The 57,671-nt window shown below is 51.9% G+C and carries 51 protein-coding genes, 5 tRNA genes and 3 rRNA genes (2 of these 59 running past the window's edge); 31 read left to right on the top strand and 28 right to left on the bottom strand.

Going from position 1 to position 57,671, the window contains the following annotated elements; all coding sequences use genetic code 11:
• The 4 genes from AAGR22_RS01375 to AAGR22_RS01360 form a co-directional block, all read right to left on the bottom strand.
• Positions 1 to 20, bottom strand: a tRNA-Thr gene (locus AAGR22_RS01375); it reaches 56 nt to the left of the window's first position.
• A 6-nt stretch (positions 21 to 26) separates the two neighbouring features.
• Positions 27 to 101, bottom strand: a tRNA-Gly gene (locus AAGR22_RS01370).
• 120 nt (positions 102 to 221) lie between these two features.
• Positions 222 to 306, bottom strand: a tRNA-Tyr gene (locus tag AAGR22_RS01365).
• A gap of 12 nt (positions 307 to 318) precedes the next feature.
• Positions 319 to 394: transfer RNA gene (locus AAGR22_RS01360), tRNA-Thr, on the bottom strand.
• Between the two features lie 709 nt (positions 395 to 1,103).
• Between AAGR22_RS01360 and coaA the strand changes: the two genes are divergently transcribed.
• A complete protein-coding gene (coaA, locus tag AAGR22_RS01355) occupies positions 1,104 to 2,054 on the top strand; it encodes a type I pantothenate kinase (protein ID WP_345829853.1) in 951 nt (316 codons plus the stop codon).
• Positions 2,055 to 2,080: 26 nt separating this feature from the next.
• On the opposite strand, the gene birA is transcribed toward coaA, so the two are convergent.
• Both birA and murB read right to left on the bottom strand, forming a co-directional pair.
• The gene (birA, locus tag AAGR22_RS01350) at positions 2,081 to 3,043 is read right to left on the bottom strand and encodes a bifunctional biotin--[acetyl-CoA-carboxylase] ligase/biotin operon repressor BirA (RefSeq protein WP_345829851.1); all 963 of its coding nucleotides are present in this window, start codon (positions 3,041 to 3,043) and stop codon (positions 2,081 to 2,083) included.
• Positions 3,040 to 4,068, bottom strand: a complete 1,029-nt coding sequence (gene murB, locus AAGR22_RS01345) for a UDP-N-acetylmuramate dehydrogenase (RefSeq protein ID WP_345831527.1) — start codon at positions 4,066 to 4,068, stop codon at positions 3,040 to 3,042. Before murB ends, birA begins: the two co-directional genes overlap by 4 nt.
• 698 nt (positions 4,069 to 4,766) lie before the next feature.
• On the opposite strand from murB, the gene AAGR22_RS01340 reads away from it, so the two are divergent.
• The 21 genes from AAGR22_RS01340 (at position 4,767) to AAGR22_RS01240 (ending at position 22,453) form a co-directional block, all read left to right on the top strand.
• Positions 4,767 to 5,309: a transcriptional regulator gene (locus AAGR22_RS01340; protein WP_345829850.1), complete on the top strand. Its 543-nt coding sequence runs from the start codon at positions 4,767 to 4,769 to the stop codon at positions 5,307 to 5,309.
• Between the two features lie 142 nt (positions 5,310 to 5,451).
• On the top strand, positions 5,452 to 5,691 hold the full coding sequence (locus AAGR22_RS01335; protein ID WP_067710292.1) for a Flp family type IVb pilin: 240 nt from the start codon (positions 5,452 to 5,454) through the stop codon (positions 5,689 to 5,691).
• Positions 5,692 to 5,775: 84 nt separating this feature from the next.
• Complete coding sequence (locus AAGR22_RS01330) at positions 5,776 to 6,213, top strand: prepilin peptidase (protein WP_345829847.1); 438 nt, start codon at positions 5,776 to 5,778, stop codon at positions 6,211 to 6,213.
• A gap of 12 nt (positions 6,214 to 6,225) precedes the next feature.
• Complete coding sequence (locus AAGR22_RS01325) at positions 6,226 to 7,098, top strand: hypothetical protein (RefSeq protein ID WP_345829846.1); 873 nt, start codon at positions 6,226 to 6,228, stop codon at positions 7,096 to 7,098.
• 116 nt (positions 7,099 to 7,214) lie between these two features.
• Positions 7,215 to 8,465, top strand: a complete 1,251-nt coding sequence (locus AAGR22_RS01320) for a pilus assembly protein N-terminal domain-containing protein (protein ID WP_345831526.1) — start codon at positions 7,215 to 7,217, stop codon at positions 8,463 to 8,465.
• Positions 8,462 to 8,938 (top strand): hypothetical protein, encoded by a 477-nt coding sequence (locus tag AAGR22_RS01315; protein WP_345829845.1) that lies wholly within the window; start codon positions 8,462 to 8,464, stop codon positions 8,936 to 8,938. The genes AAGR22_RS01320 and AAGR22_RS01315 overlap by 4 nt, the downstream gene beginning before the upstream one ends.
• A 12-nt stretch (positions 8,939 to 8,950) precedes the next feature.
• Positions 8,951 to 10,051 carry a tight adherance operon protein gene (locus tag AAGR22_RS01310; protein WP_345829844.1) on the top strand — a complete coding sequence of 367 codons (1,101 nt, stop codon included), beginning with the start codon at positions 8,951 to 8,953 and terminating at the stop codon, positions 10,049 to 10,051.
• Positions 10,048 to 11,328, top strand: a complete 1,281-nt coding sequence (locus AAGR22_RS01305; protein WP_345829843.1) for a CpaF family protein — start codon at positions 10,048 to 10,050, stop codon at positions 11,326 to 11,328. Before AAGR22_RS01310 ends, AAGR22_RS01305 begins: the two co-directional genes overlap by 4 nt.
• A 3-nt stretch (positions 11,329 to 11,331) precedes the next feature.
• Positions 11,332 to 12,204: a type II secretion system F family protein gene (locus AAGR22_RS01300; RefSeq protein WP_345829842.1), complete on the top strand. Its 873-nt coding sequence runs from the start codon at positions 11,332 to 11,334 to the stop codon at positions 12,202 to 12,204.
• Positions 12,201 to 13,043, top strand: a complete 843-nt coding sequence (locus AAGR22_RS01295) for a type II secretion system F family protein (protein WP_345829841.1) — start codon at positions 12,201 to 12,203, stop codon at positions 13,041 to 13,043. Before AAGR22_RS01300 ends, AAGR22_RS01295 begins: the two co-directional genes overlap by 4 nt.
• On the top strand, positions 13,030 to 13,764 hold the full coding sequence (locus AAGR22_RS01290; protein WP_345829840.1) for a tight adherance operon protein: 735 nt from the start codon (positions 13,030 to 13,032) through the stop codon (positions 13,762 to 13,764). The genes AAGR22_RS01295 and AAGR22_RS01290 overlap by 14 nt, the downstream gene beginning before the upstream one ends.
• A complete protein-coding gene (locus AAGR22_RS01285) occupies positions 13,764 to 14,252 on the top strand; it encodes a TadE family protein (protein WP_345829838.1) in 489 nt (162 codons plus the stop codon). The genes AAGR22_RS01290 and AAGR22_RS01285 overlap by 1 nt, the downstream gene beginning before the upstream one ends.
• Entirely contained in the window at positions 14,230 to 14,817 is a 588-nt protein-coding gene (tadF, locus tag AAGR22_RS01280) for a tight adherence pilus pseudopilin TadF (protein ID WP_345829837.1), read from the top strand. The genes AAGR22_RS01285 and tadF overlap by 23 nt, the downstream gene beginning before the upstream one ends.
• Entirely contained in the window at positions 14,817 to 15,179 is a 363-nt protein-coding gene (locus AAGR22_RS01275) for a hypothetical protein (RefSeq protein WP_345829836.1), read from the top strand. The genes tadF and AAGR22_RS01275 overlap by 1 nt, the downstream gene beginning before the upstream one ends.
• Positions 15,155 to 16,396 carry a pilus assembly protein gene (locus tag AAGR22_RS01270; protein WP_345829835.1) on the top strand — a complete coding sequence of 414 codons (1,242 nt, stop codon included), beginning with the start codon at positions 15,155 to 15,157 and terminating at the stop codon, positions 16,394 to 16,396. The genes AAGR22_RS01275 and AAGR22_RS01270 overlap by 25 nt, the downstream gene beginning before the upstream one ends.
• 257 nt (positions 16,397 to 16,653) lie before the next feature.
• Complete coding sequence (locus AAGR22_RS01265; RefSeq protein WP_345829833.1) at positions 16,654 to 17,190, top strand: hypothetical protein; 537 nt, start codon at positions 16,654 to 16,656, stop codon at positions 17,188 to 17,190.
• A gap of 49 nt (positions 17,191 to 17,239) precedes the next feature.
• Positions 17,240 to 17,752, top strand: a complete 513-nt coding sequence (locus AAGR22_RS01260; protein WP_345829831.1) for a hypothetical protein — start codon at positions 17,240 to 17,242, stop codon at positions 17,750 to 17,752.
• Positions 17,753 to 17,768: 16 nt separating this feature from the next.
• Complete coding sequence (locus AAGR22_RS01255) at positions 17,769 to 20,333, top strand: TcfC E-set like domain-containing protein (protein WP_345829829.1); 2,565 nt, start codon at positions 17,769 to 17,771, stop codon at positions 20,331 to 20,333.
• Complete coding sequence (locus AAGR22_RS01250; protein ID WP_345829827.1) at positions 20,320 to 21,036, top strand: hypothetical protein; 717 nt, start codon at positions 20,320 to 20,322, stop codon at positions 21,034 to 21,036. Before AAGR22_RS01255 ends, AAGR22_RS01250 begins: the two co-directional genes overlap by 14 nt.
• A 3-nt stretch (positions 21,037 to 21,039) precedes the next feature.
• Positions 21,040 to 21,930 (top strand): hypothetical protein, encoded by an 891-nt coding sequence (locus AAGR22_RS01245; protein WP_345829826.1) that lies wholly within the window; start codon positions 21,040 to 21,042, stop codon positions 21,928 to 21,930.
• Positions 21,931 to 21,943: 13 nt separating this feature from the next.
• Positions 21,944 to 22,453, top strand: coding sequence for a hypothetical protein (locus AAGR22_RS01240; RefSeq protein ID WP_345829824.1), 510 nt, complete (start codon positions 21,944 to 21,946; stop codon positions 22,451 to 22,453).
• A 308-nt stretch (positions 22,454 to 22,761) separates the two neighbouring features.
• Here AAGR22_RS01240 and rrf read toward each other — a convergent pair.
• The 8 genes from rrf to pepQ all read right to left on the bottom strand — a co-directional run bounded on the left by rrf (position 22,762) and on the right by pepQ (position 32,515).
• A 5S ribosomal RNA gene (rrf, locus tag AAGR22_RS01235) occupies positions 22,762 to 22,877 on the bottom strand.
• A gap of 300 nt (positions 22,878 to 23,177) precedes the next feature.
• Positions 23,178 to 26,082: ribosomal RNA gene (locus AAGR22_RS01230) — 23S ribosomal RNA — on the bottom strand.
• A gap of 358 nt (positions 26,083 to 26,440) precedes the next feature.
• Positions 26,441 to 26,516 (bottom strand) — tRNA-Glu (locus tag AAGR22_RS01225).
• A 69-nt stretch (positions 26,517 to 26,585) separates the two neighbouring features.
• Positions 26,586 to 28,127, bottom strand: a 16S ribosomal RNA gene (locus tag AAGR22_RS01220).
• The 16S, 23S and 5S rRNA genes sit together here with 1 tRNA gene alongside, the layout of an rRNA operon.
• A gap of 412 nt (positions 28,128 to 28,539) precedes the next feature.
• Positions 28,540 to 29,073, bottom strand: coding sequence for a menaquinone-dependent protoporphyrinogen IX dehydrogenase (gene hemG, locus AAGR22_RS01215; protein WP_067709825.1), 534 nt, complete (start codon positions 29,071 to 29,073; stop codon positions 28,540 to 28,542).
• Between the two features lie 17 nt (positions 29,074 to 29,090).
• Positions 29,091 to 30,542, bottom strand: coding sequence for a Trk system potassium transporter TrkH (trkH, locus tag AAGR22_RS01210; protein ID WP_067709823.1), 1,452 nt, complete (start codon positions 30,540 to 30,542; stop codon positions 29,091 to 29,093).
• A gap of 30 nt (positions 30,543 to 30,572) precedes the next feature.
• Positions 30,573 to 31,184 carry an IMPACT family protein gene (locus tag AAGR22_RS01205; protein ID WP_345829821.1) on the bottom strand — a complete coding sequence of 204 codons (612 nt, stop codon included), beginning with the start codon at positions 31,182 to 31,184 and terminating at the stop codon, positions 30,573 to 30,575.
• Positions 31,184 to 32,515 (bottom strand): Xaa-Pro dipeptidase, encoded by a 1,332-nt coding sequence (gene pepQ, locus AAGR22_RS01200; protein ID WP_345829819.1) that lies wholly within the window; start codon positions 32,513 to 32,515, stop codon positions 31,184 to 31,186. The genes AAGR22_RS01205 and pepQ overlap by 1 nt, the downstream gene beginning before the upstream one ends.
• A gap of 186 nt (positions 32,516 to 32,701) precedes the next feature.
• Here pepQ and fadB point away from each other — a divergent pair, with 186 nt between their 5' ends.
• Together fadB and fadA are read left to right on the top strand one after the other, a co-directional pair.
• The gene (gene fadB / locus AAGR22_RS01195; protein ID WP_345829818.1) at positions 32,702 to 34,888 is read left to right on the top strand and encodes a fatty acid oxidation complex subunit alpha FadB; all 2,187 of its coding nucleotides are present in this window, start codon (positions 32,702 to 32,704) and stop codon (positions 34,886 to 34,888) included.
• Between the two features lie 10 nt (positions 34,889 to 34,898).
• Positions 34,899 to 36,062 (top strand): acetyl-CoA C-acyltransferase FadA, encoded by a 1,164-nt coding sequence (fadA, locus tag AAGR22_RS01190; RefSeq protein WP_345829816.1) that lies wholly within the window; start codon positions 34,899 to 34,901, stop codon positions 36,060 to 36,062.
• Positions 36,063 to 36,171: 109 nt separating this feature from the next.
• On the opposite strand, the gene fre is transcribed toward fadA, so the two are convergent.
• Together fre and ubiD are read right to left on the bottom strand one after the other, a co-directional pair.
• A complete protein-coding gene (gene fre, locus AAGR22_RS01185; RefSeq protein WP_345829815.1) occupies positions 36,172 to 36,873 on the bottom strand; it encodes an NAD(P)H-flavin reductase in 702 nt (233 codons plus the stop codon).
• A gap of 23 nt (positions 36,874 to 36,896) precedes the next feature.
• Positions 36,897 to 38,399 (bottom strand): 4-hydroxy-3-polyprenylbenzoate decarboxylase, encoded by a 1,503-nt coding sequence (ubiD, locus tag AAGR22_RS01180; RefSeq protein WP_345829813.1) that lies wholly within the window; start codon positions 38,397 to 38,399, stop codon positions 36,897 to 36,899.
• A 326-nt stretch (positions 38,400 to 38,725) separates the two neighbouring features.
• On the opposite strand from ubiD, the gene rfaH reads away from it, so the two are divergent.
• The gene (rfaH, locus tag AAGR22_RS01175) at positions 38,726 to 39,214 is read left to right on the top strand and encodes a transcription/translation regulatory transformer protein RfaH (protein ID WP_067709806.1); all 489 of its coding nucleotides are present in this window, start codon (positions 38,726 to 38,728) and stop codon (positions 39,212 to 39,214) included.
• Between the two features lie 91 nt (positions 39,215 to 39,305).
• Here rfaH and tatD read toward each other — a convergent pair whose 3' ends face one another.
• The 9 genes from tatD to udp form a co-directional block, all read right to left on the bottom strand.
• Positions 39,306 to 40,091 (bottom strand): 3'-5' ssDNA/RNA exonuclease TatD, encoded by a 786-nt coding sequence (gene tatD / locus AAGR22_RS01170; RefSeq protein WP_067709804.1) that lies wholly within the window; start codon positions 40,089 to 40,091, stop codon positions 39,306 to 39,308.
• A gap of 82 nt (positions 40,092 to 40,173) precedes the next feature.
• Positions 40,174 to 40,932, bottom strand: a complete 759-nt coding sequence (gene tatC / locus AAGR22_RS01165; protein ID WP_067709801.1) for a Sec-independent protein translocase subunit TatC — start codon at positions 40,930 to 40,932, stop codon at positions 40,174 to 40,176.
• 2 nt (positions 40,933 to 40,934) lie between these two features.
• Positions 40,935 to 41,633 (bottom strand): Sec-independent protein translocase protein TatB, encoded by a 699-nt coding sequence (gene tatB, locus AAGR22_RS01160; RefSeq protein ID WP_345829810.1) that lies wholly within the window; start codon positions 41,631 to 41,633, stop codon positions 40,935 to 40,937.
• A gap of 3 nt (positions 41,634 to 41,636) precedes the next feature.
• A complete protein-coding gene (tatA, locus tag AAGR22_RS01155; protein WP_067709797.1) occupies positions 41,637 to 41,888 on the bottom strand; it encodes a Sec-independent protein translocase subunit TatA in 252 nt (83 codons plus the stop codon).
• 110 nt (positions 41,889 to 41,998) lie between these two features.
• The gene (gene ubiB, locus AAGR22_RS01150; RefSeq protein WP_067709794.1) at positions 41,999 to 43,636 is read right to left on the bottom strand and encodes a ubiquinone biosynthesis regulatory protein kinase UbiB; all 1,638 of its coding nucleotides are present in this window, start codon (positions 43,634 to 43,636) and stop codon (positions 41,999 to 42,001) included.
• The gene (locus AAGR22_RS01145; protein ID WP_067709792.1) at positions 43,633 to 44,238 is read right to left on the bottom strand and encodes an SCP2 domain-containing protein; all 606 of its coding nucleotides are present in this window, start codon (positions 44,236 to 44,238) and stop codon (positions 43,633 to 43,635) included. Before AAGR22_RS01145 ends, ubiB begins: the two co-directional genes overlap by 4 nt.
• A 12-nt stretch (positions 44,239 to 44,250) precedes the next feature.
• Entirely contained in the window at positions 44,251 to 45,006 is a 756-nt protein-coding gene (gene ubiE / locus AAGR22_RS01140; protein WP_067709789.1) for a bifunctional demethylmenaquinone methyltransferase/2-methoxy-6-polyprenyl-1,4-benzoquinol methylase UbiE, read from the bottom strand.
• Positions 45,007 to 45,082: 76 nt separating this feature from the next.
• Entirely contained in the window at positions 45,083 to 46,618 is a 1,536-nt protein-coding gene (gene rmuC / locus AAGR22_RS01135) for a DNA recombination protein RmuC (protein ID WP_345829806.1), read from the bottom strand.
• Between the two features lie 71 nt (positions 46,619 to 46,689).
• On the bottom strand, positions 46,690 to 47,451 hold the full coding sequence (gene udp / locus AAGR22_RS01130) for a uridine phosphorylase (RefSeq protein ID WP_067709785.1): 762 nt from the start codon (positions 47,449 to 47,451) through the stop codon (positions 46,690 to 46,692).
• Between the two features lie 286 nt (positions 47,452 to 47,737).
• Between udp and AAGR22_RS01125 the strand changes: the two genes are divergently transcribed.
• Positions 47,738 to 48,565 (top strand): dienelactone hydrolase family protein, encoded by an 828-nt coding sequence (locus AAGR22_RS01125; RefSeq protein WP_067709782.1) that lies wholly within the window; start codon positions 47,738 to 47,740, stop codon positions 48,563 to 48,565.
• A 115-nt stretch (positions 48,566 to 48,680) separates the two neighbouring features.
• On the opposite strand, the gene metE is transcribed toward AAGR22_RS01125, so the two are convergent.
• Entirely contained in the window at positions 48,681 to 50,951 is a 2,271-nt protein-coding gene (gene metE, locus AAGR22_RS01120) for a 5-methyltetrahydropteroyltriglutamate--homocysteine S-methyltransferase (RefSeq protein ID WP_345829804.1), read from the bottom strand.
• A gap of 135 nt (positions 50,952 to 51,086) precedes the next feature.
• On the opposite strand from metE, the gene metR reads away from it, so the two are divergent.
• From metR to AAGR22_RS01105, 3 genes are all read left to right on the top strand, one after another.
• Entirely contained in the window at positions 51,087 to 52,028 is a 942-nt protein-coding gene (gene metR, locus AAGR22_RS01115; protein WP_067709777.1) for an HTH-type transcriptional regulator MetR, read from the top strand.
• A gap of 153 nt (positions 52,029 to 52,181) precedes the next feature.
• Positions 52,182 to 52,652: a DUF1456 family protein gene (locus AAGR22_RS01110; protein WP_345829802.1), complete on the top strand. Its 471-nt coding sequence runs from the start codon at positions 52,182 to 52,184 to the stop codon at positions 52,650 to 52,652.
• 236 nt (positions 52,653 to 52,888) lie between these two features.
• Entirely contained in the window at positions 52,889 to 53,134 is a 246-nt protein-coding gene (locus tag AAGR22_RS01105; RefSeq protein WP_345829800.1) for a hypothetical protein, read from the top strand.
• Positions 53,135 to 53,199: 65 nt separating this feature from the next.
• On the opposite strand, the gene AAGR22_RS01100 is transcribed toward AAGR22_RS01105, so the two are convergent.
• Positions 53,200 to 54,054 (bottom strand): carboxylate/amino acid/amine transporter, encoded by an 855-nt coding sequence (locus tag AAGR22_RS01100; protein WP_345829798.1) that lies wholly within the window; start codon positions 54,052 to 54,054, stop codon positions 53,200 to 53,202.
• 402 nt (positions 54,055 to 54,456) lie between these two features.
• Here AAGR22_RS01100 and glpT point away from each other — a divergent pair, with 402 nt between their 5' ends.
• Positions 54,457 to 55,806, top strand: a complete 1,350-nt coding sequence (gene glpT, locus AAGR22_RS01095) for a glycerol-3-phosphate transporter (protein WP_067709767.1) — start codon at positions 54,457 to 54,459, stop codon at positions 55,804 to 55,806.
• 18 nt (positions 55,807 to 55,824) lie between these two features.
• Positions 55,825 to 56,874: a glycerophosphodiester phosphodiesterase gene (gene glpQ, locus AAGR22_RS01090; RefSeq protein ID WP_345829796.1), complete on the top strand. Its 1,050-nt coding sequence runs from the start codon at positions 55,825 to 55,827 to the stop codon at positions 56,872 to 56,874.
• Between the two features lie 57 nt (positions 56,875 to 56,931).
• Here the strand turns inward: glpQ and yigL are convergent, their stop codons facing one another.
• Positions 56,932 to 57,671 carry the 3' portion of a sugar/pyridoxal phosphate phosphatase YigL gene (gene yigL, locus AAGR22_RS01085; RefSeq protein WP_067709762.1) on the bottom strand. The gene runs 61 nt beyond the window's last position, so the window shows 740 of its 801 coding nt (coding positions 62–801); the start codon falls outside the window, past its right edge; it ends in the stop codon at positions 56,932 to 56,934.

The raw sequence follows: 57,671 nt of genomic DNA, 5'->3' as shown, positions 1-57,671 counted from the left end.
ACCAACTGAGCCATATCAGCACGGCTTGGAGCGGGCAGCGGGAATCGAACCCGCATCATCAGCTTGGAAGGCTGAGGTAATAGCCATTATACGATGCCCGCATCCTGGAACTCGGCTACCTGTTCTGTCTGTAGCTTGTGAATAATAAGAAAAGCTTCTTATTACCCTAGTCAACCCGCTTACGCTTGATGACTCCGACTGTGCTTGTGCTCAGTCTGAAATGGTGGTGGGAGAAGGATTCGAACCTTCGAAGTCGATGACGGCAGATTTACAGTCTGCTCCCTTTGGCCGCTCGGGAATCCCACCTGGGGTACTTGATGGTGCCGGCTACCGGAATCGAACTGGTGACCTACTGATTACAAGTCAGTTGCTCTACCAACTGAGCTAAGCCGGCATCAAGTGACGCGCATTCTAGGAAGACCGGCCGATCTATGCAACAAAAAAATTGCGATATTTGTTCTAATGCCTGTTATTTGTGCAATTCTTCGCAAATCAGGTGCTGTCACGGCGTTTTTCGCGCAAAGAATCACCGCCGAGCTGTTTTTTTAGGCGCCGGGATTACACGCATTATCCTGTCGCAGGGTGAGTTCTTCCGCTGCGTACAGAAAACTTTCGTTCTTTTCGGTTGAGAAGAGGTGAATGGGACTGGTCACGTCTCAGGCGAGGCTAATGATGCGGTTTATCGTCATACGGCAGTAGTGAATGAACATGGTAGTGAACAGATGTAGTGAACAGATAAAGGAGACGCCCTGTCAGCGGAGAAGAGTATAGGTAGCAGGAAAACAAAGTGTGCGGCCTGTCAGCGCGTGGATGAGTATAGGTAGTCAACAGGCTATCGCTTATCGTCTCTCTCTATGTGTGCTCTGCGGTAAGTCAGGTTCGCTCACCAAACGCCAGCGGTTTCTTTGAAAATTGCGGGTGCCGTTACGTTTGCGGCGGGTGGGCATATTTTTACCTTCTGGTTAGTGCCCCTGGGGTGTTAACCTCCTGCCCATTGTTTTCTGAAATTTTCCCTGGTTTGTGAGCATGAAGACGCGGCAAGCGTAATTCATCGGATATTTTATCTTCACGACAGGTAAATTCTTGCTGGCAGAAGCATGCATATGAGTAAAAAAGAATCGTTGCTAACCACACCTTACCTGCAATTTAACCGCGCCCAGTGGGCGGCACTGCGTGATTCAGTGCCGATGACCCTGAGCGAAGCGGAGATTGCCCGGCTAAAAGGGATAAACGAAGACCTGTCTCTTGAGGAAGTGGCGGAAATCTATCTTCCCCTTTCCCGCCTTCTGAACTTCTATATCAGCTCTAACCTGCGTCGCCAGGCCGTTCTTGAGCAGTTTTTAGGGACAAACGGACAGAAGATCCCTTACATAATCAGTATTGCCGGCAGCGTTGCCGTGGGTAAAAGCACCACCGCTCGCGTGCTACAGGCCCTGCTGAGCCGCTGGCCTGAACACCGACGCGTTGAGCTGATCACCACCGATGGCTTTTTACATCCTAATGAGGTGTTGAAAGAACGGGGACTGATGAAGAAAAAGGGGTTTCCGCAGTCTTACGATATGCATCGCCTGGTTAATTTTGTTTCTGATTTGAAGTCAGGCGCCTTCCAGGTGACCGCACCTGTTTATTCCCATTTGATTTATGACGTGATCCCGGAAGGGGATAAAGTTGTACAGCAGCCGGATATTCTTATTCTCGAAGGTCTGAATGTATTACAAAGCGGGATGGATTATCCGCACGATCCCCATCACGTCTTTGTTTCGGACTTTGTGGATTTTTCCATTTATGTCGATGCACCGGAAGATCTGCTGCGAAACTGGTATATCAACCGTTTCCTTAAGTTTCGTCAGGGCGCTTTTACCGATCCCGACTCCTATTTCCATAACTATGCCAAACTTTCAGAAGAAGAAGCCGTGGGCATCGCCACTCAGCTGTGGGAGGAGATCAACCTGATGAATCTCAAGGAAAATATCCTGCCTACCCGTGAGCGGGCCAGCCTGATTATGACCAAAAGCATGAATCATGCGGTCGATCTGGTCAGTTTAAGGAAATGAAGAGTGGGGCGACGCCCCACACCTTACTAATTCTGTGGCCGTAAGGAGATCTCCCCGCCTACCCAGGATTTTCTGACGCCATCCTGCTCGAGAATCAGTCCGCCCTGCTGATCAATGCCACGGGCGATACCCAGAATTTCCCGATCGCCAATCAATAATTTAACCGGCCGATCGATAAAGTTATCCAGCGCACTCCAGCGATCGATAAAAGGTGCCAGTCCCTCTCGTTCAAAGAGCTGAAGTGACTCTCTGGTTTTATTTACCAGGGTGGCTGCCAGTTTATTACGATCGATGGCTACGCCAGCTTCTTCCAGGTTAATCCATCCCTGATTAACAACGTCAGTATCAGGCATTCGCATGGCAAGATTGATGCCAGTACCTATCACGATATGGGCGGAATCTCCGGTTTTACCTGTCAGCTCGACCAGAATGCCCGCAAGTTTACGATCGTTAAGGTAGAGGTCATTCGGCCACTTCACCCTTACGTCACTTGCCCCCAGCGCGCGTAAGACTTCGGCGGTGACAATACCGATGACCAGGCTCAGGCCCATTGCCGCTACGGGCCCCTGCTCCAGACACCAGTACATAGAGAGATAGAGGTTTGACCCGAAGGGAGAAAACCACTGCCTTCCACGGCGCCCTCTTCCGGCCTGCTGATATTCGGCAACGCAGGCATCTCCCGGTTGCAGAGTGGGCATCCTGTCCAGTAGATACTGGTTGGTGGAATCAATAACGGGGATAACGGCCAGCCTGCCCTGATCGAGCTGAGACATGATGATCTTTTCATCCAGAAGCTGGACGGGAGCCGCCAGGCTATAGCCTTTACCGGTGACGGTAAAAACGTCTATCCCCCAGTCTCTCAGCGTCTGTATATGCTTATTGATAGCTGCACGGCTCATCCCGAGGCGCTCACCAAGTTGCTCGCCTGAGTGGAATTCTCCGTCGGCCAGGATGCTTACCAGCGTAAGGGGTACGGTATTATCCTTCATGAAATCACTCCGACAGCATCTTTTTCACCGTCAGCAGCGATAAAGCGTACCTCTGGCTCAAGCCATACATTAAATTTCTGACCCACGCGCTGACGAACCTCGCGCGCTAACGCGACGACGTCATTCGCTGAGGCATTATTCTCATTAATTAATACCAAAGCCTGCTGACTGTGCACAGCAGCGCCACCGACCCGATATCCTTTAAGATCACAACGATCAATCAGCCAGCCTGCAGCCAGTTTAAAATTACCGTCTTCCAGGGAATAAGCCGGGGCCTGGGGATAGTGGCTTTTAATCGCCAGGGCAATCTCAGCCGTGACGACTGGATTCTTAAAGAAGCTTCCAGCATTCCCGGTTTTTTTAGGGTCTGGCAGTTTACTGCTGCGCATTCTGCAAACCTCGTCAAAAATCTGCTGGGGCTGGACCGTTGTACTCTCCAGGTTAACAAGATCGCCATAGGTCAGCACGGGAACCCAGTTTTTAGGTAACAGCAGACCAACGGCAACTATCGCGTAACCCGTCTGGTAATGATGCTTAAAGATGCTGTCCCGATAGCCAAACAGGCAGTCTGCTGCGGAAATACGCTCAGTTTTACCGGATGAAAAATTCAGTACATCCACGTATTCACAAACCTGGCTCAGCTCGACGCCGTAAGCACCGATGTTTTGAATCGGGGCTGAGCCGACACACCCAGGGATCATCGCCAAATTTTCAAGGCCAGGAATGCCTGAACGCAGCAGGTGTACGACGAGCTGATGCCAGTTTTCACCTGCACCAATATGCAGATGCCAGGCCAGCGCATCCTCAGCAATGTGAATCCCTTTGATACGATTAACGAGCACCCTACCAGCAAAATCCTCAAGGAAAAGTACATTGCTCCCTTCTCCAAGCAGGAGCAGAGGTTGACTCAGACGCCTGCTTTCTTGCCAGTAATGCAGCAACTCATGCGGACTGCTTATCACATTAACCTCAGCGGCCCGCGCTTCAAGTTGAAATGTGTTCCAGGGTTTTAAGGTGCTATCCAGCGTTGACATTCTGTGTTTCCAGGTATTTATCTGCCAGGAGTGTAACCGATTCCTGTCAAGTCTGGCAGGAATTTCCGTTGACCAGGTTAATACAGACTAAAGTGCAACACAAACCTAGTTATCCCCTCTGCCATTAGCCACATGCTATCTTGTGGAAGTTAGCTGACGAATGCCAAAAATAAAGATGTATAGAAATATGTTAATACAGATTACTTTAGGTTACTCGGTCTGATAAGCCGGGAATAAAAAAGCCCTCCCAGAACTTCAGCAGACCCCAACCCATAGCAAGGACATATTCTATCTTTCGTTAATCACCACCAGGATTGAAATAATTACTTATCTTTCAATTAATCCTCTTATAGAAAACAGGGTGAGCACTCTTTTCCGCTGCAGGCCCTGCCGACAAAGGTCTTCTGGTAAGAATGTTTAAACCAGTATGAAAAAGCCTCATTTAATACCCCATAAATTAAAGCACCTAAGTAATCCTTGCAATATCTTAGTAATCCTTTTAAGGCAGGCCACTACCGCTTACTGGACAAAGCGTTAAGCCCACTAATGCTTTTCAAGCATTAATAAGATGCGTCTATTTACCCTGCACTATATAATAACCACCTTTAGCGTGCCGTGATTTCATCAGCGTTACATCTCCACACAGTGAGTGTGTAAGAGAAATAAAAAATCTTAACCAGGGAAAGGATATGATTTATCTGTTGGATGAAAATATTCAGTTTATCCCAGACAAGGGGCTTTTGGTCAGCGATAGTGGAAAAACCGTCAATTTGTCTGAAAATAGCTATCGTTTCTTAAAACTTTTGCTTGAGGGTGAGAGTAATAAGCAGACAATCATTAACCAGATCTGGCATGAACAGCGAGGTGTGGTGAGTGATAGCAGTTATTACGGACAAATCCACTCACTTAGAAAATCTTTTGAGCTCGTCGGATTGCCAGGCTCTCTGATTAAAACCATCCCACGCAGAGGCGTGAAATACATTGGGAAAGTAAGTACTTCAAATTGCAATTCAGAAGATAACGTAATAAATATCAATGATACTGAAGTTCACGCTACGAAGTCCTTAACTCCATCATCTCAAGCTTTATCTTTTATAGATAAAGATAAGAAAGTCATTCAGTCCCGTAGGAATCTTGATAGAATTTTCACTGCCTTAGCGGTAATCGCAGTGTGCTGGCTGGCAACGTTAACCGTTGTTGTCTTTCGTTATCTTATTGCTAAGGGGGATTGAACAAAAATGAATTTAATTATGATTTTGATAAGGACATGATTAACTAACTCTTGTGTAATGCATCGGCTCTCAACGAGTGAGTTTCGGATAATACACATTACACCCTGTTGCCATGGTTAGGCATTTAATTAAGGAAAATTTCATGAAAAATATTTTTATCCAAGCCTACGTTTTTTCTTCACTGCGCTTAGAGCAGCTGGCAAAAGATAAACGTGGCGTTACTGCAATTGAATACGCACTTATTGGGGTGGCCATGGCGACACTTCTGGCCCTCGTTCTCGGTAATCAAGACTCAGGGTTCCTGGGCGCCCTGAAAAATACCTTCGCTAAGATCGCTGATGCTATCAATAGCGTTACTGTCACCAAATCATCCGGCGGTTAATCTACGCAAGAACGGATCGTATTCAACTGCTGCAGAACGCTATTCTGCAGCAGTATTAACAACAACATCAATAAGAGCACCTTTGTGGAATATTTGATTAAAGTAATTTACATTTTGGTCGCATTGCTTTTGCTTTATATCTCCGTGAAGGATATCACAACACGTATCATCAGCCATACCAGTCTTATTTTTTTGATTTTTTTGATTGCTTCTATGACTCTTATGCAGGGGAAAATACCCAATATTGTCGCTGCATTTAGCGTCTTCATCATTTTGTTTATCCTCTTTATTTCTAACGTTATAGGTGGAGGAGATGTGAAGCTGTTAACCGTGCTTTCTTTATCCTTTTCCAATGCTACCGTAGTAACATTTATACTCACCACCCTCTTTTTGGGGGGGCTGGTAGCAATAACTGGCCTGATAGGGTTCCGTAAAAATGTTATCAGCAATGGTGTTCCTTATGCAGTCGCCATTTCACTGGCATTTGTCCTCATTTACCCGACTACGCACGCCATTTATTAAAAGAGCTTATCAATGAACCATAGAATGCTTTTTTTTATTTCCTTAATTGTTATCATCGTTGGGGTGGCAGGTATACTTCTTCAATATAAACCCCCTGCAGAGCCAGCCACGGAAGATTCTGTATCCTTACCTGTGTCCGTACCTGAAAAAAAGATAACGTTTCTCGCTCAGGCATCACGAGAACTTAAACCTTATGACTTATTGTCACTTTCAGATTATAAAATAAAAGAAATTGAGGTTCATGAAGATGCGGAAAATAATCGCGGATTTTCTTCAGAAGTTATAGCCGATCTTAGGGGGTATCTCATCCTGGAAAACATTGCCGAAGGAGGCATTATCTCACCTGAAATGGCAATATCTCCCCGCAGCCCTGAGTTCATTCAACGAAGTCTGAGGGATGACGAAACGCCGTATGCGATCAAGGTCAATGTTAATGATGAGTTTATACTGACGACATTAAAAGTGGGGCAAAAAATCACCCTTATTCTCCGTGCTGAAGAGAGTAATAATAGCAGAGCAGTAGCAAACCAGACTGCTGCTGATGATGGGGTGAGCACAGCCCTGGGTAATGATGGGGTAAGCACAGCAATAAGTTCTGCCGTAACTCAATTTTTCACCCAGCCATTAATGTCCTCTATCGACGTCATTGATATAAAAAAATATGAGAATCCTTCTAATACAACCTTTCGCAATAATAATATCGCTGGCGAAGTCATCGTTCGCGTCGATGCTGAACAAATAGCAACGCTCAGAACCGTAGAGAAATCTGGGGAGATCTTAATTTCTCTAACCAAAGGTTCAGCACACCTGTCCGATAAAAGGACACAATTATCCGACATACTGCCAAGTTTTAGAACCGTGCGGGAACTAAGGGGGAAAAATTGAGATTTCATCATATTCTCTTTCCGGTAGCCCAATTTTTCTCGCGTGCTCTTTTTAAGATACTCGCGTTCGCAACCGTCGTCATTATCTCACATAGCGTTAATGCGGGTGAAATCTACATGGAGCCGGGTGATTCTCAACTAGTCAGTGTCGGTGAAAGCATAGGCACCCTTTTTTTGTCTTCCCCGAAAGTCGCTGATTATGAAATCGTTAGCGACACCAGCCTGATCGTCTATGCAAAGGAAAATGGGCGGTCCGATCTGAATGTGCTGGGTAAGTCAGGTGATCCCTTACTTAAGATCACGCTTATCGTCGATCCCATGTTGGGGGCGGTACAAAAACGTATTCTCGACGTCTTCCCGGACAGCAGGGTCACTCTGCAAAAGTTAGGGCAAATTTATGTGCTTAGCGGCACGGTAACCACAGAAGAAGATAAAGATCGGGTTTACCAAATTGTTGGTGAAGGCTTAAGTGCTAAGCGTGAAGTGAATAAAAAGCAGTCTGACGAGGGTAAACAGCCTCCTGACTGGCTCAAAGAAGTGGTCTACCCAACTATTATCAATAATCTGCGTTTACCTGTGACAAATCAGGTCAACGTTAAATTGTCGGTTGTGGAGGTCACCAAGACCTTTACTGATAACGTAGGTATAGATTGGGGCAGCATCAGCGTGAGCAACCCTGATATCACGCCAGGCACCTTTCGATTTATAAAGTTCAGTGCCGATACGCTCAGCAGCCTGGTCCATGCTATCCGTAATGACTCCGTTGCCCGAATTCTGGCAGAACCCAACCTTTCTGTCATGTCCGGCGAAACGGCGGATTTCCTGGTCGGCGGCGAAGTCCCCATTGTGACCAGTTCCAGCAACGGTACCTCCGTAAGCTATAAAGAGTTCGGTATAAAACTGAACGTGGGTGCCAGGGTTAGCAGTAGCAAACGCATACGCATTACCCTGGGTGAGGAAGTGAGCAGCGTGGATTCCACCTACACCTCCAGTGCGGGTATGTCTTTTCCTACTTTCCAGACCCGTCGGGCCAGAACCACCGTTGAACTTGCCGATGGTGAAAGCTTCCTTCTGGGCGGGCTAATCAGCAGTAACGAACGAGAAGAACTTGCCCGCCTGCCGTTTATCGGTGATGTCCCACTTTTGGGCGCACTTTTTCGCAATGCCAAAACAGAGCGCACACAGGGCGAATTGGTGGTGGTTGCTACGGTAAATCTGGTGAAACCCGTCACCACCCGTGAGGTCACCTTACCCGACTTCCAGCGCACTTCAACACTGTCTCGCTTTCTTAATTTTGATGGCATCCAGGATCACCGCAATCGAAAAATGGCTGAGGAATTTTTAGAAAAGGGAGGGTTTATTAAATGAAACGCGTTTACCTGCTGCTATTGCTGCAATTCGGATTAACGGCTTCGTCCATGGCTGCGGGCAATAACTTGCCGCAAATAACTGAACACTATCTCAGCCTGAGCAGTCACAGCCAGATAGCCAGTGAAATAGCTGTCGGTCAGGTGATGGAATTCGTCGGCGCTGACTTTAATGGCCTTATTAGATTGACCTGGTCAGATGCCGCCTTTACGCCAACGGCACAAATATTACGTAACCAGCTCATGTCAAAAGGGATTCCTCTGGAAAGGGTCGTGCTGAAGATGGACCGTGGCGGTTTTCGCCCACGAACCGCTAATGGTATTGAAATTCAGATAGAGAGCATTCGTCTGCGTTTGCCGGAATGCAATTATGCCAGCCAGGACTGGCATTTCTCCTCAGCTATAGACGCCGGCTGCGCCCTGAATAATACCCTCAGCTCATCGCTGATTAATCCTGAAAAGTACTTCTTCTGAGGAGCACGACATATGCTGTTATTTCCACAAAAGGAAGGTAAGTCCGCGGGCGAGGAAAAACCGTTTTATGTCCTGTCCCCTCAGTCTGAAAGGTGTACTCAACTGGCCCAGCTGCTACGCCTGACGGGCTTTCAGCAGGTAGAAAGTGTGGACAAGATGCTCGGTGATATTCGCCATGTCTCGATACCCGAAAATGCCTGTGGCGTAATCGTTGATATTGCTGCTGAAAGCGATTATGAGAGGCTGATCCGCTTACTTCTGGCCATTATCCCTCGTAGCGTATGGTGCTGTGTCGTGGGCGATAGTGACTCGATTTCGCTGGCGCAGTCCTTTGCTGACCAGGGCATTCACTATTTTCACTTCACTTTACAACGTGAAGCGCTGACTCAGGCGATCATAAGTAAGTCAACACCCCATATTGTTCGCAACGCCAGCACTATAAGTATCCTGGGCTGCAAAGGGGGGGTTGGTAATACGACCCTGGCATGGCAGCTGGCCAACCGCGTGGTTCAATTTCGCCAGATGTCCACACTGCTGATTCAGGGTACTGCTGCATCTCAGGATCTGGATTTAATCGCGGATAAAAAGCTGTTAAAGGACGTGGTCACGCACAGCAGGAATCTCGACATCATGGCCGCTACAGAATCGGCCTTGCCCGATCTGACTCAGGAAATCTTCCGCAAATATAACTTCGTACTCTTTGAGCAGGCTATCAACACGGCGAGTAAAGAGACGCTGCGTCAGATTATTGAACAGTCCGCCTGCATAGTGTTGATTCTCGATCGATCTATGATCTCAATTCGCGTTGTTAATCAGCTAACTGAAATTATTGAGGCGATGAACCGTGCAAGGAAGCTTTCACGCCGACTTATTCTGTGTCTTAACGACAGCCGCCCCGTGACGGAAGACATGCTCAATAAGGAAGACATTGCGTCACTGCTGGGCAGAGGTATCGACATCGTTATCCCCTACAAAAAACAGCTTTTTTCCCTATTCACCGGGCGTCATTCCCAGCCGGTCGACCGCCTCGCACTTCAGATTCTGGGAGAAGAACCGCAAAAGGGGCGTTCATTTTTCAGTCGTCTACATCAGAAAGGACAATACGATAAATGAATATCAGCCAGGAACTACAGGAAACCCTCCGGGAAGGGGTTCTGGAAAATATTGATGTTAATAAGGTTGAGAGTCTGGTGCAGGACCGTACGTTGCTACTCGGTGAAATGAACCGCATCCTGGAACGGGTCATTAGCAGTAAAAATATCTATCTCGACCACCAGGCTCAGCTGTATATGGCAGAACTGATGGCAGATGAGATCGTGGGTTTGGGTCCTCTGCGGGCGCTTTTAGAAGATGACGATATCAGCGATATTTTAGTCAACGGCCCAAACCAGATCTACATCGAACGTAAAGGCAAACTTGAGCTGGCTCCGACTCGCTTTATCAATAATCAGCAGTTAACTGATATCGCCAAACGACTGGTACAGAAAGTGGGAAGGCGGCTTGACGAGGGGCGCCCTTTAGTGGATGCAAGACTGATGGATGGAAGCCGTCTTAATGTCGCTATTCAACCTATTGCCCTGGACGGGACTTCCATCTCAATTCGTAAATTTAGCAAAGGCAACATTGAACTGGCGGATTTGATTCGCTTTGACGCGATGAGCAGCCAGATGGCTAATTTTATGATTATTGCCACCCGGTGTCGGGCAAATATCATTATCTCCGGGGGAACAGGTTCAGGAAAGACCACGCTCCTGAATGCATTATCAAAGTATATCGATCCCAGCGAACGCATTATTACTATGGAAGATGCCGCTGAATTGAGGTTAATGCAGCCACACGTCCTGCGTATGGAGACGCGCCTTGCGGGTCTGGAAAATACCGGGCAGGTCAATATGCGAGCTTTACTGGTGAACTCATTAAGGATGCGTCCCGATCGCATCATCGTAGGTGAGTGTCGCGGTGAGGAAACATTTGAAATGTTGCAGGCGATGAACACAGGTCACGATGGTTCGATGTCTACGCTGCACGCCAACACCCCACGAGACGCAATTTCACGTCTTGAAAACATGGTAATGATGGCAGGCATGAACATTCCTATGGAGTCGATCCGACGCAATATTGTTTCAGCCATTAACCTGGTGATACAGGTTTCACGCCTTAACGACGGCTCACGAAAAATCATGAACATCAGTGAAGTGATGGGTATTGAAGGTGACCGCGTGATTTTACAGGACATCTTCAGCTATACGCCCCATCACGAGCGGCGAGCAGACGGCAAAATCAGCGGCGATTTTGTCAATCATGGCCTGCTGATGCGATCGGCGGTGATGCGAAATGCGACGATGTTTGATCTCAGTGCCGAGCTTAAACAGATTTTCGGGCTGGAATAAGTGATGGCTTATCTGATTATCATCATCGGTATCGCAATTCTGTTTATAAACCACCTCAACTGGAACAGGTTGCGTAATACCGCGCTAAAAAAACGCCAGGACGCTATCCATTTGCCGCTGCTGCATTATCTGCTGGCGTGTTGGGGGGAGTGGCGGCATTTTGCCCTGGGAGATCGCACCCTGAAAGGGGCGAAGGGGTTACTGGTTGCTCTCGGTCTGCTTGCGGGGTTAATTGTCGTTAATGGTAACTGGTTTGGATTTAGCCTGCCCGGGTTACTGATAGTGAGCCTGCCCGTAATGGTTATTGCACAAATTAGCATTGGCAGGACATTACAGCGACGCTACTTTGAGACTAACTTCCCAGAAGTCCTGTCGGCGATTAATGCCTCTGTCTCCGCCGGGAACAGTATTCACCAGGCGCTGCATCGCTGTGGAAGCAGTATCGGAGGCCCACTGGGCAAAACCTTTCAGCACATTGATCGACGCCTTAATCTGGGCGAAGAGCCCGAAAGAGTGCTGGCCGATGCCTGCCGGGAGTACCACTATCGCGAATTCTACTTTTTTGCCGCCGTCATCATTATCAGCCTGCAGCACGGCGCGCAATTACGCATGTTGATCGGCCGGCTGAACCGAATCGTCACCAGCAGCAGAACCATGTCACGACGTAAAATGGCAATGACGTCAGAAGCCCGTGCCTCCGCCAAAATTGTTGCCGCCATACCTATACTTTTCTTCTGTGGCATGAAGTATTTCAGCCCGGAAAACTTCGACTTTATCATTAACGATCCGACTGGCCGAATCATCCTCTATTACGTACTTGCCAGCGAAGCCATCGGCATGACGATTATCTGGCTATTGCTAAGGAAAGCATTGTGAACACCCCTGTTTATCTGCTGATATTGATACTGGGTATGACCACCCTGGTGATATCCAGCCGACGAATAGCCCGGCTAAAAAAAACCACACGGGCGATTGATAATAAACCCCTTATTATTAAAAAGTCTCATAGCGGGTCCCTTGACCTGCAAAGCATTCTTATCGCGAACAGCCCCTGGCTCAGCATGCTACAAAGGCTGGATCAAAGCCCGGCCAGTAAGCTAAAGATTCTGGCGAGCATTGGCGCAGTAGTTTTGCTGATAAATATGCTGGGGATCACCAGCTTTACAATGAAAGATATCGCCATGCAGATGGTGCTCTTACTGGTTGTGATTATTGTTACGCCTGCGCTACTGCAAAAGCCAGCTCTTTCAACACGCCGAAAATTAATGACCGATGCCCTGCCCTATTTAATCGATCTGCTGGCAGTTTGCGTCCAGGCCGGAATGACGGTAGAGCACGCCATTAAATTTATTGCCCGTCACAGTGACAATATTGACCCCAATCTTACCAGCCTGATGGAGCAGCTCACCAAACATGCGGAGGTCAGTGGACTGGAGGAAGCGCTGATGGATCTTTACCGTTCGGTGGATCTCACCGAAATGCGGATGTTCTGTTCCTCCTTACAGCAGAGCGTACATTACGGAACTTCACTTTACGACAACCTGATTGAGCTTTCTCGCGATATGCGTGAGATGCAGCTACTTAGATCTGAAGAGCAGATCGGCAAACTCTCCGCACGCATGAGTGTTCCCCTCATATTGTTCATCATGTTCCCAATCATTGTTCTGATTGCCGCTCCGGGTATTTTAAGGATTTTCAAAAATGCTGTTTTTTAAGAAAATTACATTATTCATCTCTGTCATCCTGCTTATTGGCTGTGTATCTCCAAAACCTGTCAGTACAACCGAAGCGAACTATCAGGAAGATATTTTGTTGCGGGTAAAAAATTATAGTGGGTTAATTAACCTTTACCGGAGCTGGCTGAAGAAAAAGGACGATCCTGAAACACGTATTAAACTGGCTCGCTACTACTATCTTGCCGGTGACTATAAGACCTCGCTCTATACCCTACAACCACTGATCAATAAGCCCAGTCAGCCCCTGTATCAGTTGCAGGCTCAGAACATGATTGCCCTGGGGGATTTCGCTCAGGCTATTCGCGTTACCGACAAGATGATACTGCGTGACAAGAACAACGCCGAAGCGTGGAATTTGCGTGGCGTGGCGCAGGCGCTAAGCGGGAAACTTAGCGAAGGTAAACAGTCAGTCGAGCAGGCACGTACGCTCTTTATTGCTGATGACGTAGCATTAAACAATCTGGCGATGGTGGCAATTCTGGACCGCCGCTATCAGGATGCTGTCGGTCTGCTCCTGCCGCAATATCTGCGGGGTCGTAAGGACGAACGAATCCTGCGTAATCTGGTGCTGTCACTGGTGAAAGTGGGTGACTTCCGCTACGCGCGCGATGTTATCCGCAACGAGAATCTGTCACAACACCCCGATGAACTGATTTCGGCTCTGAAGCAGATTACCACTACCGGTCGGAGTATGGGGTAATGCGCAAATTTTTAAGCCTGTTAAACAACCGGTCAGGCTCTGCAACCATCGAATTCGCGCTGACCGTGTGCGCCTTTTTTTTCCTGGTGTTCTTTATTGCTGAAACTGCACGACTTTCTTATATCTCATCAGTACTTGATTTGGCCGTGTCTGAAGCGGCTAAAGAGGCCAAAAACGCCCCTGTTAATAAGCTGGTGGGGAACTACCGCTCTCGCTTTGAAAAACGCCTTCTGACACAGGGGGGCGTGCTGTGGGGATTTCTGACGCGTGAAAATGCCGTTGAAATCAGCATAGGTTATGCAGCCAGCATTACCGATATGGTCAACACCGGCGGCGGTGACAGTTATCGAAAACGCCCCATTGCACGTTATCAGCTCAAATATCGCTATAAACCTATGTTTTTTCCTTTTCCCAGCTATTGGGTAAGTCATGTATTAAATCGGGAGGTGATCTTTGTTCAGGAATATGAACGCTCTGAATTTACGTAATTTATGTACTGACCACCGTGGCTCTGTCGCTGTCGAATTCGTGCTGATCTCAATGGTGCTCCTCATCTTTCTGATGTTTCTGACCGATCTGGTGATCCGCCAGGCGACCATCGGCAAGCTTGATCGTACGTCCTACTCTGTAGCAGGCGTACTGCGCGAACGCATTCAATTATTCGATGGGCGTGAAAAGCTCCAGCAACAGGATGTTAATGAGGCGGCAAAACTGGCTGGCCGTATGTTAAGTGATATGCATAGCGGTGCTGACTTAAGAGGGCTTCAGCTGAGGGTAGAAGAAGTCCATTTTGTGGATCCCATCGGACTTAATGATACGCGTAAGCAGGTCAAACTTTATAACAGCTGGACTGCAGGATCCGGCAGGGGGCAGTGTCACCCGGCGGAAAGTCTTGATAAGCAGTTACAGCTGGCGCCGCGCGGGAGTTATGGTCGCTGGGTGCCACTCTATCAGGTCACCGTTTGCCTGCCTGCCGCCAGTTGGTATACGCGTCTGACATCCAGCGAAGAAAAGCCTTTGTTATCCTCCTTTGCCATTGTGATGCTGCGATAGTGAAAAAACGAATATGGCTGTTGCTGATGTTCCCGGTATTCGTGTTCGCACAACCGCATGCGGTTATTTTTGTTGATACGGCTATGGAGGGTCATTCCCTGTTAATTGAAAACCTCAATCAGATGCTGTTTTACAGCCCAACCTTACAGAGTCAACTGCAGGTGGATATCTACGATATCAACCCGCGAGCGCCAGCCTTTCGCGGTGGCGTTCATTATCATCACGATATTGAGGGTCAGATGCTCTCTCGTTTCAGGCCAACACAATTACCCTATTTGATTTGTCTTAACGGTGAAGTAGAAAGCCTGCGCCTCCCTTTAATCAACAAGGAAAAACTATGTCTGTGTCTGAAAAGCTGCTGAAACCTGTCAGAAGACTTTGCCAGGAACGCGAAGGGGCTTTTGCCGTTAGTTTTGTCCTGCTTGGCGGCTTCTTGTTTAGCCTGGCAGCATTGGGTCTTGAAGGTTCACGCTATATAACAGAGCGTGCCCGACTTTCTGATGCGATGGAGCAGGCCGCGCTCGCGCTGACAGCTGAAAATAATGGTAAGGGAGCTGAAAGAAATTACACGCTTACAAGCGATTATCTTCGGGCTTATATGCGCCATGATAAAGCAGTATTTCGGCCTGAAATACAGTTTTCATCAGGAAAAAGTAATGGCCTTTCCTACGTTGAGTATCGCGTCAGCGCTAAGACCTTGCAAGACTCGTGGCTACACTCATCGCTTTTCTCCAGCTTTGATAAAGAAGTGGTCATTGGGGATAACGGTGCAGCAAGGAAATTCTTCTCCAGTGTAGATGTGATGTTCGTAACAGATTTCTCTAACTCAATGAATGCCCCCTTCACCTATGGCAATAGTAAATTAACCGAACTAAAGCGTATCGTAATAAAGCTTGTGACAGAACTTTATAGTTATGACGTAGGGAATAAAGCGGGCTTCCTGCCCTTTGACTGGGGCTCACGAGTAGGTAACCAATGCGATCTGCCCTTCGTAACCCACTATCGTGTATCGCCATGGTTACTTCAGCGGGGTGCCACGCGAGAACTTGAATATGCTATTAACTATTCTGCGACCGTTGCCGCAATTCCTCATCCCGTTAATTATATCTGGATACCGCTAAGCCATGTTGCTACGGACGTTTGCCTTTCAAGAAGCCATAGCTGGAGAGTGCCGTTGACGTCTGACATAGCTGAAATCAGGAGGATCCGGGAAATGACGGCAACGGGTAATACCCTGATCAGTAGTGGAGTACTTCTGGGAACCACTGCCCTGGCTGCCGGGAAGGGTACACGCAAGCTGCTCATCATCCTCTCCGATGGTAATGACCATCCTGGCCAAATAAAGATAACGCAAAAGTTGATGTCTGCCGGAATGTGCGAACGTATTCGTCAGGCGCTGACAACTGAAGAGTCAGTGGGGAAAATTGCCTTTGTGGGTATTGGCTATAATCCGACCGTGGACTGGAAAAGCTGCGTGGGAGACAAGAACTTTTATCACTCTTATTCTGTAGAACAACTGGAGGATAGCCTGCGACGTGCGATATTCGAGGAGGTGGGTCACAACACGACTAAAAATTAGCACTTAATACAGGATAGAAATAATGTTTAGAAGATAGGGAATAACCCTACAGCTGATGATATTTAAGAAAAATAGAGAAAAACCTCAAAGAATAATAAGAATCCGTGATGCATACTTAGTGAATCCTTATAAAAAGAAAGTTTCCACACTTCCTTCCATACAGGATTTGATTTGTTAATCATCGCTAACACCTTCTAAACATACATTATTACACTGTATTAATGATGGAACAGCCGTTATCTAAAAGGAATAGTTTAATGAAAAAAACAGTATCTGTATTAGCCGCACTGATGTTTTCCACTTCGGCACTCGCTGCGGCGCCGGAAAAATATGATACGAAATTCAATATAAGCGCGAATGTCCCTGACAGCGCTAATATTATCGATCCCAGTGGACGTCCAATTACCGATATGGATGTCGTCATGAAGCCAGCAGCTTCTGGTAAAATGGAAGTGGAGACGCCCCCCTTAAAACTCTGGAATAATGATGTCCAAAAGCTGGAAGTAGGACTTACCCTGGATGATAGCAATTCTGCCAACGGTGATGCTTTTACTCTTTTCAGCAACCAGGGCGAGGCGCTAAATAGCATGACGTATAAAATCGTTACCCTCACTTCTACTGGCAGCCAGGTTTTTGCGACCTCGGGTACCACTAAAGATTATAGCCTTGTTGCTAACAACACACATGGCGAGCTGCCCATTATTTTCCGTCTGGTCTCGGATAAGGACTATGATCAGCTTGGTCAGGGTATGTATAAGGGCACCGTCTACGCGAACGTCGTCGCTAAACCTTAATTTTCCTTAGAGGAACAGAGTCGGCTCAGGCTGACTCTGCCTGAATACCATGAAAAATAAGCCTGCTGCTCTGTTCTCAATAGCCATAGTGTTTTGGAGCCAGTCCACCATGAGCCTGCCTGGTTCGCAGGTTTCGATGGATATCTCCGCTGAATCCCTGGCCAAAATTGCCCTTTATTATCAGAACACCCCCCTCAAGGATAATGAGTTTGATTTCTCTCTGCCCGTTAACGCCTCAACGGGGAAGTTTGAAAAAACCTCTGAACTCTTTCACCTTGTCGGTAATATCGAACAAGCCGAGATCATTTTCGCTGAGAGCGATTTTATTCTCAAAAAAATAGACGAAGGAAGCGGTGTAATTAACCTTGCGGGGAATTTCATTGTCGATAAAAACTCCTATAGCGTGACGCAGAAACTTCGAATGCCTGTCCTGGATAAAATCAGCCAGGCTACACCAGCAAATGGATTCAGGATTAATTTCTCTTCACAACTCCTGGCCGAAAAATACTCCCAAGGACACTACGCAAACACATTTACTTTGCTGATAACGCCAGTAAGTTAATTCGGGACAGGGAATAATGAGTAATAACTATTATATTTGCCTGCTTATATTGTGCGCAATGACGCTTTTCTCTCCTTATACTACCACCCATGCCTCGCCAACGGTCGCAGTACCGAAGGGATTTGAGAGTATTTTCAATGCCAGTCAGACGGGTATTTTTGACATCTATTATGGCGATGTCTCACTCGGTACCATCAGCGTTGAGTACGATCTTCAACAGGCTCTGCTTATGTCACCTCGCGTACTGGTTGATCAGATTATGGCACCAGATAATGCGCCCATGAAAATTTCATATGATGCACTGCTTACTTTGCTCTCAGCGCCGCTGGAGAGATTAGGGCCCGGTAAAGTTGCTCATGATAAGCCTGCCGTCCTTCTCAATGAATCAGATTCCTCACTTCGACTCATCTTTCCAGGCAATCTGTTTAGCGCAGCCTCACCAACCTTAAAGCAGGGGTATATCCCTCATACAAATAACGCCGGTTTTGTTCATGCCCATAACCTGAATTATCTTACTGACTCTTATGGGGACAATGTCAGTCTAAGCAGCAGCGAAGTGCTGAATCTGACGGGAAATAGCTATATAAAGGGCGCCTGGAGCTACGCCAGCCAAATCAATTTCAATGTAGAAGAGCTTGCACTCTATCTTGAGCACGAAAATATACGCTTTAAGTCAGGTCGTCAGCGACTTAGCGATAACCTGCTCAGCAGTACTCCCTCAATGACCTACAGCTTCTTTAACCCTGTTAACTTTGACGGCATTTCTCTGGGTCGCATAGGTGATAATTACATCAATCCTGGATACGGTGCCGCCTCACCCATTACGGTCTACCTACAGCAGGCCGGAACCGTTGAAATTTATCGTCAGGGAAGACTCATTGATTTACAACAGTTTCCCGAAGGCCTGCATCATCTGGACACGCGTAGCTGGCCAAGCGGAGGCTACGAGGTGCGGTTGGTCTCTAAGATGGTGAATGGCGTATATGAAGAAAAAATTCAGCCCTTTTATAAACGTAATGGTCCTTTCCACTCGGGTGAAATAGAGTTTATTGTTGAGTTTGGTCGATATGACCCCTATAAAAGCGAAATCTCTTCAAGCCTCTCTCGCGAGTGTACGAGCTGCGGCCGTCAGGACTCCCCTCTACCCTTAAAAAGTCATTACTTCGCGAATCTTTCACTGGCTTATACCACCCTGTCTGCATTATCAGCCGGTGTGGGGATCCTTGTCGACGATGGCCGTTTATACGGGAATGTCAGCCTGGATGTCCCGGTGAACAATTGGCTGGCGGAACGCTTCTATTTCGATAGTCTTTATGGCGACGATGGCAGCCATGGCTATCAGTTTGGATGGATGAAAAATCTTAATCTAATGGGCATGAATTTTAGCTACCGAAAGTTCATGTTTAATGGCGATGAGGAAGATTTTCGCCGCTTCGCCATTGTTCCCGCTTACGACTTCACTTCTATGCAATTAGGCGCTACTACCGTCCTTCCCTGGAGCCTGGGCCTGAGCGTCAGTTATGGTGTTAACACGCTGAGTCAAGAATATAATCAACTGAGCAAGACGAACTTCAAGAACTGGGATATTAATCTGAATCGTGATTTTCCTCTGGCAGACAGGCTCAGTCTAAGGGTAGATCTCGGCTATCACCGCGGTGCTAATGAATTCACCAGCCGCTATTCTTTCCACAGCGTCATTGAAGATCGGTTCTATACCCAATTTTCGCTGAGCATGCGTGAACGCAGCTATAATCATTATCAATCTCTCAATTTGCGAACCAGACTCACAGAAGAGAATGATGACAACACTTACAGCGCCAGCTATGCATTAAATGTTGATAATCCTGAATTTAATCGTGGAAGCAAATATGCCCTGAATGCCAGCCTGGATCATGGGCAGCGGGGTAGTACGAATGCCAGCGTAGGTACAGTGGTTGATAACCGCTTCGGGTTTACCTCTTTCGGCGCCTCACAGTCAATCAGTGAGTCGACCTATCATCAGCAATATTTCTCTCAGCGTAGTGGTTTCGCAATCGGTAACAGTGAAATTGCCTGGGGGAAAGTTGAGAGCAACTCAGCACTTATTATTGATGCAACAGATCTGGCAGAAGACCACTATTTTGAAGTCCGAAACGACAATAACGAACCTGTCGTCGTTAAGGGTGGCGAGAAAACTACGCTGAGTATTATGCCATATAAGAAAATTGCGCCTAAGGCCGAGCAGTTGTTTACCTCAGGAAATAATGCTTTTTACGATATCAGTACTAAAAGTACATCAACCTGGGCCCTGCCGGGCCAGGTCTATCATGTCAAACTCGCGGCCATACAAAACCTTACCGTCACGGGCCGTCTCTATTTTGCAGGCCGTCCTTTAAGCTACGCCCGAATAGTGGGGGCGAATGCTTTATCGGATGAGGAAGGGTTTTTTATCGGAGATTTTCAGCTCGAAAGCCGACAAAAACTGATTTCTCTGACCTTGAAAAAAGAGGATCAAACGTATAGCTGTCCACTTATGGAAGAGGAAATAAAAATGATGCAGGGCGTAATGCAAATTCGTGAGGTTAATTGTGAAATTGAATAAATGGTCACTTTTTTTTATTAGTAACGTAATCCTGCTTTTTTCAGCTGCCGTACAGGCGATAGAAGTTTTCCCAATCGTTAAGGATATTCGTCAGGACAGACCCAGAGATAACTTTATTACCGTAAAGTCGGCATTCAGATCGTCTGATACTGAGGCACAGGGAGGAGACAGTAATAGCCAGCGCTATGAGTTTGTCACGCTCGAACTTTTCCGCGTGACTAATCCGGGAGACACCAATGAAAATAGAGTTAAAGAGTTGGGAACTGCCGATCCGACTCTGCTGTTCTCACCGACCAAACTCATTGTTCCTTATGGTGAGGAGCGTAAGGTTCGTATCCTGCCACTCAAGCCCGTGGGATATGAGACGGTATATCGGCTACGCATCCGTCCGAGTTACCCGGAGCAGGAGTCTGATAAAGGTAAAGTGCGTTTCGCTGTTGGCTATGACGTATTACTACGTTATTTACCACCTGGCAAACATACCGCAGGTATTAGTCTGAGCTGCAAAGATAATACATGGACGCTCAGGGCAACGGGCAATGTACGTAGCGAACTGCGTAACCTGATTATTGATGGGCGCAAGGACCGTAAGTCATTTAACGTTTATCCCAATCACGCACGATCGCTAACGGTTAGCAGGCATCTTTCCTTTGAGATGGATGGCAAATTACAGGTTTATGATATGTGCGAGCATAAGGAATAGATCATGCGTTTGTCTCTTTTCACGACCCTGTTACTGGCTCCCCTGGCTGCACTTGCCAATGGAGCCATAGTCGTACAGCCCCAGCCCAATGGCTCCCTGCGTCTCTTTAGCGAGGGTCAACATAGTGGTGGGCGTTCAGGGTCGCTTTCATTATTGCAACCCGCCAACAAAACGGTAATTTTGCAGCTGCAACCCGCCGGTGACGGGCGCTGTGAAAACAATGAGTTGGTCGCTGCCTCGCTGGCATTATCTATACATTCCTCTTCACCAGATACTCCGCTTCGCTGTGGCCAGCCCCTACAGCTTGCAGCTTCTCCCCGGGATCGATGGATACACTTCCATGCAAACGCGTTCTCCCGGGTCCGTGGTTCCGCCTTAATGCGGCAGGCACTATCACCACGGGTACAGCTGGGCAGCTTCAGCTTTAGCGTAGAAGGAGAAAACAGCATACTAACTCCGCTTTATCTTGATCTCCATGTTTTGCAAAAGACAGCATCGACTGTCTCCGCCAGCTTTGATAAATCAGCTTTGATATTTGGCGAAGTCGGCCCGTTTCAGGATGCTAAAAGTTCGGTACGTCTGCGTTTAACAAAAACGGACATGGCAAACAGCGAGCCACTTTCATACAAGCTCAGTTTTGAATCGTTACAGCAACAACATAATGAGTGGCGTCTGCGATCGACACCCGGAGAGAATTTCGTGCCCTATAAAATCGTTATTGCAGATGTAGCCATAGCACCAGACAGTATTTACCGTGGCATCTTACCCGCCGGAGAGGTGAGTAGCGCCCAGCTTGAAGTTCAGTTTATTTTAATGGGCAAAGAGATCCGTGGAATTCCTGCAGGTACACGACTACACGACACGCTAACGGCGATCATTACTCCCGAAAGCTAACAGGAACAGAGATATGAAATACAGAATGATAACAGGAGTGCTGCTCGCTTTCGCCGCTGTGGTGCCGGTGCAGTCAGCCGTATCCGTTAAAACATCAATTGAATTACTTGCAGAAATTAGCACCAGCGTCAGGATCTACGTTGATAGCAAAGATGTGACCAACTCGGCATTCAGCCTGAAGTTACAGGATCTGGCAGGCTATATGACCGCTACGACGCCAGCATTTCAATTTATTGGCAATGCCAGTAGTGTTTCTCTCTCATTATCTGGCCCAGGTAATAACGAACTGACCTCAGAAAATAACGATCGTATGCGACTTAATACTACCTGGGTCCGAGTTGATGGAGGCGAATCATCAACTTCCTTTGGTTATAATAACCTGCCTGTTTACCCTTCACTTTCTGATGTTCCTGACCTGCAGAAAGGCGTTAAAGTGCGTTTCATCTCGTCTCAGCGGACCGAAACTTACCCATTAGGATCTTACAGTGGCACTTTCAATGTAATTGTAACGCCTTCGGTGTAATAAATAGTATTACTCTCAACAAGGTTTATATTCATATTTTTTAGTCGCCTGGATAAATCATACTGAAAGATTTTTACAGGCATTACTATCCTCTGCTCCCGGACGCCGGTATGAAAATATTGGAGTCTGGAGAAGCTAGGTAGCGTGGGTAGCGTGGGTAGCGTGGGTAGCGTGGGTAGCGTGGGTAGGTTAAATTTTACAGGTTTAGTGAGCAGTAAGGAAATCTCATTATGTCCGTGAACCGATTTCTCCTGCCCCATAACGCAAAAAACCCTGACCGTGAGGTCAGGGTTATTGCTTTATTTGATGCCTGGCAGTTCCCTACTCTCGCATGGGGAGACCCCACACTACCATCGGCGCTACGGCGTTTCACTTCTGAGTTCGGCATGGGGTCAGGTGGGACCACCGCGCTAAAGCCGCCAGGCAAATCTTGGTGCACGGAACGAATATTTTGCGCTGCTGCTGCGCTGGCTGCACTTGCAAACTCAGTCACATACTTCAGTATGCTCCTTCCTTCGCTGCGTTTGCCGCCCTGCTTCAGCACAAACTCTTTCGTTCCCGCTAATCTTTTAAATCACACTCCGCAGACTCACGTCCGCAGGGCAGATAAAATCTCCTGCTCTGTCCCGCATGCGTAATAGGCAGAACAGCTTAATTCTTGTCCGGATAAGCTGAAAATTGTCTTTCTGTCTCTCACTGCCCACCAGAACGCTTCTGGTGTTGTAAGGTTAAGCCTCACGGGTCATTAGTACCGGTTAGCTCAACGCATCGCTGCGCTTACACACCCGGCCTATCAACGTCGTAGTCTTCAACGTCCCTTCAGGACCCTTAAAGGGTCAGGGAAGATTCATCTCGAGGCAAGTTTCGCGCTTAGATGCTTTCAGCGCTTATCTTTTCCGCACTTAGCTACCGGGCAATGCCATTGGCATGACAACCCGAACACCAGTGGTGCGTTCACTCCGGTCCTCTCGTACTAGGAGCAACCCCTCTCAATCTTCCAGCGCCCACGGCAGATAGGGACCGAACTGTCTCACGACGTTCTAAACCCAGCTCGCGTACCACTTTAAACGGCGAACAGCCGTACCCTTGGGACCTACTTCAGCCCCAGGATGTGATGAGCCGACATCGAGGTGCCAAACACCGCCGTCGATATGAACTCTTGGGCGGTATCAGCCTGTTATCCCCGGAGTACCTTTTATCCGTTGAGCGATGGCCCTTCCATTCAGAACCACCGGATCACTATGACCTGCTTTCGCACCTGCTCGAGCCGTCACTCTCGCAGTCAAGCCAGCTTATGCCATTGCACTAACCTCACGATGTCCGACCGTGATTAGCTGACCTTCGTGCTCCTCCGTTACTCTTTAGGAGGAGACCGCCCCAGTCAAACTACCCACCAGACACTGTCCCCACGCCAGATTATGGCGCCAGGTTAGAACATCAAACGTTAAAGGGTGGTATTTCAAGGTTGGCTCCACGCAGACTGGCGTCCACGCTTCAAAGCCTCCCACCTATCCTACACATCAAGGCTCAATGTTCAGTGTCAAGCTGTAGTAAAGGTTCACGGGGTCTTTCCGTCTTGCCGCGGGTACACTGCATCTTCACAGCGAGTTCAATTTCACTGAGTCTCGGGTGGAGACAGCCTGGCCATCATTACGCCATTCGTGCAGGTCGGAACTTACCCGACAAGGAATTTCGCTACCTTAGGACCGTTATAGTTACGGCCGCCGTTTACCGGGGCTTCGATCAGGAGCTTCTCTTGCGATAACCCCATCAATTAACCTTCCGGCACCGGGCAGGCGTCACACCGTATACGTCCACTTTCGTGTTTGCACAGTGCTGTGTTTTTAATAAACAGTTGCAGCCAGCTGGTATCTTCGACTGGCTTCAGCTCCGCGAGCAAGTCGCTTCACCTACGCACCAGCGTGCCTTCTCCCGAAGTTACGGCACCATTTTGCCTAGTTCCTTCACCCGAGTTCTCTCAAGCGCCTTGGTATTCTCTACCTGACCACCTGTGTCGGTTTGGGGTACGATTCGTTGTTACCTGATGCTTAGAGGCTTTTCCTGGAAGCAGGGCATTTGTTACTTCAGCACCGTAGTGCCTCGTCATCACGCCTCAGCCTTAAGGCGTTCCGGATTTACCTGGAACACCAGCCTACACGCTTAAACCGGGACAACCGTCGCCCGGCTAACATAGCCTTCTCCGTCCCCCCTTCGCAGTAACACCGAGTACAGGAATATTAACCTGTTTCCCATCGACTACGCCTTTCGGCCTCGCCTTAGGGGTCGACTCACCCTGCCCCGATTAACGTTGGACAGGAACCCTTGGTCTTCCGGCGAGCGGGCTTTTCACCCGCTTTATCGTTACTCATGTCAGCATTCGCACTTCTGATACCTCCAGCAGACCTCACAGTCCACCTTCAACGGCTTACAGAACGCTCCCCTACCCAACAACACATAAGTGTCGCTGCCGCAGCTTCGGTGCATGGTTTAGCCCCGTTACATCTTCCGCGCAGGCCGACTCGACCAGTGAGCTATTACGCTTTCTTTAAATGATGGCTGCTTCTAAGCCAACATCCTGGCTGTCTGTGCCTTCCCACATCGTTTCCCACTTAACCATGACTTTGGGACCTTAGCTGGCGGTCTGGGTTGTTTCCCTCTTCACGACGGACGTTAGCACCCGCCGTGTGTCTCCCGTGATAACATTCTCCGGTATTCGCAGTTTGCATCGGGTTGGTAAGCCGGGATGGCCCCCTAGCCGAAACAGTGCTCTACCCCCGGAGATGAGTTCACGAGGCGCTACCTAAATAGCTTTCGGGGAGAACCAGCTATCTCCCGGTTTGATTGGCCTTTCACCCCCAGCCACAGGTCATCCGCTAATTTTTCAACATTAGTCGGTTCGGTCCTCCAGTTAGTGTTACCCAACCTTCAACCTGCCCATGGCTAGATCACCGGGTTTCGGGTCTATACCCTGCAACTTAACGCCCAGTTAAGACTCGGTTTCCCTGCGGCTCCCCTATACGGTTAACCTTGCTACAGAATATAAGTCGCTGACCCATTATACAAAAGGTACGCAGTCACACCACGAAGGTGCTCCCACTGCTTGTACGTACACGGTTTCAGGTTCTGTTTCACTCCCCTCGCCGGGGTTCTTTTCGCCTTTCCCTCACGGTACTGGTTCACTATCGGTCAGTCAGGAGTATTTAGCCTTGGAGGATGGTCCCCCCATATTCAGACAGGATATCACGTGTCCCGCCCTACTCTTCGAACTCACAGCAAGTGCATCTTTGTGTACGGGAGTGTCACCCTGTACCCTGCGACTTTCCAGACGCTTCCACTGATGCACAAACTGATTCAGGTTCTGGGCTCCTCCCCGTTCGCTCGCCGCTACTGGGGGAATCTCGGTTGATTTCTTTTCCTCGGGGTACTTAGATGTTTCAGTTCCCCCGGTTCGCCTCGCAACACTATGTATTCATGTTGCGATAGTGTGTCGAAACACACTGGGTTTCCCCATTCGGGTATCGCCGGTTGTTGCGGTTCATATCACCTTACCGGCGCTTATCGCAGATTAGCACGCCCTTCATCGCCTCTGACTGCCAGGGCATCCACCGTGTACGCTTAGTCACTTAACCTCACAACCCACAAGCGTCCTTTCTGTCCGTAATGGCTGCGCGTCGTGATGGCGGCGTTGTGCAGTGCTCACAGTGCTCATGGACGTTAAGTCCACTCCGCCTGCTGCGCGCTGACGCCTTACCTTCACTTAGCTCGCTCATTACTGATGTCAGTAAAGACTGCTGAGTTGTAAGCATTTGAGAGACTCGACTGTATCGTGTTGTTTCATTCTTATTACGGAGAATGAAAACGATACGTCGTTTCAATTTTCAGCTTGTTCCGGATTATTAAAGAGCAGTTATCTCAAACATGACTCGCCTTCAGGCAGAATCAGCTTTGAGATACGGTTGATAATGTCTTTCACTCATTATCAGGAGATGGCGTCCCCAAGGGGATTCGAACCCCTGTTACAGCCGTGAAAGGGCAGTGTCCTGGGCCTCTAGACGATGGGGACTCTGTACTGTTGCTCATTACTTCTATCAGACAATCTGTTGTGGACACTACGCGGGAAGGTATCTTCAGGTAAGGAGGTGATCCAACCGCAGGTTCCCCTACGGTTACCTTGTTACGACTTCACCCCAGTCATGAATCACAAAGTGGTAAGCGCCCTCCCGAAGGTTAAGCTACCTACTTCTTTTGCAACCCACTCCCATGGTGTGACGGGCGGTGTGTACAAGGCCCGGGAACGTATTCACCGTGGCATTCTGATCCACGATTACTAGCGATTCCGACTTCACGGAGTCGAGTTGCAGACTCCGATCCGGACTACGACGCACTTTGTGAGGTCCGCTTGCTCTCGCGAGGTCGCTTCTCTTTGTATGCGCCATTGTAGCACGTGTGTAGCCCTGCTCGTAAGGGCCATGATGACTTGACGTCATCCCCACCTTCCTCCGGTTTATCACCGGCAGTCTCCTTTGAGTTCCCGACCGAATCGCTGGCAACAAAGGATAAGGGTTGCGCTCGTTGCGGGACTTAACCCAACATTTCACAACACGAGCTGACGACAGCCATGCAGCACCTGTCTCACGGTTCCCGAAGGCACTAAGGCATCTCTGCCGAATTCCGTGGATGTCAAGAGCAGGTAAGGTTCTTCGCGTTGCATCGAATTAAACCACATGCTCCACCGCTTGTGCGGGCCCCCGTCAATTCATTTGAGTTTTAACCTTGCGGCCGTACTCCCCAGGCGGTCGACTTAACGCGTTAGCTCCGGAAGCCACTCCTCAAGGGAACAACCTCCAAGTCGACATCGTTTACGGCGTGGACTACCAGGGTATCTAATCCTGTTTGCTCCCCACGCTTTCGCACCTGAGCGTCAGTCTTTGTCCAGGGGGCCGCCTTCGCCACCGGTATTCCTCCAGATCTCTACGCATTTCACCGCTACACCTGGAATTCTACCCCCCTCTACAAGACTCTAGCCTGCCAGTTTCGAATGCAGTTCCCGGGTTGAGCCCGGGGATTTCACATCCGACTTGACAGACCGCCTGCGTGCGCTTTACGCCCAGTAATTCCGATTAACGCTTGCACCCTCCGTATTACCGCGGCTGCTGGCACGGAGTTAGCCGGTGCTTCTTCTGCGGGTAACGTCAATGAGCGAGGTTATTAACCTCACTCCCTTCCTCCCCGCTGAAAGTACTTTACAACCCGAAGGCCTTCTTCATACACGCGGCATGGCTGCATCAGGCTTGCGCCCATTGTGCAATATTCCCCACTGCTGCCTCCCGTAGGAGTCTGGACCGTGTCTCAGTTCCAGTGTGGCTGGTCATCCTCTCAGACCAGCTAGGGATCGTCGCCTTGGTGAGCCATTACCTCACCAACAAGCTAATCCCATCTGGGCACATCCGATGGTGTGAGGCCCGAAGGTCCCCCACTTTGGTCCGTAGACGTTATGCGGTATTAGCTACCGTTTCCAGTAGTTATCCCCCTCCATCGGGCAGTTTCCCAGACATTACTCACCCGTCCGCCACTCGTCACCCAGAGAGCAAGCTCTCCTGTGCTACCGTTCGACTTGCATGTGTTAGGCCTGCCGCCAGCGTTCAATCTGAGCCATGATCAAACTCTTCAATTTAAAAGTTCGATTTGCTTCAACAAGTGAAGCGATGCTCAAGTGTAAAACGTCATAATGAATTTCATTATGTGTTCACTCTTAAGACTTGATATTTTTTGCGCCTTGCGGCGCTGATATCAATCCTGCGAGTGCCCACACAGATTGTCTGATAAATTGTTAAAGAGCGGTGCGGCTGGCGCCTTGGCGGCCTGCTGCGAGGTGGCGTATATTACGCTTTCCTCCTTCAGAGTCAACTTCTTTTTGGGAAGTTTTTCTCCGGCGGTTCAGCTTCCTGACCCTCTCAACCCGGCGGCCTGTAAGCCGTTGTTCCGTGTCGATGGAGGCGCATTATAGGGAGTTCCTGACGGCTGACAAGTGTTTATTAGAAATAAATAACTGACAGCGTCATTTTTCAACAAAGCGCCTCTTTTAACTACATTTTGCCGGTTAATGCAGCAAATTCATGAGCAAAACGGTTCACCTGATCCCAGTTTGTGTACTCAACTTCTTTACTGGCATCGGTTTCACCGCCGGTCATCCGCATAATGAGCTGAATCATGATGCGATCAAAGAAGCCATAGCGTGGATAGCGCAGCGCGCCGGCAAAGACCGCGCAGCAGTCCGGCTCCCAGGGCGACTGCAACAAAAACTTGCGCGTGTAGGCATTCGTCTGAGGCGTGCGCTTTTCCGGTTTACGGGCCGTCAGGTTCACCGAGAAGAAGCCGCTGACTCGCTGACGCATTTCGGCAAGGTTTTGCTTAACGAATTTGGCAACCTGAGGATGGAAGTGCCCATAACGGATTGATGCGCCAATCAGTACGCGATCGTATTGCGACCAGTCAACCGAAGACGCATGCAAAATATTGACGAGGTCGCACTCCTGACGCTCTTTAAGCGTGTTTGCGATCGTTGCCGCAATTTGTCGGGTCTGGCCATCACGGCTGGAAAAAAGGATTAACGCTTTCATATATGTACTCAACTCGGTTATTCGCGCCAGAAAGTAGGCGTGAACAGGACTAACAGCGTAAAGACCTCAAGGCGGCCAAAAAGCATCGTCAGGATCAAAATCCATTTCGCCGTATCATTCATTGTGGTGAAGTTATCCGCCACCACCCCTAAACCCGGCCCAAGGTTATTTAGCGTAGCCGCTACCGCCGCAAAAGCGGAAAAATTATCGACGCCCGTGGCGATAATCGCGAGCATGCTCAGAAGGAACACCAGCGCATAGGCCGAGAAAAATCCCCATACGGCTTCAAGGATGCGTTCTGGCAGCGCGCGCGGCCCCAGCTTAATGGTGTAAACCGCATTGGGATGGACCAGCCTTTTCAGCTCGCGAGACCCCTGTTTGAAAAGCAGCAGGATACGGATAACTTTCAGTCCCCCACCTGTCGAACCGGCGCAGCCCCCTATAAATGCAGAGCACAGCAGCAGGACAGGCAGGAATAAAGGCCAGCGGGCGATACTGTCCGTGGTAAAGCCTGCGGTGGTGGCCATCGATACCACCTGAAAAAACGCCTGATTAAGCGTCTGCATCCCGCTGGCATAAACGTTATGCCACCACAGCACCAGAGTACAGATAATGACCAGCGTAATCTGAACGCCGATAAACATGCGGAACTCAGGATCGCGCCAGTACACCCGCAGGTTTCGGCCACTCAGCAGTGAGAAATGCAGACCGTAGTTACAGCCGGAGATCAGCAGGAAGATAGCAATAATGGTATTAATGGTTGGGCTGTTAAAATAACCAATGCTGGCATCGTGAGTAGAAAAGCCGCCGATGGCAATAGTTGAAAAGCTGTGTCCTATGGCATCGAACAACGGCATGCCCGCCAGCCAGAGCGCCAGGGCACAAATGACCGTCAGCAACACATAGATCAGCCACAGCGTTTTGGCCGTTTCGGCAATGCGCGGCCGCATTTTGTTATCCTTCAGCGGCCCGGGCATTTCGGCACGATAAAGCTGCATCCCCCCGACGCCGAGGATAGGCAGAATGGCAACCGCCAGCACAATAATCCCCATACCGCCAAGCCATTGCAGCATCTGCCGATAAAAGAGGATCGCCTTAGGCAACGAATCAAGACCCACCAGCGTGGTCGCCCCGGTGGTGGTCAGTCCTGAGAAGGATTCAAAAAAGGCATCGGTCACGGAAAGATTAGGGTGTTCAGCGAAGATAAAGGGCATCGCCCCTACGCTCCCCAGAACGGTCCAGAACAGCACCACAATCAGGAAGCCCTCACGGGGTTTAAGCTCACTCTTCTGTTTACGGTTAGGCCACCACAATAGCGATCCGATGATCAGCGCCATAAAAAAGGTCTGCGCGAAGGCTCGTCCCGCGCCATCCCGATAGAGGAGTGCGACCAGGCCGGGGACAATCATGGTTCCCGAGAACAAAATAACCAGCAAACCCACAATGCGGGTAATGGCACGAAAATGCATTCAGCCTTTCCTTTCCTGACAGTATTGAAATTATTTGAGCCGGGCCAGCGTCAGCGCCCCTCTGCTGAAATCGGTAAGGTTCTGGGCAAAGCCGGCAACCTGCGAATGGGGCAATGCCAGCGTGAGTGCGACGTGCTGCACGAAGTCACTTTGCAACAGTTGACCATGAAAGCGAATTATCATCCTCTCAATCTCAGCCAGCTGAGCATAGTCGCAGGTGAGGGAGAAGTTGAGCATCGGGACCTTCTGCTGACGCACCAACAGCTTTAACGCCTGCTGTACACCGCCGCCGTAGGCTTTGACCAGTCCACCCGTGCCAAGCTGGATGCCGCCATAGTAACGCACCACCACCGCGGTGATTTCGCCAATGTTGTTACCCATTAGCTGAGCAAGCATCGGTTTTCCCGCAGTCCCTGAAGGCTCACCATCATCTGAGAAGCCCAGCTGCTGGGAATCTGAGGGCGCGCCCGCAACCCAGGCCCAGCAGTGGTGTCGCGCGGCAGGATGGTCCCGCCTGGCCTGCTGCACGCAGGCGCGGGCGGCCTCTAACCCATCGGTATGGGTAATGAGGGTAATAAAACGGCTTTTCTTAATCTCCTCGCTAAAGCTTAAAGGCTCTGCGGGAATGTCATAGGCGTTCATCAGGCCAGTTTAAGATCGCGCGTCATATTTTCCACGTTATGCCGGTGAATCACGATGTTATCCTCAATACGGATACCGCCGTAGGGTTTCAGCGCATCAATACGCCCCCAGTCAAAGTGCTGACTGAACTTACCTTCACGCCAGGGTGCCAGCAGGGAGTCGATAAAATAGAGGCCGGGTTCAATGGTCACCACCATACGCGGCTCCATGATCCGCGTGCAGCGCAGCCAGGGATACTGGCGGGGAGCAGCGAGGTGCGTACCGGAATCATCCTGCATAAAGCCCGCAACGTCATGGACCTGAAGCCCAAGCGGATGACCAATGCCGTGCGGCATAAACGGCCCGGTCAGATCGTTAGCAACGATAGCCTCTTCGCTTAGCCCTTTGATCAGCTGATGCTTAACTAACAGTCTGGCGAGTCGCTGATGCATTTGCTGATGATATTCGGTGTAGCGCACGCCGGCTTTCATGGTGCCAATCAGCGCCAGCTCTTCGCTATTCATATCTTTAATCAGCTGGGCAAATTCACTGTCGCCGTGAGCGGCATAGGTTCGCGTCAAATCCGCCGCGTAGCCGTTGTATTCGGTGCCAGCATCGAGTAGAAAACTGCGCGACTGCTCGGGCGGCAAATGGTCGAGTTGGGTGTAGTGCAGAATGGACGCGTGCTCGTTTAGGGCAACAATATTGCCATAGGGAACGTCAATATCGCGATGCCCTGTCGCACTGAGATAGGCGACATTGATGTCAAACTCGCTCATGCCCGAAAGAAAAGCCTCTTTCGCCGCGCGATGTCCGGTTACGGCGCTTTTCTGTGCCTGACGCATGCAGTAGAGCTCATAATCGGTTTTGTAAGCACGGTGATAGTGCAGGAAATCAATCACGCCCTGCGGGTTGACCGATGCCGATTTAATGCCGATTTGCGAAGCGCGCTCCGGCACCGGGCCAATGTAGGCAACGTTCTGGCGCTGAGCGGGCAGTAGCTGATTAATATCGTCGGCATTTCTCAGCGCAACGATCTCCATCTCACTGGTCCAGAAACTTTGCGGCAGGGGTTCAACCTTATGCCAGTAGTCCACGGGAGAATAGAACCAAAGCTTAGGTTTGTTTACCCCGTCTATCCACAGCCAGCAGTGAGGTACCGACGTAACCGGCAGCCAGGCTTTAAACTGTGGGTTCACCTTAAAGGGGTAGGTATGGTCATCCAGGAAGACCGTTAACAGCTCTCCCGAGTGGATCAGCATGGCATCGAGTTCAAAACGTGCGAGCACCTGCTGGGCGCGGGTTTGCAGGACTTTTATATGATCATGATAAAGGTTTACCAACGTTTCCACAGCCTTCACTCCGTTATCGCGAAATTGATCGCATCTTAACACAGCCTGTTCCACGATGCCGTTTTGCCACGGCTGTGATCTTGTTTGCAAATAAGCAAACTCTCGTTTGCAAATAATTAACATCCCTTCCACACTCTCGATCATCTGGTATGACCAGATCCCCTTATCGCTGCTCAGGAGAAAGACATGCTCTACCAAGGCGACACCCTGACCCTAAACTGGCTGGAAGATGGCATCGCCGAGCTGGCGTTTGATGCGCCCGGTTCCGTCAATAAGCTGGATACCCGCACCGTTACCAGCCTTGGCGAGGCGATTACGGTGCTTGAAAACCAGTCGGAACTGAAAGCGCTCCTGCTGAGCACGCGCAAGCCCGCTTTTATTGTGGGTGCGGATATTACCGAGTTCCTGTCGCTGTTTGCCGCCCCCGCAGAGAAACTGACCGAATGGCTGAACGTCGCTAACGGCATATTTAACCGCCTGGAGGATCTGCCGGTTCCTACGCTTTCCGCCATCCGCGGCTACGCGCTGGGAGGAGGCTGTGAATGTGTGCTGGCAACGGATTTCCGCATTGCCACCGCGGACGCCCGCATTGGCCTGCCGGAAACCAAACTGGGCATCATGCCCGGCTTTGGCGGTTCGGTCAGGCTACCGCGCCTGCTGGGCGCTGACAGCGCGCTGGAAATTATCACCGCCGGGAAAGACGTTGACGCCGCGCGTGCGCTGGCGCTGGGGCTGGTCGATGCCGTAGTGAATGACGATAAATTACAGGACGCCGCGTTAGCTATTCTGCGCGACGCCATCGCGGGCAGGCAGGACTGGCGCGCGCGCCGTCAGCCTAAGCTTGCGAAGCTCAAGCTCAGCAAAACCGAAGCCACGATGAGCTTTAGCATTGCAAAAAGCCTGGTGCTGCAAACCGCCGGTAAACACTACCCCGCCCCGCTGACGGCGGTAAAAACGATTGAAGCTGCGGCTGGCCTGGGGCGTGATGAGGCACTCAGGCTGGAAACGCAGGCGTTTGTGCCGCTGGCGGGATCGAAGGAAGCCCGCGCGCTGGTCGGCATTTTCCTTAACGATCAGGCCGTCAAGGCGAAGGCGAAAAAGCTGACGCGCAATGTCGACACGCCAAAGCAGGCGGCGGTGCTGGGCGCAGGCATCATGGGCGGCGGCATTGCCTGGCAGTCTGCCTGGAAAGGCGTTCCGGTTACGATGAAGGATATCAATCCCACCTCCCTTGAACTGGGGATGAAAGAGGCGGGAAGATTATTGAATCAGCAGCTGACGCGCGGAAAGATCGACGGGATAAAACTGGCCCGCATACTGGGTACCATCCAGCCTGTTCTTCACTATGCCGACTTTGAGCGTGCCGATATCGTGGTTGAGGCGGTGGTGGAAAACCCTCAGGTTAAAGCCGCCGTGCTGGCCGAAACCGAAGGACATATTCGCCAGGACGCCATTATGGCCTCAAATACCTCCACCATTCCTATTAGCCAGCTGGCTAACGCGCTTCAGCGGCCAGAAAACTTCTGCGGTATGCATTTCTTTAACCCCGTTCACCGTATGCCACTGGTTGAGGTGATTCGCGGTGAAAAAACCGCCGAGGCCACGCTGGCCAAGGTCGTCGCCTGGGCCAGTAAGATGGGTAAAACGCCCATTATCGTTAATGACTGCCCTGGTTTCTTCGTCAACCGCGTGCTGTTCCCCTATTTTGCTGGCTTCAGCCTGCTGCTCCGCGACGGAGCGGACTACCGTCAGATTGATAAGGTGATGGAGAAACAGTTTGGCTGGCCAATGGGGCCGGCATGGTTACTGGACGTGGTCGGTATCGACACGGCGCACCATGCACAGCATGTCATGGCAGAAGGCTTTCCTGACCGGATGAGCAAAACGTATCGCGACGCGATTGATGTGCTGTTTGATGCCAAACGCTTTGGTCAGAAAAACCAGCTGGGTTTTTATCGTTGGGAAACTGACAGTCGGGGTAAGCAGAAGAAGATCGCCGATCCTGCGGCAGAAGCACTGCTGCGCAGCGTATGCCAGCCCACGCGCGTCTTTACCGACGAGGAAATTATCTCACGCATGATGATCCCGATGATTAATGAGGTTATTCGCTGCCTGGAGGAGAAAATTATTGCCTCTCCGGCTGAAGCGGATATCGCCCTGGTATACGGACTGGGATTTCCACCGTTCCACGGCGGCGTTTTTCGCTATCTCGACACGCTCGGCAGTGCATGCGTCATTGTTCAGGCGGAACAGCTTTCTCACCTTGGCGCACTGTATAACCCGCCTTTGGGCCTGGTTGACAAGGCCAGGAATAATGAGAGCTGGTATCCCCAGGCAGAATCACTCCACGACGCCGCGCTGAAAACGGCATAAGGATAGCAAAATGGAAAAAGTAGTCATTGTTGATGCCGTCCGTACGCCAATGGGGCGCTCTAAAGGCGGCGCGTATCGCCACGTCAGGGCGGAAGATCTCTCGGCCCATCTGATGCGAAGCCTGCTGAGCCGTAATCCCGCCCTACAGGCGGAAGATCTGGATGATATTTACTGGGGCTGCGTCCAGCAAACCCTGGAACAGGGGTTTAACATCGCGCGTAACGCTGCCCTGCTGGCAGAAATCCCCCACCGCGTCCCGGCTACCACGGTGAACCGTCTTTGTGGATCCTCAATGCAGGCCCTTCATGACGCGGCACGCGCCATTATGGTTGGCGATGCCACCGCCTGCCTGATTGGCGGCGTTGAACATATGGGCCACGTCCCCATGAGTCACGGCGTCGACTTTCATCCGGGCCTGAGTAAAACCGTCGCCAAAGCTGCGGGAATGATGGGGCTGACGGCCGAGATGCTGGCGCGCATGCATCATATCAGCCGGGAAATGCAGGATGCCTTTGCGGCCCGCTCACATCAGAGGGCCTGGAATGCCACGCAGGCGGGCCATTTTGCCAGTGAGATCGTCGCGACCAGCGGGCATGATGCTGAAGGTATACTGAAGCGTTATGATGCGGATGAGGTGATTCGTGCGGATACCACCGTGGCCGGTCTGGCTGCGTTGCGCCCTGCCTTTGATCCGGTTAACGGCACGGTAACGGCAGGCAGCTCATCTGCCCTGTCAGATGGCGCGGCAGCCATGCTGATCCTCAGTGAAACGCGTGCGCGGGAGCTGGGCCTGCAGCCGAGAGCCTGGATTAAATCAATGGCCGTGGTTGGATGCGATCCGTCAATCATGGGGTACGGGCCGGTTCCCGCTTCCAGGCTGGCGCTGAAACGGGCGGGTCTGAACGTCAGTGACATCGGCATTTTCGAGCTTAACGAAGCCTTTGCCGCGCAGACGCTACCCTGCATCAGGGATCTGGGATTAGAGGAAGTGCTGGATGATAAAGTGAATCTGAACGGCGGCGCTATCGCACTGGGTCATCCGCTTGGCTGTTCCGGTGCGCGGATCAGCACCACCCTGCTTAATCTGATGGAGCGTCGCGATGCGCAGTTTGGCCTGGCGACAATGTGTATTGGGTTGGGGCAAGGGATCGCGACGATCTTTGAAAGAGCCTGATAAGGGGAAGAACGCTACTGGCACGCCCTCAACCTTAATAGTAAGGCGAGGGCTTCACCAGAGATGCGGTCTTTACATAACGGCGAGGGCTTCGCCAGAGATGCGGCCTTTACATAAAGGCGAAGGCATCACCAAACATCCGGTCTTCTTTTGCAGCGCGTTCGGCACAGAAGCGTTCCCGGGCGATTTTGGCCATTTCAAAACGACCTGCAATATAAATATCCTGATCGGCAAGACTGCCATAATCATTCATTACTGCGGTTAAGACCGTTCCGTTACGCCCTTCCCAGCCAGCTTCAGGCTGCTCGACAACCGGGATGACTTTCAGATTGGGGTGTTTTACCGCCAGCGCGTCCAGTTCTTCCAGATCGTACAGGTGCTTGAGCTCACGTCCACCCCAGTAGAGGGCAATATGCCGGTCGGGGCGCTGTGATAGCGCAGTCAGCAGAATGGAGCGCGCATAGGAAAAGCCCGTGCCACCGGCGATAAGCACCAGAGGACGATCGCCCTCTTCGCGCAGCCAGGCGTCGCCGTGGGGAATATCCACGGTTATTTTCCGCTGTTCCTGAATACGCTCCATCACTGCCATGGCATAGAGATTCAGCTCCGACGCGCCGATATGCAGTTCAATAATGTCTTTTTCCATCGGCGTGGAGGCCAGCGAGAACGGGCGTTTATCGCGCTCATCCATCACGACCATCAAATACTGGCCCGCTTTGAAGCTGAAATCAGCTTCCGGCACCATACGAACTCGGTATACGGTATCGGTAATCGCCTCTACCGAGGTCACTTTACAGCTTAACGTTGTCATGCGTTCCCTCTGTCGGGTCGAATTCATTTGCCGGACGCAGCGTCGCGCGCAGGCCTGTCACTTAAAATGCCCAGTTCATCCCAGATCGCATCAATATGAGCGGTTACTGCGGGATCCTTTTGAATCGGACGTCCCCATTCACGCTGGGTTTCTCCCGGCCACTTGTTGGTTGCATCAAGTCCCATCTTAGAACCTAGCCCGGAAACCGGCGAGGCGAAATCCAGATAATCAATGGGCGTATTCTCTACCAGAACCATATCTCGTGCCGGATCCATACGCGTGGTAATGGCCCAGATAACATCATTCCAGTCGCGAGCGTTGACGTCATCATCGCAAACAATAACAAACTTGGTATACATAAACTGCCGCAGGAAAGACCAGACTCCCATCATTACCCGCTTGGCATGCCCCGCATACTGCTTTTTAATGGTTACCACTGCCAGGCGATATGAGCATCCCTCAGGAGGCAGGTAAAAATCAACAATTTCAGGAAACTGCTTTTGCAGAATGGGAACAAAGACTTCGTTCAGCGCCACACCCAGCACGGCGGGTTCATCGGGTGGACGTCCCGTATAGGTTGAATGATAGATGGCATCGCGGCGCTGTGTGATATGGGTTACGGTGAAAACCGGAAAATTATCTATTTCATTATAATAACCGGTGTGATCGCCATAGGGGCCTTCCGGGGCCAGTTCGCCCTGCTCAATGTATCCCTCCAGCACAATCTCAGCGCTGGCGGGGACTTCCAGGTCGTTGGAGATACACTTAACCACTTCGGATTTCGTGCCGCGAAGCAGCCCGGCAAAGGCATACTCGGATAGCGTGTCCGGAACCGGCGTAACGGCACCGAGAATGGTAGCGGGGTCGGCCCCCAGCGCGACGGAAACCGGGAAACGCTCACCGGGATGCTGCTGACACCACTCCTGAAAATCGAGCGCGCCGCCGCGATGAGAAAGCCAGCGCATAATCAGTTTGTTCTTGCCAATGACCTGCTGGCGATAGATACCCAGGTTTTGCCGTTCTTTATTTGGGCCGCGCGTTACCGTCAGCCCCCAGGTGATCAGCGGCGCCGCATCTTCAGGCCAGCACTTCATCACCGGGATCTGATGTAAATCCACCTCGTCGCCCTGCCAGATTTGCTGCTGACAGGGGGCATCCCGCAGGCGTTTGGTCGGCATATTCAACACCTGCTTCCACTGCGGCATTTTATCAAAGAAGTCACGGAAACCGCGCGGAGGCTCGGGCTCTTTCAGAAAGGCCAGCAGGCGTCCTACTTCACGCAGCGCCGAAACGCTCTCCTGTCCCATCCCCAATGCCACCCTTTCCGGCGTACCGAAAAGATTGCACAGTACCGGCATACTGTAGCCTTTGGGGTTTTCGAAGAGCAGCGCAGGCCCGCCCGCCCGCAGTGTGCGGTCGGCAATTTCAGTCATTTCCAGGCAGGGGTCGATCTCGTGTTTAATACGTTTCAGGTCCCCGCGTTGCTCAAGCAGTGACAGAAAATCGCGTAAGTCGTGGTATTTCATGACTTCTCATCATTTGGGTCAGTGAATTGGCCATTATAGGGATGATTCGGACGCTGTGCTGAGTTTTTCGAAGCCAATGCGAGGTCGCTCGTAGACAGCAAAGGGATTACATTTCCAACCGGCATCTGCATAAACAAATTCAACCACTATTCGCATCAACAAATATCAGTACCAGTTATTTCGACGTTATTCCGTTAATTTACAGGATTGCATAACAGGTTTGGGCCAGGCAGAATTTCGTTCAGGCCGCATCTCACCTTGAACCAGCTATGACTCTCGCGGCGAGTTTGGTATTCTTAGCGGCCTGATTATCAAAAAGTGACGTTATGGAATCCTGGTATTTACTTTACTGCAAACGTGGCCAGCTGCTTCGCGCAAAAGAACATCTTGAGCGCCAGGCGGTGCATTGTCTCAGCCCAATGATTGCACTAGAGAAATTGGTTCGCGGAAAGCGCACTCAGGTGAAAGAACCTCTGTTTCCTAACTATCTCTTTATTGAGTTCGACCCCGAGTCGATCCACACCACCACCATCAGCGCTACGCGGGGCGTCAGCCATTTTGTTCGCTTTGGTACGCAGCCCGCCACCGTGCCGCAGGATGTCATTACCGCGCTGGAGACGCAGCCCGCTGCCTGCCTGCTTGATCCTGACCTGCCGCTGCCGGGTGACATGGTGTTGATCACCGACGGTGCCTTTGAAGGACTCAAAGCCATCTTCACCGAACCCGACGGTGAGGCGCGATCAATGCTGCTGCTTAACCTGCTCAATAAGCAGATTGTACGCAGCGTGGACAATCTGCAATTCCAGAAGCTGTAACGCTTATCTGCTCCCTCAACGTATCGCGCTGACCGACCTTATGGCTCGCTAACTGACTCCGCTACTATCTGCCCCTTAAGGCCATCCAGCCCTACTCCGCCAGCCGGAATAACCGGCGCGCGTTGCGGTCACACTGCTGCCCCAGACTCTCCGCTTCTTCTCCCCTTAGCGCGGCAACCTGCTGCACTATATGAGGAAGAAAGCAGGGCTCATTGCGCCTTGAGGGGGGCCTGGGTCGCATATCGCGGGGTAGCAGCCAGGGCGCGTCCGTTTCCAGCAGCAACCTGTCGGCCGGAATTAACGGCATCAGGCTACGCAATTCTGTACCGCGCCGTTCATCACACACCCAACCGGTAATACCAATATAGAGGCCCGCCGCCAGACAGGCTTCAAGCTCTGACTGTGTCCCGGTAAAGCAGTGAACCACCGCACCGGGCAGCATTGGCAGCCATGGCGTCAATACGTCAAGAAAGCGGTCATGGGCTTCACGACAGTGGAGAAAAACCGGCATCGCCAGTTCAGCAGCGAGCTTCAGCTGCGCATTGAATGCATAAACCTGCTGCTCAGGCTCAGAAATATTGCGGTTGAAGTCCAGACCGCACTCGCCGATGGCCACCACCTGCTCACTCTCCGCCAGCCTTTTGAGCGTGGCAGCCGTTTCAGCAGACCATTCGGCGGCATGATGAGGATGGACACCGGCGGTAGACCAGCAGTAGCCGGGGCGGCGGGCGGCAAGGCTTTGTGCCTGCTGGCTTTCAAGTGCGTTGGTACCGGTCAGCAGCAGGCCAGTAATCCCCGCCTGTTGAGCACGTTTTACTACGCTGTCACGATCCTTCGCGAACTGGGTACTGGTCAGATTTACACCAATATCAAACATACCGTATTCCAAACGTAAACCGCCCTGACGGGCGGTTTACGAAATTGAGTTGAACGCAAGGCGTTGGATCAGAGCCTCTCTGTCACTCTGCTTCGTCCTCTTCCTGTAGATCGTCCCGGCGCCGTTTGCCCACGTAGAAGCGTGCGAAGAAAACGCCAATCTCGAACAGGCAGTACATCGGAATAGCCAGCAACGTTTGCGAGAAGACGTCAGGCGGCGTTAACAGCATCCCCACCACGAAGGCACCCACCAACACGTACGGGCGCTTTTTTTTCAAATCTTCCGGGGTCGTCAGACCGGTCCAGCAGATCAGGACGATAGCAATCGGCACCTCGAAAGAGACACCGAAGGCCATAAATAACGACATCACAAAATCGAGATAATTGTTGATGTCGGTGGCAATCAGTACGCCCTGCGGTGCCGTCTTGGCGAAAAAGCCAAAGGCCAGCGGAAAGACAATAAAATAGGCGAAAGCCATGCCGATATAGAATAGGAATGAACTGGAAAACAGCAGCGGCATAACCAGTTTGCGTTCATGACGGTAGAGCGCTGGCGCGATAAACGCCCAAATCTGATAGAGGATCACCGGTACGGCCAGGAAGACCGAGACGATAATCGTCAGTTTGATCGGGGTAAAAAACGGTGAAGCCACGTCGGTGGCAATCATACTGGCTCCAGCCGGCATCTGTTTGATCAGCGGGGCAGAGACCAGCTGATAGATATCGTTGGAAAACCAGGCCAGGCACATAAAAATGCCCAATACGGCAATAATACAGTTCAGCAGGCGCTTACGCAGTTCAATCAGATGACTGATAAGCGGTTGGGTATCTTCAACAGCCATGGTTATCGCTTATTGCCCGGTTGAGTGGTGGATGCAGGGGCACGGCTTGAGAGGTGAGGAGCATCGCCCGTCACTGCTGCCGTGGTTGCGGATGCCGCGCTGACGGGTGCAGGTGACTGAGCGGGCGCAGCGGCCTGTGCGGTCACCCCGACCGTTGATGCCGGTTGCACATAAACCTCCGGCTGCTCAGATGCCTGAACGGCAGCATCGTGCGCGGACTGAGCGTTGAACGCAGCCTCAGGCGCGACAGCAGGATGAGCGTTAGCCTCAGCCTGCTCGGGTGCCTGTGCGGGCGCGCTCACATGATGTTCGGCTTCTGCTGGCGTGACGCCTTCGTGCGCCGCTTCCGCGTTTTTCACCAGCGGATTATGAATGGTGTGAGCCACATCGTCGGCTTTTTCATTCTCGCCCAGGTAGGAACGTTTCATGGATTCAGCCGACTGCTTCAGCTCCTCCATCGAGGCCTTCAGCTCGGGAGTGAGGCTGTTCTTACTGGCCTCTTCCACTTTACGCAGGCTGTCCTGTAGCTCCTGTAGCTTAAGTTCCTGCGCCAGCTCATTTTGTACGCTGGATGCCATCGAACGAAGCGCGCGGATCCAGCCCACGACGGTTCTCACCGCCACAGGTAAACGCTGGGGACCCAGCACCACCAGCCCGATAACGAAAACCAGTATCAGTTCACTAAAGCCTATGTCGAACACGGATTATACCTTGTCGTTCTTAACGTCTTCTTTCTTCGCTTCCGTCTGCTGTTTGTCTGCCAGAGTGGCATTGAAATCAGCATCATGAGCATGATTTTTTTCTTTCTCTTTCTCGTCTTCATCACCCATGGCTTTCTTGAAGCCTTTGATGGAAGACCCGAGATCGGAACCCAGATTACGCAGTTTATTGGTACCAAACAGAAGAACTACGATGACGGCAATGATTAATAATTGCCAGATACTGATACCGCCCATAATTTTGCCTCAGATGAGTTGTAATGCCCGTTTTGCAGTATATAACAGCTACGGCCGCGGTGACGATGCGCTAACCCCCACGGCCGGGGCCTCTTTACCTTTCGTGACAATCAGTCGGTTCTGCGCCAGCCTATCAGCCAGCTCACCAGACCACCGGCGATCATTGCTGCGGAGAACAGATCCCAGTCAGGCCGGGTCAGTAAAACCGCCGTCCCGGCCAGCAGCAGCGTCGCGCCAATGCCGAAGAGATAGCGGGACTGGTTGTGCCTCACCCGCTCGCTTTTCAGATCGTTAGTGAGCTTATCAACGCTGTGCTGCAAATGTTTATGCTGGCGCAGGCTGTCGTAGAACAGCTCCGGTAGCTCAGGCAGCTTTTCCGCCCAGAAAGGCGCTTTCTCTTTCAACGCCCGGACGATGGCCGGAATGCCGATCTGATCTTTAATCCACTCTTCGAGGAAGGGCTTTGCCGTTTTCCACAGGTCGAGCTGGGGATAGAGCTGCCGCCCTACCCCTTCAACGTAGAGCAGCGTTTTTTGCAGCAGCACCAGCTGCGGCTGAACTTCCATATTGAAGCGGCGCGCGGTGTTGAACAGATTCAGTAACACGTGGCCGAAGGAGATTTCCGCCAGTGGCTTTTCAAAAATCGGCTCGCAGACGGTGCGAATCGCAAACTCAAAATCTTCGACGTTGGTATCGGGTGGAACCCAGCCGGAATCAACGTGAAGCTCGGCGACCTTACGATAATCGCGGTTGAAGAAGGCGATAAAGTTTTCCGCCAGATAGCGCTTATCCTCTTTGTTCAGCGACCCCACAATTCCACAGTCAATACCAATATACTGCGGGTCTTCAGGATGGTCATAGCTGACAAAGATATTGCCCGGATGCATATCCGCGTGGAAAAAGCTGTCGCGGAACACCTGGGTAAAGAACACCTGTACGCCCCGCTCTGCCAGCAGCTTCATATTAACGCCGTGCTGCTCAAGCGCCACGACATCCGAAATGGGAATACCGTAGATGCGCTCCATGACCATCATGTTTTCGCTACAGTAATCCGAGTAGACTTCCGGCACGTAGAGCATTTTGCTGCTGTCAAAATTGCGTCGCAGCTGAATCGCATTGGCCGCCTCACGCAGCAGATTAAGCTCGTCAATCAGCGTTTTTTCATAATCCGCCACCACTTCCTGCGGTCGCAGGCGTCGCCCGTCCGGCAGCAGTCGTGGAACCCAGCGTGCCATGCGGTTGATCAGCTTCATATCCGCTTTAATCACCGGCAGGATGTCCGGGCGAATCACCTTGATCACCACTTTTTGACCACTCTCCCGCAGCGTGGCGGTATGAACCTGAGCGATGGAGGCAGAGGCCAGCGGCGTAATGTCAAAATCGTCAAAATGGGTTTCAACCGGGCAGCCCAGCGAGACTTCAATCTGCTGCTTAGCCAGTACCCCATCAAACGGTGCCACGCGGTCCTGGAGCATTGCCAACTGGTCGGCAATTAGCGGCGGGAACAGATCGCGACGCGTGGACATCATCTGGCCAAGCTTGATCCATACCGGGCCAAGCTGCTCCATCGCCAGCCGCAGGCGTTCGCCAACCGGCTTATTTTTATGGCGGTTGGGGATCCAGAACAGGCATTTGCGCCAGAGGATCAGCGGAAGCGCCAGGCGGGTTTTTGGGATAAATTCGTCCAGACCGTAGCTCAGGAATACGCTGATGATAAAGTAAAGACGGCGGAGTTCTCCGAAACTCATTTGACCTCCAGCTTGTCGATACGCGCTTCCAGTGCCGCCAGAGAGCGCCCGACGGCGTCAACTTCTTCGGCAAACCAGGCAATCTCCAGCGCGCCGGGTGCCAGACGCCACTCTTCGGTCAGCGCCTGACCCAGATAACGTTGCTTACGCTGAATATCACCCTGGATAAATTGCAGGCCGCGACGGCCAAACTGGCTGATACCGTGAGCAGCAACATCGCCCATCCACGGCGACAGGTATTCAGCCGGATCAAGCTCAGCCAGATCGATAAGCGCCGAGAAGTGTTGCACCACCTGCAAATCGCCCTCTACTTCCAGCTCCCCGCTGCGGATCAGCCCGGTGAGCAGCTGACGGTTACGCAGCTTAGGCAACGTGGCAAGGCGCGTTTTCACCGTGCAATCCGGCGTATCACTCCATTCAGACAGCACATCAACCTGCTTCTCACTGAAGATAAAAATGAAGGGCTGCGTTATTTCAGCCAGCTCAATACGCAGGCTTTTGCCGGACAGGCGCTGGCGCGCCGCTTTCAGGCCACGGTCGCGATACAGTATCTTATTTAGCGCCGTTTCCAGCCCTGCGGTTAACAGCGGCGTTAAGGTCATTCGCTTTCCTGTTTAAAACTTGAATCCACGATGCAGTGCAACAATGCCACCGGTAAGATTATGGTAGGTGGTATTTTCAAAACCCACGTCCGCCATCATCTGCTTAAGCGTCTCCTGGTCCGGATGCATGCGGATGGACTCGGCTAAATAGCGATAGCTTCCGGCATCCTTCGCCACCAGCTCGCCAATGCGCGGCAGGATATGGAATGAGTATGCGTCATACGCTTTATTAAGCGGTTCCAGCACCGGTTTCGAGAACTCCAGCACCAGCAAGCGGCCACCCGGCTTTAGTACGCGGAACATCGACGCCAGCGCCTTCTCTTTTTCGGTCACGTTGCGCAGGCCAAAGGCGATGGTAATGCAGTCGAAATAGTTGTCCGGGAAAGGCAGCGCTTCCGCGTTGGCCTGGACGTAGCTGACGTTACCGATAATGCCGTTGTTACGCAGCTTTTCGCGGCCGACCTTTAGCATTGAGCTGTTGATATCCGCCAGCACCACCTCACCGGTGTCACCCACCAGACGCGAGAATTTCGCCGTCAGATCGCCCGTTCCACCCGCCAGATCCAGCACGCGCTGGCCCCTGCGCACGCCGCTACAGTCGATGGTGAATCGCTTCCAGATGCGGTGGATACCAAACGACATCAGATCGTTCATCAGGTCATATTTAGCCGCAACGGAGTGGAAAACGTCAGCGACCATTTCCTCTTTGTCGCTTTTCGCTACGGTACGGAAGCCGAAATGGGTGGTGTCCTTTGATTCATCTGCCATTTGTTTTGCCTGCTCTGCAATCAATTATCAATCAAGTGTATCAGAGTCCCGCAGGTCAGGCACGTTGCCTGGCCGCTTATTCACTTACGCCTGCTGCGGGATTAAAGCCCATCGCGGCTTCTGTTTCGATCGGCTCATCCGTTTCGTCATCACCGGGATCTTCAGGCGATTCCGGCATCGCCTGATCGACCAGACGGGGGTTGATTGGCCGCTTCACCTCCACCCCCAGATGACGAAAGCTTTCGGTCTGAGCGATCAGATTCCCTCGCCCTTCGGACAGCTTTTTCATTGCCTGGCGGTAGCTTTCATGCGCCTTATCCAGGCTCTGCCCCATCGACGTCATATCATCCACGAACAGCCGCATCTTGTCGTAAAGCTTCGCCGCGCGGTCGGCAATGCGCTGTGCATGGCGGCTCTGATGTTCATAGCGCCACAGGTTATTGATGGTGCGCAGCGCAACCAGCAGCGTGGTCGGGCTCACCAGCATGATGTTCTGATTGAGCGCCTCGTTAATCAGCTCCGGCTGGCGGTCAATGGCCAGCAGGAAAGCCGGTTCGATGGGGATAAACATCAACACATAATCGAGCGAGCGTAAACCGGGTAATTGTTGATAATCTTTTCGACTGAGCAGGCGCAGATGCCCGCGGATTGAGGTGATATGTTCCGTAATGGCGGCTTCGCGGGAGGCGTCATCCTCGCTGTTATAGTAGCGCTCGTAGGCCACCAGGGTCATTTTGGCATCAATCACCACGTCTTTACCCTGCGGCAGTCGGACGATGACATCGGGCTGCATCCTGGCATTTTGCTCCAGCTGGATATTGACCTGCGTCTCGTACTCATGCCCCTCACGCAGTCCCGAGGCTTCCAGCACCCGACTGAGCACCACTTCGCCCCAGTTACCCTGCGTTTTGTTATCGCCTTTCAGCGCGCGGGTAAGGTTGATCGCTTCCTGCGCCATTTGCGCATTAAGCTGTTGCAGGTTGCGGATCTCGTGGGAAAGCGTGTGGCGCTCGCGCGCTTCCTGGCCGAACCCCTCCTGCACCTGGCGACGGAACCCCTCCAGCTGTTCACGCAGCGGGGTGATCAGACCGTTCAGACTTTGTCGGTTCTGCTCGTCCACCCGGCGGCCACTGTGCTCAAAAATGCGGTTTGCCAGGTTCTCAAACTGGGCGTTAAGCCGCTGCTCGCTGTTAACCAGCAGGCGCTGCTTCTCTTCCGCAGCCATGCGCGTCTCTTCAAGACGGATAGTCATCTCTCTCAGTTCAACTTCCTGAGCGCTATTGACCTCCAGCTGATTACGCAGCTCCCGGCTGAGCTGCTCACTTTCATTACGCCAGTGTTCAAGGTGATGCAGTTTTTCCTGCGCAGCCGACAGCCCACCGTGTAGCTGGCGTAATTCTGCCTCAGACTGTTTTTGCGTTTGCTGCTGATTTTCAAGCTGCTGATGCAGGCGATCGCGCTCCTGTCGGAGCTGATCCGCCGCCTGCATCAGTAACTGCCGTTCGGTTTCCTGGCGGGAAAAGCGCTGCTCGCTCCGAAACCAGGCCAACAGCCAGCCTGCCAGCAGGCCAGCCAGCCCGATCCCTACGCTGTATATCGTTGTTGCATCCACAGGCGTCCTCCGTCCCGATCATGTCTGGAGGAAAAGGTAGAGGCGCACTGTATGAATGTCCAGACAAAACGTTACACCAGGCGGCGGGCTGCCTCAACAACGATACGTACGGCGTCGCTCTCGGTGCGCTTCATCGCTTCTGCATCAGGAATTTCCTGCTGCGTGCGGTTAACGATCACCCCGGCAACCATGCCTGCCCGCAGCCCCTGGCTGGCGCACATAGTCAGCAGCGTGGCGGACTCCATCTCATAGTTCAGCACGCCCATTTGCTGCCACTCTTTCAGCGAATGTTGGAAGCGGCTCACCACGCGGCCTGAAAAGGTGTCATAGCGTTCCTGACCGGGATAGAAGGTGTCAGACGAGGCGGTGATACCGATATGCGTTTTAGCACCGGCGGCCTTAGCGGCCTCCACCAGGGCGGTGGTGCAGCTGAAATCCGCCACGGCCGGGAATTCAAGCGGCGCAAAGTGCTGGCTGGCACCGTCCAGACGAACCGAACCGGTGGTGACCAGCACGTCGCCGACGTTGATATCTGGCTGAATAGCGCCGGTGGTACCTACGCGCAGAAACGTGCGCACGCCAAGCTGCGCCAGCTCTTCCACGGCAATAGAGGTTGAAGGCCCGCCAATACCCGTCGAGCAAACAACCACGGCTTTACCGTTAAGCTCTGCGCGCCAGGTGGTGAATTCACGGTGAGAAGCCAGGTGCACAGGGTTCTCCATCAGGGCGGCTATTTTTTTCACCCGCTCAGGATCGCCCGGCACAATCGCTAACGTTGCGCCCTGTAGGTCAGCCCGGGTAATACCGAGGTGGAAAACATCTGACTGCGCCATGTGATACTCCTGCTAGAGAAAAGGGATAGGTAACAATGCTGTACGATAAAAGAATGTCGCACCTATTTATGTGACTAATCTCACTACACATAATGAAAGTTACAGGAAAAATAACGATAAGAGTGATATATGTCGCATTTTAGGACTCTCCACCCCGTCAGGGAACCGATTGACCCTGTTGGCTCCGCGCTGCCAGTGTTAAAGAGAAGTAAAGCCCGGTCACCTGGTCTGGACGCAATCCTGGCTATAGTTAGCTGATTGCGCTAACGCATGCACGGAGAGGACAATGAAAACCGAAGATAATATGACTCAAAAATTGAGCAACAATGGGTTCACTCCCGCGGTATCGCCCACCGCTTCCACCACGATCCTGACCGACAGCGCCGATATCCTGTCCGGCGAAACCTCTGTTCCTACTCAGGGCGAAAATATGCCCGCCTTCCATGCCCGCCCCCGCCACGCAAAAGGTCCGCTTCCGGTCGTTTTGGTGGTTCAGGAAATTTTTGGCGTCCATGAGCATATTCGGGATATCTGTCGCCGTCTGGCGGTTGAGGGTTATCTGGCTATCGCGCCAGAACTCTATTTCCGTCAGGGGGATCCGTCAGAGTATAGCGACATTCCGACCCTGTTTTCCGAGCTGGTTAGCAAGGTGCCTGATACCCAGGTGCTGGCCGATCTTGACCATGTGGCAAACTGGGCATCACGCAACGGCGGTGATATGCGCAATATGGCGATTACCGGATTCTGCTGGGGCGGGCGTATTACCTGGCTTTATGCCGCGCATAACCCGCAGCTGAAAGCAGGCGTTGCCTGGTACGGCAAACTGGTGGGTGAAAAAACCCTGAAGCAGCAGAAGCATCCGGTCGATGTGGCCGTGGACCTTAACGCGCCGGTACTGGGACTGTACGGCGGCAAGGATGACGGGATCCCGCTTGAGAGCGTAGAAACCATGCGTCAGGCGCTGCGCGCGGCCAATGCGGACGCAGAGATTGTGGTTTACCCGGATGCCGGTCATGCCTTTAATGCCGATTACCGGCCCAGCTATCATCAGGAGTCAGCCAGAGACGGCTGGCAGCGGATGCTGGCCTGGTTCCGCCAGTACGGCGTGGAATAGGACAGTAAAGCCCCGGGGATCTCCCGATCCACGGGGCCTTAGCCATCGGCGACCTTTGTCGCGCTAAGTCGCAATCAGGCGTTAGCGTTCTGCCTTGCTAACGCTAACGCCCTGCTCATGCTTTAGCGTTGCGCAGGTTCTGCGCCGCCTTAACCATATTCGCCAGCGCCTGGCGGGTTTCGGTCCAGCCTCGGGTTTTCAGGCCACAATCCGGATTCACCCACAGGCGTTCGGTTGGAATACGCTTTGCGGCTTTCAGCAGCAGCGACTCAATGCCTTCCACGTCAGGCACGTTCGGGGAGTGAATATCGTAAACGCCCGGACCAATTTCGTTCGGATAGTCAAACTCTTCAAATGATTCCAGCAGTTCCATGTCAGAGCGTGAGGTTTCAATGGTGATCACGTCCGCATCCAGCGCCGCGATGGAGTCCATGATGTCATTGAACTCGCAGTAGCACATATGCGTGTGGATCTGCGTATCATCCTGCGCCACCGCGGCGTTCAGGCGAAAGGCGTCCACGGCCCACGCCAGATACGCGGCCCAGTCAGACTGGCGCAGCGGCAGACCTTCCCGCAGCGCAGGCTCATCAATCTGAATAATGCCGATACCCGCTTTCTCCAAATCTTCCACTTCGTCACGCAGCGCCAGCGCAATCTGTTTGGCAATGGTCTCGCGGGAAACATCCTCACGTGGGAAAGACCAGCAAAGAATGGTTACCGGGCCGGTAAGCATGCCTTTGACTGGCTTATCCGTCAGGGACTGCGCGTACTTCGCCCACTCCACGGTAATGGGGTGTGGGCGGCTGATATCACCAATAATCACCGGCGGCTTAACGCAGCGGGAACCATAGCTCTGGACCCAGCCATTTTGAGTGAAGGCGAAGCCATCCAGGTTTTCACCGAAATACTCCACCATATCGTTACGCTCGGCTTCGCCGTGCACCAGCACGTCCAGACCTAAACTTTCCTGCTCCTTAATCGCCTGTTTGATATGTTCAGCGATACCGGTGCGGTAGTGGCTACCGTCCAGGCGACCCTGCCTGAAGTCCAGTCGCAGGCTGCGGATCTCGGTGGTCTGCGGGAATGAACCAATCGTCGTGGTAGGCCAGGTCGGCAGCTGGAAACGAGCACGCTGGGCTGTGGCGCGCGTTTGATAACCGCTGTGACGCTGGCTGTCTTCAGCCGTAATGCCCGCCAGGCGTTTACCCACCGTCGCATTATGCACCCGGGTAGAGTGATGACGCGCGCGAACCGGCGCGCTCCAGGCTTCCAGTGACTGCGGATCGTTATTATTCAGCGCCTTGCTTAACAGTGACAGCTCGGCGCATTTTTGCAGGGCAAAGGCGAACCAGCTTTTCACTTCCTCATCCAGACGGGTTTCCGTGCTCAAATCGATGGGACTGTGCAACAGTGAGCAGGATGAACCAATCCACAGCTGATTGCGCTGGCCGATCAGCGGCTGCAAACGTTCAAACCAGCTGCTGAGATCGGCACGCCAGACGTTACGGCCATTAATGACCCCGACAGAGAGCAGCCAGTCGGCTGGGATCTGGCTATTCAGCTGTGCGATATCATCCTTGCCGTGCACCAGGTCGACGTGTAAACCCTGTACCGGCAGCGCGCGGATAGTCTCAATGTTGGTTCCCGCACTGTCGAAATAGGTGGTCAGCAACAGTTTGGTTTTGCCCTGCAAAGCATCAAAAGCCGGTTTGAATGCGTTCAGCCACGCCTGTGGCAGCTCCAGAACCAGCGCAGGCTCATCGATCTGTACCCATTCGATACCGCGTTTTGCCAGCCCGGCCAGCACCTGCTGGTAAACCGGCAGGATGTCCTTCAGCAGGCTCAGGCGATCAAACTGCTCACCCTTCACTTTCCCCAGCCAGAGATAGGTTACCGGCCCCAGCAGAACGGGTTTCACTTTATGGCCCAGTGCCAGCGCTTCGTCGACTTCGTCGAGGATCTGCGTCCAGCTCAGTTTGAACTGCTGGCCCTTAGTGAACTCAGGCACGATATAGTGGTAGTTGGTATTGAACCATTTGGTCATTTCGGCAGCGGCGGCAGGCTCACCGCCGGGCGCGCGGCCGCGACCCAGCCGGAACAGCGTATCGAGATCGATCGAGCCGTCTTTATTCTGATGGCGAGCCGGTACGTTGCCTAACAGCAGGCTGGTGGTCAGCACATGATCGTACCAGGCAAAATCACCCACCGGGAGCAGGTCCACGCCCGCTTCCTGCTGCTGCTGCCAGTGACGGGCGCGCAGCTCACGGCCAACGGCCAGTAATTCTTGCTGGGTGCTGTTGCCTGCCCAGTAGCTTTCCTGGGCTTTTTTCAGTTCGCGACGCAGACCGACGCGAGGGAATCCGAGTGTATGGTTAAGAATGGTCATCAGTAGTTTCCTCGTTTGCCGCCCGTTGTCGCTGCAATCAGGCTTTTAGACGTCCAGATGTTTACACATCTATAATCCGCAGGTACTGTAGTCACCACAAGCGCAAAATGTTCACTGTGGATGTGAAGGACTCTCATGATCGAACTCAAACACCTGCGAACGCTCCAGGCACTACGAACGACAGGTTCGCTGGCCGCAGCGGCAGCACAGCTTCATCAAACACAATCCGCCCTGTCACATCAGTTCAGTGATTTGGAACAGCGGCTGGGGTTTCGTTTATTCGTGCGAAAAAGTCAGCCGCTGCGCTTTACGCCGCAGGGAGAGATCCTGCTCAATCTGGCTGAACAGGTCCTGCCACAGATCCAACAGGCGCTACAGGCCTGCCACGAGCCGCATCAGACCACGCTGCGTATTGCGATTGAATGTCACAGCTGCATTCAGTGGCTTACCCCGGCGCTGAACAACTTTCGCCAGAACTGGCCGCAGGTGGTAATGGATTTCAAATCGGGGGTGACCTTCGACCCGCAGCCGGCCCTGCAGCAGGGGGAGCTGGATCTGGTGCTGACATCGGATATTCTGCCGCGCAGCGGCCTGTTCTACTCGCCGATGTTTGATTTTGAAGTCCGTCTGGTAATCTCTCCCGATCACCCTCTCGCCCGGCGTGAACATATTTCACCTGAAGACCTCGCGAATGAGGTGTTGATGATCTACCCGGTCCAGCGCCAGCGACTGGATATCTGGCGCCATTTTCTTCAGCCCGCCGGTATCAGTCCGGCCCTGAAAAGCGTGGACAATACGCTGTTACTGATCCAGATGGTGTCTGCAGGAATGGGTATTGCCGCGCTGCCGCACTGGGTGGTGGAGAGTTTTGAACATCAGGGCCTGGTGGTGACCAAAACCCTGGGTGAAGGTCTCTGGAGCCGCTTATATGCGGCGGTCAGGGACGGTGAGCAGCGTCAGCCGGTTGTGGAGGCGTTTATTCGATCGGCTCGCCAGCACGCCTGCGATAACCTGCCGCGCGTGAAGGATGCCTCCCTTCCCGGCACGCCCCTGCCCCAGTCGAATATCTCATCCTGAGTACCTTTAGCCGGTCACTGACCGGCCGAATAGGGCGTAAGCGCCGCGCCTGATGAACCCATCCTGTTAACGCCCTGCTGGCGTTTTTCCTGTTTCTGCTGCCATTTGTCTCTATAATGCGCCCAACAGCTTTTGTTCCCTGATGAGATTGCTATGACAAATAACGACGTTCTGCGCAGCGTGCGCTACATGCTGAATTTAAGCGATGCCCAGGTAGTCAGCATTCTGGCGCTGGCAGAAAGTGAAGTGGCCGAAGCTGAAGTAAACAGCTTCCTGAAAAAAGATGACGACGCGGGCTTCCGCGCCTGCCCGGATGTCATTATGGGCTATTTTCTCAACGGGCTGATTTTCTCCCGTCGCGGCAAGAGTGAAGAGGCCCCTGCGCCCTCTATTGAGCGGAAGATGACCAATAACATCATCATGAAAAAGCTCCGGGTCGCGTTCGATTTAAAAACAACCGATATTCTTGAGATATTAAAACTGGCTGACTTTGCGGTCGGACAATCGGAAATCGGGGCGATTTTCCGCAAACCGGGGCATAAAAACTACCGTGAGTGCGGCGACCAGATTCTGCGAAACTTTTTAAAGGGTTTAACGAAGAAAATTCGTCCGGCAGCGAAGTAAATCTCGCGCCGCCGCGTGGGCAGCGTCACACTGCTCACGCCGGTTAACACTGACCGCCTTTTTCCCTCTCCCTTTCAGTCCCCGCCCCCTTTTATGCTTCATATTTACACCCACTTAAAAGATATAACTATTTGGATTAAATACTATTTTATCCTGGCTCTTACTCTCATAACATTACCGCTCACCCAGTAGGGTGGATACGCTAATTTTTTATATCAAGGATTGAGGTAATAACTATGCGAGTTTTAAGCAGCACTGAAGTAGCAACCGTCAGCGGCGCAGGTAAAGTTCAGGAAAAAATGTCCGGAATATTTGGTTCATTTTTCTCAGATATCTTTAATACGCTGACCTGTGCAGCCGATCTGGGTTATACCGAACAGCAGTTCACTGAGGCAGGTAAAGATCTTGGCGGCCGTATTGGTGCCAGTATTGAAGGAAAGCTAAGCAAAATCGCTGACTGTATCAGTAAACTGATCAAATAATAAAAACGCAGTCTTTCACCGGGGAAGGTGACTCTTTCCCCGGCTTTATCAGGCCACGCTTCACGCTATCCTTTATTAACAATCCACTTTTTATGTACCCAGAGCGACAGGCAAATGACTGCGGCACCGATCAGAAAACTCGGCCAGTGCGGCTGCCTTTGCCAGATAGCAAGATTAACCAACAGCCCGGCTGGTACATGCATATTGTTCATTATCCCCAGCGTCCCGGCGTCAACCTGAGTGGCACCATAGTTCCACATAAAGTAGCCGAGGCCAGAAGCCACCACGCCCAGCCAGATGAGTATTCCCCACTGGAATGACGTCGTGGGAAGCCGGTGCGGATTACCCCAGAGAAACCAGGCCACAACGGCGACAGCGGCCGCGCCCAGATAGAACCAGGAGAACGCGGTATGCTGCGGCACGGGCCGAACTTCCTGTAGACGCTTGTACCCCACCAGGCCAATCGCAAAGCAGATATTCGCCAGCTGGACCAGCAGCAGGCCGAACCAGAAATGGTCACTTATTTTGTCGTAGCGAATAATGGCCGCGCCCACCACCGCCAGCAGGGCGCTAAACAGGTAGCCCGCACGTATGCCACGCCCCCTTAGCAAATCGTAAATCAACGTCACCCAAAGAGGAGTAAGTACGGTAAACAGCAGAAAGTCCGATACGCTGAGATAGAGAAAAGCCTGGAAGCTGATCAGATACATAATGCCCAGCTGCATCGCGCCTACCGCCATATACAGCAGGATGGTTGAAATCCGGTGGCCGCGAAAACGTAAAAAGGGCAGGAAAACGACTGCCGCGAGCAGCAGGCGGATCAGCACGGAGAATACGCTATCAACCTGCCCCGCCAGATACTCGCCTATCAGGCTGAAAGAAAAGGCCCACAGGACTGTGGTGACAATCAGTAACGTCACAATGATTCACTCGGCAGTAAAAGGGGCCGTAGTGTAGCGAAAACTCAGGGATCACAGGAAAATATTTGGTTTACAACTGAGCATTAACCAACCGAAAAATCCATAGACTCTTTGCGCTCATAAAATGTTCATAAACGAGCAGCCTGTCAGGCGCTCGCCTTTTTTCTGTGACTGATATCACTTTTTTGCCTCATCAGAACCTTCTGAACAAGTGACAACAGACACATAAAACATCTATTTGACATAAAATTGTAACATTTGCGCCCTTCTTCACGGTTCGCTTAGCCCCTCTCCCCTATCCTTTGCGCGATATGGAACATTGGGTCGTACGGAAGTTTCGACCGTTCCCGCCAGGCGCCTCAGGGCGTCAAAAAATAGATAAACCGCGCCATTGGAGGCCAAATGCTAAGTATTTTTAAGCCAGCTGCGCACCAGCCACGGGTAGATAAGAAGCAAATTGATCCGCTATACCGCAAACTGCGCTGGCAAATTTTCCTGGGAATTTTCTTCGGCTATGCCGCCTATTATCTGGTACGTAAGAACTTTGCGCTGGCAATGCCTTATCTGGTCGATCAGGGCTTCTCGCGCGGCGATCTGGGTTTCGCCCTGTCAGGCATCTCCATTGCCTACGGCATCTCAAAATTCATCATGGGGTCCGTCTCTGACCGTTCCAATCCGCGCGTTTTCCTGCCTGCGGGGCTAATCCTGGCCGCCGCCGTCATGCTGTTTATGGGATTTGTCCCCTGGGCCACCTCCAGCATTATGGTCATGTTTGTGCTGCTGTTTCTCTGTGGCTGGTTCCAGGGAATGGGATGGCCGCCGTGCGGAAGGACCATGGTGCACTGGTGGTCACAGAAGGAGCGCGGGAGAGTGGTTTCCGTCTGGAACTGCGCCCACAACGTCGGTGGCGGTATTCCGCCTCTGCTCTTTCTGTTGGGGATGGCCTGGTTTAACGACTGGAAAGCGGCACTCTATATGCCAGCATTCGGCGCCATCGTCATTGCGATTTTTGCCTTTGCCCTGATGCGCGATACGCCTCAGTCCTGCGGGCTGCCGCCGGTGGAAGAGTACAAAAACGACTATCCCCCTGACTACAACGAAAAGCAGGAGCAGGAGCTGACCGCCCGGCAAATTTTTATGCAGTACATTCTGCCTAACAAACTGCTGTGGTACATCGCGCTGGCGAACGTATTCGTCTATCTGCTGCGTTACGGCATTCTCGACTGGTCGCCCACCTACCTGAAAGAGGTGAAGCATTTCGCCCTGGATAAGTCCTCATGGGCCTATTTTCTCTATGAGTATGCCGGGATCCCTGGCACGCTGCTGTGCGGCTGGATGTCAGACAAAGTCTTTAAAGGGAACCGTGGCGCGACCGGCGTATTTTTTATGGTGCTGGTGACCATTGCCACCGTGGTGTACTGGATGAACCCGGCCGGTAATCCGGGCATTGATATGGCCTGCATGATTATCATTGGCTTCCTGATTTACGGCCCCGTCATGCTAATCGGACTCCATGCGCTGGAGCTGGCACCGAAGAAAGCGGCGGGCACCGCAGCCGGCTTCACCGGCCTGTTTGGCTACCTTGGCGGGTCGGTCGCGGCCAGCGCCATTGTGGGCTACACGGTAGATTACTTCGGCTGGAATGGCGGGTTTATCATTATGGTGGGCGGCTGTGTGATGGCGGTACTTCTGCTGGTGCTGACCATGCTCAGTGAAAAAAAACACAAACAGCAGCTCAGCCAGGCTGACTAACAGCAAAAGGAGAAGCAGATGAAACTGAATACGCTACTGGCCGCCGTGATGATGAGCGCCGCCTTCTGTGCTATGGCTGCGCAGGATAAGGTGGTGATTGCCCATCGCGGCGCAAGCGGTTACTTGCCCGAACACACGCTCCCTGCCAAGGCGATGGCCTACGCGCAGGGTGCCGATTTCCTTGAGCAGGACCTGGTCATGACGCGGGACGATCGGTTGGTGGTGCTGCACGATCACTACCTTGACCGCGTTACCGACGTTGCCGAACGCTATCCTGACCGCGCGCGCAGCGACGGGCGCTATTATGCTATCGACTTCACCCTTGCTGAAATCAAAGGCCTTAAATTTACCGAAGGCTTTAGCATTAAAAACGGCAAGAAGGCGCAGACCTTCCCCGGCCGTTTCCCTATGGGCAAGTCAGATTTCCGCGTACATACCTTTGAAGAAGAGATCGAATTTATTCAGGGACTGAATCACTCAACCGGCAAAAATATTGGCCTCTACACCGAAATCAAAGCCCCCTGGTTTCACCGCAAAGCGGGTAAAGATATCTCCGCGAAGGTGCTCGACGTCCTGAAACAGTACGGCTACACCCGCAAGAGCGACAACGTTTATCTGCAATGCTTTGATTACAACGAAGTGAAGCGGATTAAAACCGAGCTGGAGCCTGCCAGAGGGATGAATCTGCGCATGGTACAGCTGATTGCAGAAACGGCGGATAAAGAGACGCAGGAGCAGCAGAATGGAAAATGGGTGAACTACAGCTACGACTGGATGTTCAAGCCCGGTGCGATGAAAACCATTGCGCAGTATGCTGACGGCATTGGCCCCGACTACCATATGCTGGTGGCAGAGGGGTCAACGCAGGGCCACGTGCGCCTGACGGATATGGTGAAGGAAGCTCACGAAAGCAATATGGTCGTCCATCCGTATACCGTGCGGGCAGATCAGCTCCCCACCTGGGCCGGTAGCGTCAACGAGCTCTATGACGTGCTCTATAATCAGGCGAACGTCGACGGTCTGTTTACCGACTTCCCGGATAAAGCCGTTAGTTTCCTGCATCGCTAACGCGGTTCGTCGTTAATCCTCTTTCCGCCCCGTCACCGGGGCGGAAAACCGCGCGGCTTAAACCTGATGTAGCTGACGCAGATAGTGGCATACGGCGTTGTCGGCGTTGCTGCCAATCACTTCCAGTTCCGGCAGCAGATCCTTCAGCCGCTGGTGAGAATTGCTCATAATGCAGCCCTTGCCCGCCATACTCAGCATCTCTTTATCGTTCATGCCGTCACCAAACGAAATGCACTCTTTCAGTGAATAGCCCAGAGAGCGGGAAACGGCGTCCAGCGCGTGACCCTTTGATACGCCACCCGCCATCACTTCCAGGCAGGTCGGCAGCGAAAAGCTGACGTTCACGCGATCGCCCCAGCGAGCAATCAGCGCCTCTTCAAGGGGGATCAGCAATTCCGGTTTACCACAGGTGAAGAAGACCTTGCTGATGCCATCCGAGGGCAGTGCGCCAGGCTGATAAACCTGATAGTTGAAGTCTGACTCACGGAAGAAATCCATCTCTTCCGGCCGGTGCCGGTTAAGAAACCACTCTTCATCACGGTAGATATTGGTGAAAATATCCTGGTGATCGTGGTGCATTGCAAACAGCTCACGGGCGATATCCTCATCCAGATTCTGGCTGAAAACCAGCTCGCCCGCGGTGTTATGTACCCGTGCACCGTTAGAGGTGATCATGAAGGCATCAATACCCAGGCTGTCGCGCATCTGCGCCACATCAATATAATGACGGCCGGTAGCAAAGATAAAATGCACGCCTTTCTGCGTCAGAAGCTGAAGCGTTTCGCGGGCGAAAGAGG

This window comes from Erwinia sp. HDF1-3R (assembly GCF_039621855.1).
Taxonomy (GTDB): domain Bacteria; phylum Pseudomonadota; class Gammaproteobacteria; order Enterobacterales; family Enterobacteriaceae; genus Erwinia.
Note: the sequence above shows the minus strand (reverse complement) of the source record. Positions and strands in the feature narration are given on the sequence as shown.

Bases quoted from the DNA above. Each gene is read 5' to 3' on its own strand.
- AAGR22_RS01320 (WP_345831526.1), top strand. From the start codon at position 7,215: ATGGAGCCGGGTGATTCTCAACTAGTCAGTGTCGGTGAAAGCATAGGC.
- AAGR22_RS01315 (WP_345829845.1), top strand. From the start codon at position 8,462: ATGAAACGCGTTTACCTGCTGCTATTGCTGCAATTCGGATTAACGGCT.
- ubiD (WP_345829813.1), bottom strand. From the start codon at position 38,399: ATGAAATACCACGACTTACGCGATTTTCTGTCACTGCTTGAGCAACGC.
- AAGR22_RS01270 (WP_345829835.1), top strand. From the start codon at position 15,155: ATGTCTGTGTCTGAAAAGCTGCTGAAACCTGTCAGAAGACTTTGCCAG.
- metE (WP_345829804.1), bottom strand. From the start codon at position 50,951: ATGACCATTCTTAACCATACACTCGGATTCCCTCGCGTCGGTCTGCGT.
- AAGR22_RS01255 (WP_345829829.1), top strand. From the start codon at position 17,769: ATGAGTAATAACTATTATATTTGCCTGCTTATATTGTGCGCAATGACG.
- AAGR22_RS01335 (WP_067710292.1), top strand. From the start codon at position 5,452: ATGAAAAATATTTTTATCCAAGCCTACGTTTTTTCTTCACTGCGCTTA.
- metR (WP_067709777.1), top strand. From the start codon at position 51,087: ATGATCGAACTCAAACACCTGCGAACGCTCCAGGCACTACGAACGACA.
- AAGR22_RS01240 (WP_345829824.1), top strand. From the start codon at position 21,944: ATGAAATACAGAATGATAACAGGAGTGCTGCTCGCTTTCGCCGCTGTG.
- AAGR22_RS01290 (WP_345829840.1), top strand. From the start codon at position 13,030: ATGCTGTTTTTTAAGAAAATTACATTATTCATCTCTGTCATCCTGCTT.
- AAGR22_RS01310 (WP_345829844.1), top strand. From the start codon at position 8,951: ATGCTGTTATTTCCACAAAAGGAAGGTAAGTCCGCGGGCGAGGAAAAA.
- fre (WP_345829815.1), bottom strand. From the start codon at position 36,873: ATGACAACGTTAAGCTGTAAAGTGACCTCGGTAGAGGCGATTACCGAT.
- AAGR22_RS01265 (WP_345829833.1), top strand. From the start codon at position 16,654: ATGAAAAAAACAGTATCTGTATTAGCCGCACTGATGTTTTCCACTTCG.
- glpT (WP_067709767.1), top strand. From the start codon at position 54,457: ATGCTAAGTATTTTTAAGCCAGCTGCGCACCAGCCACGGGTAGATAAG.
- AAGR22_RS01325 (WP_345829846.1), top strand. From the start codon at position 6,226: ATGAACCATAGAATGCTTTTTTTTATTTCCTTAATTGTTATCATCGTT.
- ubiE (WP_067709789.1), bottom strand. From the start codon at position 45,006: ATGGCAGATGAATCAAAGGACACCACCCATTTCGGCTTCCGTACCGTA.
- AAGR22_RS01125 (WP_067709782.1), top strand. From the start codon at position 47,738: ATGAAAACCGAAGATAATATGACTCAAAAATTGAGCAACAATGGGTTC.
- tadF (WP_345829837.1), top strand. From the start codon at position 14,230: ATGAACGCTCTGAATTTACGTAATTTATGTACTGACCACCGTGGCTCT.
- coaA (WP_345829853.1), top strand. From the start codon at position 1,104: ATGAGTAAAAAAGAATCGTTGCTAACCACACCTTACCTGCAATTTAAC.
- AAGR22_RS01305 (WP_345829843.1), top strand. From the start codon at position 10,048: ATGAATATCAGCCAGGAACTACAGGAAACCCTCCGGGAAGGGGTTCTG.
- AAGR22_RS01260 (WP_345829831.1), top strand. From the start codon at position 17,240: ATGAAAAATAAGCCTGCTGCTCTGTTCTCAATAGCCATAGTGTTTTGG.
- tatD (WP_067709804.1), bottom strand. From the start codon at position 40,091: ATGTTTGATATTGGTGTAAATCTGACCAGTACCCAGTTCGCGAAGGAT.
- AAGR22_RS01105 (WP_345829800.1), top strand. From the start codon at position 52,889: ATGCGAGTTTTAAGCAGCACTGAAGTAGCAACCGTCAGCGGCGCAGGT.
- hemG (WP_067709825.1), bottom strand. From the start codon at position 29,073: ATGAAAGCGTTAATCCTTTTTTCCAGCCGTGATGGCCAGACCCGACAA.
- AAGR22_RS01205 (WP_345829821.1), bottom strand. From the start codon at position 31,184: ATGAACGCCTATGACATTCCCGCAGAGCCTTTAAGCTTTAGCGAGGAG.
- trkH (WP_067709823.1), bottom strand. From the start codon at position 30,542: ATGCATTTTCGTGCCATTACCCGCATTGTGGGTTTGCTGGTTATTTTG.
- AAGR22_RS01110 (WP_345829802.1), top strand. From the start codon at position 52,182: ATGACAAATAACGACGTTCTGCGCAGCGTGCGCTACATGCTGAATTTA.
- rfaH (WP_067709806.1), top strand. From the start codon at position 38,726: ATGGAATCCTGGTATTTACTTTACTGCAAACGTGGCCAGCTGCTTCGC.
- udp (WP_067709785.1), bottom strand. From the start codon at position 47,451: ATGGCGCAGTCAGATGTTTTCCACCTCGGTATTACCCGGGCTGACCTA.
- tatA (WP_067709797.1), bottom strand. From the start codon at position 41,888: ATGGGCGGTATCAGTATCTGGCAATTATTAATCATTGCCGTCATCGTA.
- birA (WP_345829851.1), bottom strand. From the start codon at position 3,043: ATGAAGGATAATACCGTACCCCTTACGCTGGTAAGCATCCTGGCCGAC.
- AAGR22_RS01285 (WP_345829838.1), top strand. From the start codon at position 13,764: ATGCGCAAATTTTTAAGCCTGTTAAACAACCGGTCAGGCTCTGCAACC.
- AAGR22_RS01340 (WP_345829850.1), top strand. From the start codon at position 4,767: ATGATTTATCTGTTGGATGAAAATATTCAGTTTATCCCAGACAAGGGG.
- tatC (WP_067709801.1), bottom strand. From the start codon at position 40,932: ATGGCTGTTGAAGATACCCAACCGCTTATCAGTCATCTGATTGAACTG.
- AAGR22_RS01145 (WP_067709792.1), bottom strand. From the start codon at position 44,238: ATGACCTTAACGCCGCTGTTAACCGCAGGGCTGGAAACGGCGCTAAAT.
- fadA (WP_345829816.1), top strand. From the start codon at position 34,899: ATGGAAAAAGTAGTCATTGTTGATGCCGTCCGTACGCCAATGGGGCGC.
- AAGR22_RS01300 (WP_345829842.1), top strand. From the start codon at position 11,332: ATGGCTTATCTGATTATCATCATCGGTATCGCAATTCTGTTTATAAAC.
- AAGR22_RS01245 (WP_345829826.1), top strand. From the start codon at position 21,040: ATGCGTTTGTCTCTTTTCACGACCCTGTTACTGGCTCCCCTGGCTGCA.
- ubiB (WP_067709794.1), bottom strand. From the start codon at position 43,636: ATGAGTTTCGGAGAACTCCGCCGTCTTTACTTTATCATCAGCGTATTC.
- glpQ (WP_345829796.1), top strand. From the start codon at position 55,825: ATGAAACTGAATACGCTACTGGCCGCCGTGATGATGAGCGCCGCCTTC.
- fadB (WP_345829818.1), top strand. From the start codon at position 32,702: ATGCTCTACCAAGGCGACACCCTGACCCTAAACTGGCTGGAAGATGGC.